47 protein-coding genes (1 of these 47 running past the window's edge) are annotated in these 57,671 nt (G+C 51.9%); 23 read left to right on the plus strand and 24 right to left on the minus strand.

Annotated elements, in window-relative coordinates:
* From VPR01S_RS16600 to VPR01S_RS16610, 3 genes are all read left to right on the plus strand, one after another.
* Window positions 1–634, plus strand: a 634-nt coding sequence (locus VPR01S_RS16600) for an imm11 family protein (RefSeq protein WP_245580802.1), incomplete at its 5' end; no start/stop codon positions are given.
* Between the two features lie 184 nt (window positions 635–818).
* Complete coding sequence (locus VPR01S_RS16605) at window positions 819–1,355, plus strand: YaeQ family protein (protein ID WP_021706522.1); 537 nt, start codon at window positions 819–821, stop codon at window positions 1,353–1,355.
* Window positions 1,352–1,897, plus strand: a complete 546-nt coding sequence (locus VPR01S_RS16610; protein WP_021706523.1) for a hypothetical protein — start codon at window positions 1,352–1,354, stop codon at window positions 1,895–1,897. The genes VPR01S_RS16605 and VPR01S_RS16610 overlap by 4 nt, the downstream gene beginning before the upstream one ends.
* Window positions 1,898–1,952: 55 nt before the next feature.
* Here the strand turns inward: VPR01S_RS16610 and hmpA are convergent, their stop codons facing one another.
* Window positions 1,953–3,128: an NO-inducible flavohemoprotein gene (gene hmpA / locus VPR01S_RS16615; RefSeq protein WP_021706524.1), complete on the minus strand. Its 1,176-nt coding sequence runs from the start codon at window positions 3,126–3,128 to the stop codon at window positions 1,953–1,955.
* A gap of 271 nt (window positions 3,129–3,399) precedes the next feature.
* Here hmpA and norR point away from each other — a divergent pair, with 271 nt between their 5' ends.
* The 3 genes from norR to VPR01S_RS16630 all read left to right on the plus strand — a co-directional run bounded on the left by norR (window position 3,400) and on the right by VPR01S_RS16630 (window position 6,178).
* Window positions 3,400–4,983 (plus strand): nitric oxide reductase transcriptional regulator NorR, encoded by a 1,584-nt coding sequence (norR, locus tag VPR01S_RS16620; protein ID WP_021706525.1) that lies wholly within the window; start codon window positions 3,400–3,402, stop codon window positions 4,981–4,983.
* Between the two features lie 77 nt (window positions 4,984–5,060).
* Window positions 5,061–5,420, plus strand: a complete 360-nt coding sequence (locus tag VPR01S_RS16625) for a glutaredoxin family protein (protein ID WP_021706526.1) — start codon at window positions 5,061–5,063, stop codon at window positions 5,418–5,420.
* A gap of 134 nt (window positions 5,421–5,554) precedes the next feature.
* Window positions 5,555–6,178: an HAD family hydrolase gene (locus tag VPR01S_RS16630; RefSeq protein ID WP_021706527.1), complete on the plus strand. Its 624-nt coding sequence runs from the start codon at window positions 5,555–5,557 to the stop codon at window positions 6,176–6,178.
* Here the strand turns inward: VPR01S_RS16630 and VPR01S_RS16635 are convergent.
* Complete coding sequence (locus VPR01S_RS16635; protein WP_021706528.1) at window positions 6,172–6,396, minus strand: redoxin domain-containing protein; 225 nt, start codon at window positions 6,394–6,396, stop codon at window positions 6,172–6,174. The genes VPR01S_RS16630 and VPR01S_RS16635 overlap by 7 nt on opposite strands.
* Window positions 6,397–6,665: 269 nt before the next feature.
* On the opposite strand from VPR01S_RS16635, the gene VPR01S_RS16640 reads away from it, so the two are divergent.
* From VPR01S_RS16640 to VPR01S_RS16650, 3 genes are all read left to right on the plus strand, one after another.
* On the plus strand, window positions 6,666–7,280 hold the full coding sequence (locus VPR01S_RS16640) for an NAD(P)H-dependent oxidoreductase (RefSeq protein WP_040902999.1): 615 nt from the start codon (window positions 6,666–6,668) through the stop codon (window positions 7,278–7,280).
* On the plus strand, window positions 7,277–9,205 hold the full coding sequence (locus VPR01S_RS16645) for a monovalent cation:proton antiporter-2 (CPA2) family protein (protein ID WP_021706530.1): 1,929 nt from the start codon (window positions 7,277–7,279) through the stop codon (window positions 9,203–9,205). Before VPR01S_RS16640 ends, VPR01S_RS16645 begins: the two co-directional genes overlap by 4 nt.
* 70 nt (window positions 9,206–9,275) lie before the next feature.
* On the plus strand, window positions 9,276–10,607 hold the full coding sequence (locus tag VPR01S_RS16650; protein ID WP_021706531.1) for an MATE family efflux transporter: 1,332 nt from the start codon (window positions 9,276–9,278) through the stop codon (window positions 10,605–10,607).
* A gap of 35 nt (window positions 10,608–10,642) precedes the next feature.
* Here VPR01S_RS16650 and VPR01S_RS16655 read toward each other — a convergent pair whose 3' ends face one another.
* From VPR01S_RS16655 to doeA, 9 genes are all read right to left on the minus strand, one after another.
* Window positions 10,643–11,083 carry an SRPBCC family protein gene (locus VPR01S_RS16655; RefSeq protein ID WP_021706532.1) on the minus strand — a complete coding sequence of 147 codons (441 nt, stop codon included), beginning with the start codon at window positions 11,081–11,083 and terminating at the stop codon, window positions 10,643–10,645.
* Between the two features lie 149 nt (window positions 11,084–11,232).
* Window positions 11,233–12,189 (minus strand): cyclodeaminase, encoded by a 957-nt coding sequence (locus tag VPR01S_RS16660; RefSeq protein WP_021706533.1) that lies wholly within the window; start codon window positions 12,187–12,189, stop codon window positions 11,233–11,235.
* Window positions 12,190–12,203: 14 nt separating this feature from the next.
* The gene (eutB, locus tag VPR01S_RS16665; protein WP_021706534.1) at window positions 12,204–13,175 is read right to left on the minus strand and encodes a hydroxyectoine utilization dehydratase EutB; all 972 of its coding nucleotides are present in this window, start codon (window positions 13,173–13,175) and stop codon (window positions 12,204–12,206) included.
* A gap of 56 nt (window positions 13,176–13,231) precedes the next feature.
* Window positions 13,232–14,638, minus strand: coding sequence for an aspartate aminotransferase family protein (locus VPR01S_RS16670; protein ID WP_021706535.1), 1,407 nt, complete (start codon window positions 14,636–14,638; stop codon window positions 13,232–13,234).
* Between the two features lie 41 nt (window positions 14,639–14,679).
* On the minus strand, window positions 14,680–16,200 hold the full coding sequence (locus VPR01S_RS16675) for an NAD-dependent succinate-semialdehyde dehydrogenase (protein WP_021706536.1): 1,521 nt from the start codon (window positions 16,198–16,200) through the stop codon (window positions 14,680–14,682).
* 155 nt (window positions 16,201–16,355) lie between these two features.
* Window positions 16,356–16,835: an Lrp/AsnC family transcriptional regulator gene (locus tag VPR01S_RS16680; RefSeq protein ID WP_021706537.1), complete on the minus strand. Its 480-nt coding sequence runs from the start codon at window positions 16,833–16,835 to the stop codon at window positions 16,356–16,358.
* A 59-nt stretch (window positions 16,836–16,894) separates the two neighbouring features.
* Window positions 16,895–17,914 (minus strand): TRAP transporter substrate-binding protein, encoded by a 1,020-nt coding sequence (locus VPR01S_RS16685; RefSeq protein WP_021706538.1) that lies wholly within the window; start codon window positions 17,912–17,914, stop codon window positions 16,895–16,897.
* A gap of 97 nt (window positions 17,915–18,011) precedes the next feature.
* Entirely contained in the window at window positions 18,012–19,019 is a 1,008-nt protein-coding gene (gene doeB / locus VPR01S_RS16690; RefSeq protein ID WP_021706539.1) for a N(2)-acetyl-L-2,4-diaminobutanoate deacetylase DoeB, read from the minus strand.
* A 9-nt stretch (window positions 19,020–19,028) separates the two neighbouring features.
* Window positions 19,029–20,216: an ectoine hydrolase DoeA gene (doeA, locus tag VPR01S_RS16695; protein ID WP_021706540.1), complete on the minus strand. Its 1,188-nt coding sequence runs from the start codon at window positions 20,214–20,216 to the stop codon at window positions 19,029–19,031.
* Between the two features lie 304 nt (window positions 20,217–20,520).
* Between doeA and ehuR the strand changes: the two genes are divergently transcribed.
* The 3 genes from ehuR to VPR01S_RS16710 all read left to right on the plus strand — a co-directional run bounded on the left by ehuR (window position 20,521) and on the right by VPR01S_RS16710 (window position 23,891).
* Window positions 20,521–21,930 (plus strand): MocR-like ectoine utilization transcription factor EhuR, encoded by a 1,410-nt coding sequence (ehuR, locus tag VPR01S_RS16700; protein ID WP_021706541.1) that lies wholly within the window; start codon window positions 20,521–20,523, stop codon window positions 21,928–21,930.
* Window positions 21,931–22,062: 132 nt separating this feature from the next.
* Complete coding sequence (locus VPR01S_RS16705; protein ID WP_021706542.1) at window positions 22,063–22,617, plus strand: TRAP transporter small permease; 555 nt, start codon at window positions 22,063–22,065, stop codon at window positions 22,615–22,617.
* Window positions 22,614–23,891, plus strand: a complete 1,278-nt coding sequence (locus VPR01S_RS16710) for a TRAP transporter large permease (protein ID WP_021706543.1) — start codon at window positions 22,614–22,616, stop codon at window positions 23,889–23,891. The genes VPR01S_RS16705 and VPR01S_RS16710 overlap by 4 nt, the downstream gene beginning before the upstream one ends.
* A 49-nt stretch (window positions 23,892–23,940) precedes the next feature.
* On the opposite strand, the gene VPR01S_RS16715 is transcribed toward VPR01S_RS16710, so the two are convergent.
* The 3 genes from VPR01S_RS16715 to VPR01S_RS16725 all read right to left on the minus strand — a co-directional run bounded on the left by VPR01S_RS16715 (window position 23,941) and on the right by VPR01S_RS16725 (window position 27,742).
* Window positions 23,941–26,073 carry a TonB-dependent siderophore receptor gene (locus tag VPR01S_RS16715; RefSeq protein WP_021706544.1) on the minus strand — a complete coding sequence of 711 codons (2,133 nt, stop codon included), beginning with the start codon at window positions 26,071–26,073 and terminating at the stop codon, window positions 23,941–23,943.
* A gap of 124 nt (window positions 26,074–26,197) precedes the next feature.
* Window positions 26,198–27,118 (minus strand): AraC family transcriptional regulator, encoded by a 921-nt coding sequence (locus VPR01S_RS16720; protein WP_021706545.1) that lies wholly within the window; start codon window positions 27,116–27,118, stop codon window positions 26,198–26,200.
* A gap of 87 nt (window positions 27,119–27,205) precedes the next feature.
* Window positions 27,206–27,742 (minus strand): glutathione peroxidase, encoded by a 537-nt coding sequence (locus VPR01S_RS16725; protein WP_021706546.1) that lies wholly within the window; start codon window positions 27,740–27,742, stop codon window positions 27,206–27,208.
* A 299-nt stretch (window positions 27,743–28,041) separates the two neighbouring features.
* Between VPR01S_RS16725 and zwf the strand changes: the two genes are divergently transcribed.
* From zwf to VPR01S_RS22890, 4 genes are all read left to right on the plus strand, one after another.
* Window positions 28,042–29,544: a glucose-6-phosphate dehydrogenase gene (gene zwf / locus VPR01S_RS16730; RefSeq protein WP_021706547.1), complete on the plus strand. Its 1,503-nt coding sequence runs from the start codon at window positions 28,042–28,044 to the stop codon at window positions 29,542–29,544.
* The gene (gene pgl, locus VPR01S_RS16735) at window positions 29,541–30,257 is read left to right on the plus strand and encodes a 6-phosphogluconolactonase (protein ID WP_021706548.1); all 717 of its coding nucleotides are present in this window, start codon (window positions 29,541–29,543) and stop codon (window positions 30,255–30,257) included. Before zwf ends, pgl begins: the two co-directional genes overlap by 4 nt.
* Window positions 30,258–30,295: 38 nt before the next feature.
* Complete coding sequence (gnd, locus tag VPR01S_RS16740) at window positions 30,296–31,744, plus strand: decarboxylating NADP(+)-dependent phosphogluconate dehydrogenase (RefSeq protein ID WP_021706549.1); 1,449 nt, start codon at window positions 30,296–30,298, stop codon at window positions 31,742–31,744.
* 167 nt (window positions 31,745–31,911) lie between these two features.
* Window positions 31,912–32,049, plus strand: a complete 138-nt coding sequence (locus tag VPR01S_RS22890; RefSeq protein WP_021706550.1) for a hypothetical protein — start codon at window positions 31,912–31,914, stop codon at window positions 32,047–32,049.
* A gap of 52 nt (window positions 32,050–32,101) precedes the next feature.
* Here VPR01S_RS22890 and VPR01S_RS16745 read toward each other — a convergent pair whose 3' ends face one another.
* Window positions 32,102–32,734, minus strand: a complete 633-nt coding sequence (locus VPR01S_RS16745) for a hypothetical protein (RefSeq protein WP_021706551.1) — start codon at window positions 32,732–32,734, stop codon at window positions 32,102–32,104.
* A gap of 142 nt (window positions 32,735–32,876) precedes the next feature.
* The gene (locus VPR01S_RS16750; RefSeq protein ID WP_021706552.1) at window positions 32,877–34,643 is read right to left on the minus strand and encodes a sigma-54-dependent Fis family transcriptional regulator; all 1,767 of its coding nucleotides are present in this window, start codon (window positions 34,641–34,643) and stop codon (window positions 32,877–32,879) included.
* 248 nt (window positions 34,644–34,891) lie between these two features.
* Here VPR01S_RS16750 and exaC point away from each other — a divergent pair, with 248 nt between their 5' ends.
* Complete coding sequence (exaC, locus tag VPR01S_RS16755) at window positions 34,892–36,412, plus strand: acetaldehyde dehydrogenase ExaC (RefSeq protein ID WP_021706553.1); 1,521 nt, start codon at window positions 34,892–34,894, stop codon at window positions 36,410–36,412.
* A gap of 29 nt (window positions 36,413–36,441) precedes the next feature.
* Here exaC and VPR01S_RS16760 read toward each other — a convergent pair whose 3' ends face one another.
* Both VPR01S_RS16760 and VPR01S_RS16765 read right to left on the minus strand, forming a co-directional pair.
* Window positions 36,442–36,633 (minus strand): hypothetical protein, encoded by a 192-nt coding sequence (locus VPR01S_RS16760; protein WP_021706554.1) that lies wholly within the window; start codon window positions 36,631–36,633, stop codon window positions 36,442–36,444.
* 226 nt (window positions 36,634–36,859) lie between these two features.
* Window positions 36,860–38,311, minus strand: a complete 1,452-nt coding sequence (locus VPR01S_RS16765; RefSeq protein ID WP_021706555.1) for a RimK family ATP-grasp domain-containing protein — start codon at window positions 38,309–38,311, stop codon at window positions 36,860–36,862.
* Between the two features lie 72 nt (window positions 38,312–38,383).
* Between VPR01S_RS16765 and VPR01S_RS16770 the strand changes: the two genes are divergently transcribed.
* On the plus strand, window positions 38,384–39,502 hold the full coding sequence (locus VPR01S_RS16770; RefSeq protein ID WP_021706556.1) for a GNAT family N-acetyltransferase/peptidase C39 family protein: 1,119 nt from the start codon (window positions 38,384–38,386) through the stop codon (window positions 39,500–39,502).
* Here VPR01S_RS16770 and VPR01S_RS16775 read toward each other — a convergent pair.
* Complete coding sequence (locus VPR01S_RS16775) at window positions 39,477–40,358, minus strand: LysR family transcriptional regulator (RefSeq protein WP_021706557.1); 882 nt, start codon at window positions 40,356–40,358, stop codon at window positions 39,477–39,479. The two genes, VPR01S_RS16770 and VPR01S_RS16775, sit on opposite strands and share 26 nt — an antisense overlap.
* 152 nt (window positions 40,359–40,510) lie before the next feature.
* On the opposite strand from VPR01S_RS16775, the gene VPR01S_RS16780 reads away from it, so the two are divergent.
* From VPR01S_RS16780 to VPR01S_RS16795, 4 genes are all read left to right on the plus strand, one after another.
* Complete coding sequence (locus tag VPR01S_RS16780) at window positions 40,511–41,695, plus strand: MFS transporter (RefSeq protein WP_021706558.1); 1,185 nt, start codon at window positions 40,511–40,513, stop codon at window positions 41,693–41,695.
* A gap of 125 nt (window positions 41,696–41,820) precedes the next feature.
* Window positions 41,821–43,161: an aspartate aminotransferase family protein gene (locus tag VPR01S_RS16785; protein WP_021706559.1), complete on the plus strand. Its 1,341-nt coding sequence runs from the start codon at window positions 41,821–41,823 to the stop codon at window positions 43,159–43,161.
* On the plus strand, window positions 43,158–43,979 hold the full coding sequence (locus VPR01S_RS16790; RefSeq protein WP_021706560.1) for a beta-keto acid cleavage family enzyme: 822 nt from the start codon (window positions 43,158–43,160) through the stop codon (window positions 43,977–43,979). Before VPR01S_RS16785 ends, VPR01S_RS16790 begins: the two co-directional genes overlap by 4 nt.
* Before the next feature lie 41 nt (window positions 43,980–44,020).
* Window positions 44,021–44,995: a TAXI family TRAP transporter solute-binding subunit gene (locus VPR01S_RS16795; protein ID WP_021706561.1), complete on the plus strand. Its 975-nt coding sequence runs from the start codon at window positions 44,021–44,023 to the stop codon at window positions 44,993–44,995.
* A 53-nt stretch (window positions 44,996–45,048) separates the two neighbouring features.
* Here VPR01S_RS16795 and VPR01S_RS16800 read toward each other — a convergent pair whose 3' ends face one another.
* The 3 genes from VPR01S_RS16800 to VPR01S_RS16810 form a co-directional block, all read right to left on the minus strand.
* On the minus strand, window positions 45,049–46,785 hold the full coding sequence (locus tag VPR01S_RS16800; protein ID WP_040902997.1) for a methyl-accepting chemotaxis protein: 1,737 nt from the start codon (window positions 46,783–46,785) through the stop codon (window positions 45,049–45,051).
* Window positions 46,786–46,932: 147 nt separating this feature from the next.
* Window positions 46,933–47,700, minus strand: a complete 768-nt coding sequence (locus VPR01S_RS16805; RefSeq protein ID WP_021706563.1) for a sulfite exporter TauE/SafE family protein — start codon at window positions 47,698–47,700, stop codon at window positions 46,933–46,935.
* A gap of 132 nt (window positions 47,701–47,832) precedes the next feature.
* The gene (locus VPR01S_RS16810; RefSeq protein ID WP_021706564.1) at window positions 47,833–48,516 is read right to left on the minus strand and encodes an MOSC domain-containing protein; all 684 of its coding nucleotides are present in this window, start codon (window positions 48,514–48,516) and stop codon (window positions 47,833–47,835) included.
* Between the two features lie 134 nt (window positions 48,517–48,650).
* On the opposite strand from VPR01S_RS16810, the gene nfsA reads away from it, so the two are divergent.
* Window positions 48,651–49,373, plus strand: coding sequence for an oxygen-insensitive NADPH nitroreductase (gene nfsA / locus VPR01S_RS16815; protein WP_021706565.1), 723 nt, complete (start codon window positions 48,651–48,653; stop codon window positions 49,371–49,373).
* A 30-nt stretch (window positions 49,374–49,403) separates the two neighbouring features.
* On the opposite strand, the gene VPR01S_RS16820 is transcribed toward nfsA, so the two are convergent.
* Window positions 49,404–50,237, minus strand: a complete 834-nt coding sequence (locus VPR01S_RS16820; protein WP_021706566.1) for a DUF6279 family lipoprotein — start codon at window positions 50,235–50,237, stop codon at window positions 49,404–49,406.
* A gap of 114 nt (window positions 50,238–50,351) precedes the next feature.
* The coding region annotated (locus tag VPR01S_RS16825) for a T1SS-143 repeat domain-containing protein (protein ID WP_021706567.1) crosses the window boundary (this coding region is incomplete at its 5' end): on the minus strand, window positions 50,352–57,671 show 7,320 of its 7,867 nt. The annotated region continues 547 nt past the right edge of the window.

Genomic DNA, 57,671 nt, shown 5'->3' on the forward strand with positions numbered 1-57,671 from the left:
AATTATAGGCAGGACAATGAGTCAATATAACCATCAATATTATATTGTTTTTGAAAATTATGATGACGATACTCTTTATTTGACAACTCATGATAGATCGGATCATCGCAACTATGAGTACACTAAGCTAGTCGGAAGTGAGCCGATGTTCTTTACTAACGGCTATCGCGATGAGGATTTGGCTAAGGGGATATCACGTCCAATCAAGCAAGCACACCTAAGTAGTACTTATCCTGTCATAACGAATGAAATAAAAAACGCATTGCGCGGAATAGAAAATGAACTTTTCCAATTTTACCCAGCAGTGATTCTAGATGATAACGATACGTATAATGAAGACTATTGGGTCTTTAATGTATTTCATAAGATGGATGTACTAGATATAGACAATTGTGCTATTCGGAGGATAAATCCGAATAGAGAAGGTCAAAAGATTCAAAAATATTTCCTCAGTGATAATAAGTTAGACAAAATACCACTTAGTGAGAGGCTGGTATTTAAACCAAAGTTTAGCAATATAAGTCATATCATCGTTCATGAAACAGTTGTGAATATATTCCAGAAGCATGATGTTGATACTTTGAATTTTATAAAGATCTCAGACTGGGAAATGGGCCTTCATTTTATAGAGTAACGTGTTAAATGTTTTCACCGCATCCGATTTCTACACGCAGGTGCGCCCTTATTTTAACATGTGCCAGTTGTGCGAAGACTTGTTACTATGCTCTCACCTAAGAAAAGTTTCTCTATGATTTTTCTCAACAAATCGAGAGGGTACCGCTATAGTCCTTCTCAAAGACTCGGACCCTTATACATACATGGCGCTAAAACCCACCATTTACAAATTTCGTATCGCGCTGACCGATATGAACCGCGACTATTACGACACACTCAACCTGACCGTCGCACAGCATCCATCTGAAAATACGCTGCGGATGATGGCTCGCTTGATGGCGTATTGCCTTCACGCTGGTGAAAACCTACAGTTTACTAAAGGGCTCTCGACCACTGATGAACCCGACATCTGGCGTAAGTCACTCGACGAACAAATCGAATTGTGGATTGAGCTAGGTGAGCCGGATGCTGACCGGGTGAAAAAAGCCACTCGACAGGCTAAACAGGTTGTGGTTTACAGTTACAACACCAAATCCAATGTGTGGTGGGAGCAAAACCGCGGCAAACTGGGCATGTATGACGCGACCATCATGCGCTTCAACTCAGAACAAGTAGAAGCATTAGAAACTTTGCTGGAGCGCAGTGTCGATATGTCGGTGATGATCAGCGGCAATTCTCTGTTTGTTGATAGCAACAAAGGATCGTGTGAAGTGACATTTGAAGAGTTGCAAAGCCGATGAATTCTCTCGAGCAAATCCTCACGGACTGCGGCGCCGATCTACTGCCGGTCGTCACTCTGCACCCAGAGCTGTGGCGGGATTTGTGTGCAGGTCAGCAAGAGCTTTTCAGCAAAGCGTGTTACGCAAAACCAGACACCTCGCCACAGCAACATCTGCTCGGGTTACTCACCAAACGTCACATCGAATGCAGCTCGCACTTCGAGCAATCTGCGCAATCAGAAACTGCGGTAAAAAGTGTGTTTGAACAAACTCTGGGCCACGAGCAGGCCGGGAAATTTCAATCTCAAACCCTGTCTGAGCTATTACTGATAACGCATCTGTGGCTTTATTTGCAGGGCTATCTCAATATGGATTTCAGCTTAGCCAATGATCACGCCCAGCAAACCGCCGAGCGTATTGCCGCCCGCATCACGCTGGATGCCCAGGCGGCGCGGGTTGAGTTTATGCAAAGCTATTACGCGGGGAAAGAGTGTTCACCACAACCGTCTAAGCCCAACCTGTTTGATAGGCTGAAGGCCTGGTTTAATCCAGATAGGGAATGACTGACGAGCCAAAAAGGGAGCCAAGATGGCTCCCTTTTGACAACTCACGCGATGCTTACAGTGACTCGTGCGGACCAAAGATTTCGTAGTGGATACGATCTCTGGACACACCCAGAGCGTGAAGCTGTTCAACCACAAACGCCATGAACGCCACCGGACCACAAAGGTAGAAATCGCCATTGTCGAGCGCCAGACGGTCACGAATGGCACTGAGATCCATCTGGCCGCTGTATTGCCCTTGTCCCTCCAGGTACCAGACATGCTTCTGCCACTGATTAACAGCGACCAACGTGGCCACTTCATCAACAAAAGTATGCTGGTCACGATTGTTACACGCGTGCAGGTAGGTCACATCCGCCTTTCTGGTTTCAGCAAGCGATTGCAGCATCGCCTGCATTGGCGTCACGCCCACCCCAGCCGAAATCAGCGTCACCGGACGCTCACGCTCCACGTAGAAGAAATCACCAGCCGGTGGATAGAGCTTAACACTGTCCCCCACCTGAACCTGGTCATGCAGATGATGAGACACCAAGCCACAATGGGCATCCTGGCTTTCACGCTTTACAGAGATGCGGTAGTTCATCCCATTCGGTTGTTGTGACAGTGAGTACTGACGGATCTCGACATGCTCGCCTTTTTCTGGTGTCACTTCCAGTCCGATATACTGGCCCGGTTGATAATCCAGTAGCGCTTTGCCATCGGCAGGTGTCAGTACAAAGCTGGTCACCAGCTCGGATTCCGCCGTTTTCTCGCTGACAATAAATTCGCGTGCGCCAGCCCAGCCCCCTAAGGCTTGGTGGCGTTGCTGGTACAACTCACCTTCGCGGTCAATAAAGACCTGGGCCAGAAACAGATACGCAGCAGTCCAGGCTTCTTCCACCTCCGGGCTGAACGCGTCCCCAGCCAGCTCGCGTAAGGTTTCGATCAGGTGATGACCGACAATCTGGTAATGCTCGGCCTGAATGTTAAAACTGGTGTGCTTGTGGGCGATGCGCTCGACGGCTGCGGTCAACGCTGCCAGGTTTTCGATGTGTTTGGCATACGCCGCAATGGCTTCAAATAACGCCACGCCCTGACGGCCGGTGCGCTGATGGGTCATATTGAAGATGTCTTTGAATTCAGGATTATGGCTGAACATGCGCTGATAGAAATGCGCGGTCAACGCGGGACCCGCACTCTCCAGAAGAGGGATGGTACTTTTCACAACGTCAATATGATGATTACTTAGCATAAATGGACACTCCCACTAGATTAAATTTCAGAAACACTGAGTCACTTTCATTGAGTTAGTTATTGCGATGTGCACGAGAATTCCATGCCTCGCTTTATGTTCTGGCTTCTCGCCCGTGTGGTTTAAGAGCAGGAATAATGCCAAGTCTAAAAAGTGCCTATATCCCTTATTTTCATTCACTTATTGATAATAAAAGCAGTCAAAAAGACTGCTTTAAAACAAGTCATAATGACTCTATAATGATAAAAAATTTCATTTCAGTGCCTTTGCCATGCAAGAACTCTCTGTTTCTACTCTGGTCGAAATGACCATCGGACTTGCCAGCGGCCTCAGTAGCGAGGACCGCTTCCATAAATTGTTAGATGCCATTCGCAAAACAATCCAGTGCGACTGTGTGGCTCTGTTGTCATTGCAGGGCGACACTCTGGTTCCACTCGCCATGCAGGGATTAACCCGAGACACCCTGGGCCGGCGTTTTCATATCAGCGAGCATCCGAGATTTGAGCTGATCTGCCAATCAGATAAACCTGTGATCTTTGATGCCGACAGCCCACTGCCTGATCCGTTTGATGGCCTGTTACTGGATCACGATGGGGATTTACCGATGCATGCCTGTATGGGCCTGCCCCTTCGGTTTGGTGACACCTTACTGGGGGTGCTGACACTCGACAGCCTGATACCCAACGTGTTTCACCATATTCCGGATCGTAGCCTGGAAGTTTTGTCTGCCATTGCAGCATCAACATTGAAGATGGCGTTGACCTTTAATCAACTGGAGCAGCAAGCCAAACAGGTTCAGCAACGGCTAGAGGAACTTAACGAAGAAGTCTGGGAACGTGACGGTGGTGAGTTGATTGGCAGTAGCACGGCAATGACTGCCCTGAAAGCCGACATTGAAGTGGTCGCGCCCTCGAACTTTAACATTCTGATCCACGGCGAAACTGGTGTCGGTAAAGAACTGGTCGCCCGCACTCTGCACTACCGCTCTGCGAGACGCAAGCAGCCGCTGGTCTACGTCAACTGCGCGGCCATTCCTGAAAACCTGGTTGAGAGCGAGTTGTTTGGGCATGTGAAAGGGGCCTTTACCGGCGCAGACAAGCACCGCTCGGGGAAATTTGCGCTGGCCGATGGCGGCACACTGTTTCTGGATGAAATCGGTGAATTGCCGCTGGCCGCTCAGAGCAAAATTCTGCGTGCTCTGCAAAACAACGAAATTCAACCGGTGGGCCAGGATAAAGTCGAGACTATCGATGTACGAGTACTGGCCGCCACCAATCGTGATCTCAAACAGGAAGTCAACGCCGGTCGTTTTCGCGCCGATCTTTATCATCGCCTGAGTGTCTATCCAATCCAGGTTCCTCCCCTGCGCGAACGCAATGGTGACATCGCATTGCTGGCTGGTTACTTTCTCGAACAGGCCAGGCGTAAACTGGGGATCACACAACTCAAACTCGGGCGGGACGCCATGGCTTACATCAGCCATTACGACTGGCCGGGCAATGTACGCGAGCTAGAGCACGTGATTAACCGCGCGGCATTGAAAGCCCGGGCGCGCAGCGGACAACGAGCGGTGATCACAGTAAACTTAGACGACATCGGTGCATTGGAAAACGGCGCGGCCCCTAAAAGTGAAAGCCTCCCAGGCGCTACGCCTATCGCGTCTTTGGATCTGTCCGGTGGGTTAAGAGAAGCAACCGACCACTTTCAGCGTGAGCTGGTCACCGCAGCGCTGACCGAGGCCGACTTTAACTGGGCACAAGCCGCTCGAAAACTCAAAACCGATCGTGCCAATCTGGTGAGACTAGCCAAACGACTGGGCATCAATGTTACTAGAGTGCATAAAATCGAACGTTAAAGGGTTCATTTCTAGGCCCGCTGTTACTTCACTGTTACAATGGCGCGCAACGTTGTAACAGAGAAAATGGACCCTTTATGAAGTTTATCCGCTGGTTTCTGGGCAAAATCATTCTGACCCTGGATTTCATTTTTACACCCCGAGGGGTTAAACGCTCAGCCGATGCGCAACAGATCGTCGACGACAAAGTACGTCACATGGCGCTGTACCAGTTTGAGGCTTGTCCGTTCTGTGTCAAAGTGCGCCGCGCGATGAAGCGTCAGTCGGTCAAAATCGAATTACGTGATGCCAAAAATGATCCGGTTCACCGCGCCGATTTGGAAGCCGGAGGCGGCCGCATCAAAGTGCCGTGCCTGCGCATTGAAAACAATGGTCAGGTTGAATGGATGTATGAATCCTCCGATATCGTTGCCTATCTGGAAAAAGAATTTACCTGATGGGCACTCAAGCCGGACGTTGCAATAACGCCCGGCTTTTTTATTTGTATCGCTGCCCGCTCCCTGCCATAGTGTTTTAACATCGCTGTTTTTTTGCTCACCCCGTTTACAATGAGAAAGCACAAGGAGACTCCATGCGCGCAATTCCGCTTGACCTCAGCGTGATTCAGGCCGTTGTGTTTGACCTCGACAACACGCTGGTCACATCATCAATGAACTTTCGAGCCCTGCGTGAGCAAATCGGCTGTCCGCAACAAGACGATTTGCTTCACTACGCGAATGGCCTCAATTGTGACCTGAAAAACCAGCGCGCCCACCAACTGATTATCGAACATGAGATGGAAGATGCGCGGATCTCTTCGCCAATGCCAGGCTGCCTTGAATTGCTCGAACACTTGCGCGCCCACCGCATCCATACCGCCATTGTGACTCGCAACTGTGCCAAGGCAACTGCGCTAAAAATGACACACAATCACATCAAGATTGAGCGAGTGATCAGCCGTGAGCATTTCCCACCCAAACCCGCGCCCGATTCGCTGATCGCATTGGCCGAGGAGTGGTTTCTGCCACGCCAGCAAGTGCTGTACGTCGGCGATTTCGTGTATGATTTGCAAGCGGCGAGAAACGCAGGCATGCCTTCTTGCCTGGTAACACACGGACGTCGGCCAGACTTTGTCGATCAAGCGTCTCTGGTCGTTACTCATCTGCATGACTTGCAACAATTACTGGCACAAAGCCACCAACAACTGGCTCAATAATCCAACGTACCTCGAATCGGATACTGATGGTAGCTTCCTGCTCTGAGTGCGTCACTCAGGCCATCCGCTAACGGAAAGCTGACTTCCAGGCGAGACTGATGCTCCTCCAGTTGAGCCTTTGAATCTGCAGAGATGGCCACAATTTCAACGCCCACTGCTGCAAACGCCGCTTTGTAGGTTTCCAGCTCATTCAGGCATCGGGTACTGTCAACGCACAAGCAATAGAAACCGCATGGCGAAGCTTGAAGCGTTATAAAATCATGTTAGAGCGGTCTCTCTATCCGGCAATCAGTTAACTTTTAGTCACTTGGTTGCCTCTCTACACTGTTAGAGTGACACTCTGAAACGTTGCACTTTCTTATTTCTAACCCTGCGCGCCCCTCAGTTATGAGATTGTAGTCAGGTTACCACGCAGTAACCGATGGTGATGGCGCCATCAGTGTGTAATGATTTGATTCTAAAACCGATTCATCAGGGCACTCAAAGAATGAAAAAAATACTGGTTTTGTACGCACACCCGTCTCAACGTCGTAGTGAAGTCAACACACCGCTGTTCGATGTCGCCAAACAAGTTGAAGGGGTGACCACCGTCGATTTGTACGCCGAATACCCAACCTTTGACATTGATATCGACAAAGAACAACAGCGCCTTGTCGAGCACGATGTGATTATTTTCCAATTTCCGCTCTACTGGTATTCAACCCCCTCCATCCTCAAAGAGTGGCAGGATCTGGTACTGGAATACGGGTTCGCTTACGGTCACGACGGTGCGGCACTGCACGGTAAGCAGTTTTTGTGTGTGCTGTCTGCGGGAGGCAAAGCCGAAGCGTATCAAACCGATGGCTACAACCACTTTACGATTCGCGAATTACTGCAACCGCTGGAACAGATGGCCAATCTGACCGGAATGCAATATCTGGCGCCTTTTGCCCTATTTGGCGCGCGTACCGCTCTGGATGACAACCGAATCGAAGAGCATGTCAATAAATACCGTCGACTGCTGAATGCTCTGGTCAACGGACATCTGGACACCGAGCGTGCGCGCCAGTTGCCGAAACTGACGCATTCACTGGATGAACTGATCGTAAGGAAACAGGCATGACGCTGTATTTCATCAAAGCTTTTATCTACCTGATTGCCGCAGTGATCGCCGTGCCACTGGCGAAACGCTTTGGCCTTGGCTCTGTACTTGGGTATTTGATCGCCGGGGTGGTAATCGGCCCGATCATCGGATTAGTTGGCGAAGAAACCACCACTATTCAGCACTTCGCCGAATTCGGCGTGGTGATGATGCTGTTTCTGGTCGGCCTTGAGCTGGAACCCCGCATGCTCTGGGCGATGCGCAATCGCCTGCTTGGCCTGGGCGGTTTGCAGGTTGGCCTGACCACGGCTGCGGTAATGGCTATTTCAATGCAGTTTGGCGTTGAGTGGACACTGGCTCTGACCATCGGCCTGATTTTCGCCCTGTCGTCGACGGCAATCGTGTTACAAACCTTCAGTGAAAAGCGTCTCAATAAAACGGAAGGCGGACAGAACGCTTTTTCGGTCCTGCTTTTCCAGGACATTGCCGTGATTCCGATGCTGGCGTTTATTCCGCTGCTGGCATTGCCTGAGTTGATTGAACAGGCGCAGCAAGCCGCCAGTGCCGCCGCCGAACATCATGAAGAAATCAGCTTAGTCGCCGGCTTGCCCGGATGGGCATATGGCATGGTGATCACCGCCTCCATCGCACTGGTGGTGGTGGGTGGTCATTACCTTAGCCGTCCCTTGTTCCGCTTTGTGGCCAGCTCAGGTCTGCGTGAAATTTTCACCGCGACGGCGCTGATGCTGGTCGTGGGTATCGCCGCGCTGATGAGCCTGGTGGGGCTCTCTCCGGCACTGGGTACATTTCTGGCTGGCGTGGTGCTGGCCAACAGTGAGTTCCGCCATGAGCTGGAGTCCAATATTGATCCATTCAAAGGGCTACTGCTGGGGCTGTTCTTTATTACCGTGGGTGCCGGCATCAACTTTGAAGTGCTGTTCGGCGATTTCTTTTTGATCCTCGGCATTACGCTGGGAGTCATGTTGCTCAAAGCCGCAGTGTTGTTCTTACTGGCCTTCATCTTTCGAATTAAAGGCAGCAATCGCTGGTTGTTCGCCCTCAGCCTGGCACAAGCTGGTGAGTTCGGCTTTGTGCTGCTGAGTTTCTCCACTCAGAACCATGTGCTGCCTCCTGAGTTGTCACAAAAGCTCTCGCTGGTGGTGGCACTGTCGATGTTCCTCACCCCGGGCTTGTTCATCCTGTTTGACAAAGTGATCCTGCCGCGTTTCCAAACGGCCTCCAATGACCGTGATGCCGACGTGATTGAAGAGCACGGCCCGGTCATTATCGCCGGTGTCGGGCGCTTCGGTCAGATCACCAACCGCTTGCTGACCGCCAATGGCATTCAAACCGTTGTGCTCGATCATCAGGCTGCGCAAGTGGACAACCTACGCCGGATCAACGTCAAAGCCTATTTTGGTGATGCCACTCGCCCGGAACTGCTGCACACCGCGGGCATCGAGGAAGCGTCAATGCTGATCGTAGCAATCGACAACAAAGAGAGCAGCGTCGAACTGGTTAAACACGTGCGACACGCGTATCCACACCTGAAAATTCTGGCCCGCGCCTTTGACCGCGGTCACGGCTACCGATTACGTCAGGCAGGTGCCGACATTATTGAGTCGGAAACGTATCATTCTGCTCTAGAAATCGGCTCCGCTGCGCTGCGTGGGCTCGGCCATCATCCATTCTTTGTTGAGCAGCAAAAAACCACGTTTAAACGGTTGGAAAGTGCATTGTCTGAAGGGCTGTATGACGCATGGAATAAAGAATCTGAAAGTGGAGAACGCTTCGACAACAACTATGTAAAACTGTTTATGGAATTGGAGGAGCGTATCAAGTCAGAAATGGCCTTTGACCGGTCAGACAATCACTCCCGCACAGAGCGAGGGTGGACGCCACCGCCAAAAGGGTATGCAGACAAGCTCGGAGATGAGCTACAATAGCCAGACAAAAGCCGAGAGCACCTCTCGGCTTTCATCTATTTCCACTACTCCAAAATCAGAAAGTAACCATATGTCTCAAGCCAAATCTTCTGACACGCTCGGCCGTCAGCTGTTCAACATGACCTGGCCAATGTTGTTCGGCGTGTTATCACTTATGAGCTTCCAACTGGTCGACAGTGCTTTCATCGGCCAACTGGGGGTATTACCGCTCGCCGCCCAAGGGTTCACGTTGCCGATCCAGATGATCATCATCGGCATCCAGGTCGGTCTTGGCATTGCCACCACCGCAGTTATTTCACGGGCGCTGGGCGCCCAGCAGGAGCGCTACGCTAAACAACTCGGCGGTCTGGTCCTGGCGATGGGCAGCATCGGGGTCGCGGTATTTTCGTTGTTGCTTTATTTATTACGTCACCCGATTCTGGCCCTGCTGAGCGCACCGGACAGCATTTTTGTCATCATCGATAGCTACTGGATTTACTGGCTGGTGAGCGCCTGGACCGGCGCTGTGCTTTATTTCCTTTACAGTATCTGTCGTGCCAATGGCAATACCATGTTGCCGGGCACCATGATGATGATCACCAGCCTGCTCAATCTGGCTCTGGATCCGCTGTTTATCTTTACCTTTGACATGGGCATCAACGGTGCCGCGGTGGCGACCATCATCGCCTTTGGTCTGGGTATTGTGTTTGTCGCCCCCAAAGTGTCTGCCAAACACTGGATGTCGTTCGACTGGGCGGACCTCAACGTAGTGAAAAGCGTTCGCTCCATCGCCAACATCATGGGGCCAGCCATGATCAGCCAGCTCCTGCCCCCACTGTCTTCTATGCTGGCCACCAAACTACTGGCTACTTATGGTACGGCAGCCGTCGCTTCTTGGGCTCTGGGATCACGTTATGAGTTTTTTGCGATAGTGACGGTATTGGCGCTGACGATGTCGATGCCACCGATGATCGGCCGGTTACTCGGCGCGGGTAAAATCGAGCAGATCAAACAACTGGTCAATCTGGCCTGTCGTTTCGTGCTGGTTTTGCAGCTTGTGATCGCGCTGGCGACCTACCTGGGAGCGGGTTTCCTCTCCGCTTTGATGACCAGTGAAGCCAGCGTCGCGTCGATCCTCAACTGGCACCTTACCTTAGTCCCTCTGAGCCTTGGGCCGCTCGGTATCTGTATGTTAATGGTGTCGATTTCCAATGCTCTGGGCAAATCGTATACCGCACTGACTATCTCGGCTCTGCGCCTGTTTGCGTTCTTCCTGCCGTGTTTATGGGTAGGTGCTCAGATCGCGGATATCTATGGCCTATTGGTCGGGGCATTGATTGGCAACGTACTCGCCGGGCTTTGTGCCTGGGTCATGTACCAGCGCGGACTGCGCCAACTGGAGCGGCGGTTGACCACTGCCTGATGGAAAAGCCTTGCTATGATGCGAGGCTTTTTGTCTCACTCTTCACTGAGCGCTTTGATCTTAGGCAGTGCCTTTTCCCAGCCATCATTAAACATGGTGATAAAGTCCGGATGTGTCACGATGGTGACTTCCAGTACCGCTCTATCGCCCTGACGGATGATTTCGTAGCTCTCACTTGAGCCAATCCATTTGCGTGCTGAATCGCTGTCGATGTCGATGATATGCTCGGGATTAAACACCGCAATGTGATGGATTTGGATAGCCCGGTCGACGTCAATCTTATCGATCACCGCCCGTGTGCCTCCTAAACCGGGATCAAAAAACGCAATGTGTTCCCCTTCACGCCATTCACCGTGAAACTGGGACTGTGGAGAGAAGGCTGTCGCCCACTTGCGATACAGCTCCAGCTCGGTCAAAACCTGCCAGATACGGGCAGGCTCAGCATCGATGTCGATTTGGTAAGTCAGCGTCAGCATACATAAGCCTCAGATAGTGCGGATAACCCCGGCTCGGCGGCACTCGAATGATGCCAGCGAACCTCAGACTTAAAGCATAGACCGAATCTCACCGAGCACGTAATCCGGTGTTTTCAGACAGCGAAGCGGCCGCCAAAACTCACTCAACTTCAGGTGGCGACATCTCCCGCCAATCGCTGTGCGGTGTAGTTGGCGATCGCCGTATCCTGAACACCCGTTCCGGTCAGGTCGCACACCGATATCTCTGCCACATGCCGAATATACGGGCTGACACCACAGATGATCTCGCCTAATTCACACACCTTTCGAGGCAGAGGCTTTGCCATGCAGCGCAGTTCTCCCACTGACTCTGACTGGCTGAGGCGGTCGACCACCAGATGATCGGCATTGAGGAGCACGTCGTCAGCCAGCTCACGTTTATGCGGGCTATCCGAGCCCATCGCAATCACGTGCGCGCCCGCGGGAATATCCCGCCAATACAGCAGCGCCTCACGCGATGGCGTAGTGGTGACAATGATATCCGCTTCGCAGCACGCCTCGGCAATCGTGCTGTGGACCGTCACAGGAAGGTCGTATGTCTGCGCCATCCGGCGCTGATACTTATATGCCTTGTCGGCATCCCGGGCCCAAACGTCGACGTGTTTGATGTCACGAACTAATGTCATCGCAGCCACCTGCAATTCGGCTTGTAAACCAGCACCGATCACCGCAACACGTTTAGCGTCCGGGTTAGACAAATACTTGGCAGAAATGGCTCCGGCGAGCGCGGTGCGAACGTCCGTCAAATACCCTTCATCGAACAGTACACAATCCACCAAGCCGGTTTTAGCGCTCAGCAGCACCATCAAACCATTCAGACTGGGTAACCCCAGTTTAGGGTTATCAAAAAAGCCCGGGCTAATTTTGATGGCAAAACGGGCAATGCCCTCAATATGCGCCGTTTTAACGTCGACTTCTCCATGGCTCTCAGCAATCGTCATACTCAAGATCGGTGGCAAGGTTACCCGACCTTCTCCCAGGGCACGAAAACCATCTTCGACGGCCAGCAGCGCGTCCTCATTCAGCCCGGTTACCGATTGAATTTGTGTCTTGTTGTAGATTTCCATTCCGACTTCCTTGTTTACTGCATGTGTCGGCCAATACTGAGTGCCGTGTCAAACGTGTCCGACGACACATTTTTACCGCTCAGAACAAACACGACTTTTTTGCCACACAGATCAAGCGGATGCTGGCGCATTGCCGCGAAGCCAACCGCAGCCGCGCCTTCAACGGCGAACTTCTCCGCATCGAAAATATCCGTCATGCCTTTGGCAATATTGTCCTCACTCACGAGAAACGCACGATCCATTACCTGTTGCACGAGTTGAAAAGTGTGACGGTTATCCAGCCCGATTCCGCCTCCCAGACTGTCGGCAAACGACTCATACTCTGGTACCTGAACCGGTTTTCCTGCCTTGAGGCTTTCCACCATTGCGGCGCCTTTTTCCATTGAAGCCCCAAAGATTTTAACTTTACGGCTTGCCGATTTCGCCGCCAGCCCAACACCGCCCAACAAACCACCGCCGGACAATCCAGCAAAAATCACATCGACATCAGGCAGATCCTCGATAATTTCCAATCCAATGGTGCCTTGCCCGGCAATAATATCCGGGTGCTCAAAGGGCGAGAGATAAGTCATCGACGCTTCCTCAGTCAGCCTCAGCGCTTCGCGCTCGGCGTCGTCCTGAGACTGACCGACAATACGCACGTCTGCCCCGAGTGCTTTGATCGCCTCGACTTTATTGCTCGGCACCAGGCTCGACATGCAGATCACCGTATGAATCCCAAGTCGCTGACCGGCATAAGCCACCGCGCGGCCGTGATTTCCGGTTGAACAAGTCACCACACCATGGCGTTTCTGCTCTTCGCTGAGACGGTTCATCGCGTATGTCGCACCACGCAGTTTAAAAGCACCAATCGGCTGGAGCGTTTCCAGTTTAAGCCACACCTCACACTGATATTGCCGGGACAATTGCGGCGAATGAAGCAAAGGGGTACGGCAGACCAGTCCATGAATGGCTCGCCTGGCCGCGTAAACATCTTGTATATCCATAGTGTTTGGATCCTAACGCCGCCCCACAAGTGGGGCGGCAAGTGAACGGAATAGGACTATTTCGGTTGCCACTGTTTCGAGGTCACTAAGCGGTCCATCACCTGATTAACCGCCTGATGAGCTTTATCAACGATGGTGTCAATGTCGTGGTGGTTGGCGATCAACGGCGGAGCAAAACCCAGAGTGTCACCGTGCGGCATCGCACGGGCAATCAACCCCTGATCCAGACAGGCAGCGGCGATCTGAGGACCCACTTTGAGATTAGCGTCAAAGTGCGAGCGACGCAGTTTGTCGGATGAAAACTCCAGCGCATGCAACAAACCGACACCACGCGTGTCCCCTACCAGCGGATGATCACGAAAAGTCTCCGCCATCCGTTGCTGTAGATACGCCCCCACCTCTGCGGCATTTTGTACTAAACCCTCGCGCTCAATGATATCAAGGTTACAGTTGGCGGCTGCCGCACCCATCGGGTGTCCCGAGTAGGTGTAGCCATGACCGATGGCGCCCCATTGATCGGTGCCGTCTTCCAGAACGCTCCACACACGCTCACCCACAATCACGCCTGACAAAGGTTGATACGCCGAGGTCAGGCCTTTCGCTACGGTGATCAGATCCGGTTTCATATCGTAATGGATAGAGCCAAAATCGGAACCAAGACGCCCAAAGCCACACACCACTTCATCAGCGATCAGCAGAACATCGTATTTATCCAGCACCTGACGAATGGCTTGCCAGTACCCTTCTGGCGGCGGCACGATCCCACCGGTGCCCAGCACTGGCTCAGCGATCATCGCAGCGACCGTGTCCGGCCCTTCAGCCAGAATCATCCGCTCCAGTTGATCCGCACAGTACCGGGAGAACTCCAGCTCAGACATACTGTCATCATCACGGCGATAGTAATACGGCGCCATAGTATGCTTAACCCGCTCCAGCGGCAGATCAAAATGCGCATGGAACAGGGGCAATCCGGTCATGGATCCAGACGCAATACTTGAACCGTGATAGCCACGATCACGCGAGATGATCTTTTTCTTCTCCGGCAAGCCACGCGCATTGTTGTAGTACCACACCAGCTTGAGTTGCGTTTCGTTCGCGTCACTGCCCGACATACCGTAATACACTTTACTCATCCCGGCCGGCGCCATCTTAATGATGCGATCTGACAGAGTTACTAGCGCTTCGTTGGTGTGTCCGACATAGGTATGGTAATAAGCTAACTGTTTGGCCTGTTCGTAAATGGCTTCGGCCATTTCAGTCCTGCCATAACCAATGTTCACACAATACAACCCGGCAAAGCCGTCGATCAGCTCGATGCCTTCGGAATCGGTGATGCGTATTCCGCTTCCGCTCGAGATAATTCTTCCCGAAAGCTCCCCAGCCGCATATTGCTTCAGGTGGGTTGAGGCATGAAATACGCGCTGGCGGTCGATATTCAGTAGTTGTTCGGTTTTGGTGCTCATGTTCCTTCTCCTCGAATAGTTGGCTTTCCATATTTCATGTCTCAACTGCCAGTCACGGTCGGCAGTGCGCCCAGGCAGCAATATTTGATTTCGCTATATTCATCAAAGCCATGGCGGCTCCCTTCCCGGCCCAGCCCGGATTGCTTGACACCGCCAAACGGGATCGGATGCCCCGTCATCTTGACCGAGTTGACACTCACCATGCCAAATTCCAGGCCACGCATGCATTGCCAAATCTGATGGATGTCGTGGCCATACACATACGCGGCTAAGCCGTATTCGGTGTCATTGCTCATCTCAATCACTGATGCCAAATCCTTGTAGGGTAGAACCCCGGCCACCGGGCAGAAATTCTCTTCACGGTATACCGCCATTTCCGGCGTGACGTCTGCCAACAGCGTCGGCGCAAAAAAGTTGGCTCCCGGTACAGGGGTGTGATACCCCGCCACCAACCGGGCCCCGTTATCCAGCGCATCGCGTACCAAGTCATGGGCTTTATCGACGGCGGCCTGGTTGATCAACGGCCCCATGGTGGTGTGATGTTTCAAGCCGTTGCCGAGTACGAATTGTTTCATCTCATGCGCAAAAGCTTCCAGAAATGCCTCATATTTTTCCTGTGGTACAAAAATGCGATTGGCGGCCAAACAATCCTGCCCCGCTGTCTGGAACTTGGCGGCCACCGCCGCTTGAGCGGCTTGAGCAACCTCCATGTCCGGCAACACAATGAACGGCGCATTGCCCCCCAATTCCATACTGCATTTTTTCACCGTCTGAGCGGCGTCACGTAGCAGCAACTTCCCAACCCGGGTTGAGCCAGTAAAGGACAAGGCTTTCACTTTGTCGGAATGGCATAAGGTCTGCGAGATCATCACGGCGTCGCCAGTCACCACGTTGAACACGCCGGCAGGAAATCCAGCCCGATCAGCCAGCTCCGCCAATGCCAGCGCTGAGAATGGTGTTTCGCTGGCCGGCTTAATCAGTACCGGACAACCAATCGCCAGCGCTGCGGCCGCTTTACGCGTCACCATCGCATTGGGAAAGTTCCACGGCGTGATCAACGCTGCAACTCCAATCGGTTCACGAACCGTAGAGAGTTGCGCGTCCGGAATATGGCTGGGAATGGTCTCGCCATAACAGCGGTGCGCCTCTTCAGCAAACCAGCGAATAAACGACGCACCGTAATCAATTTCTCCCAGCGCATCCGCCAGAGGCTTGCCCTGTTCCATCACCATCAAACGAGCCAGATCCGGTTTGGCTTCAAGAATCAGATCATGCCAGCGCATCAATAGCGCTGCCCGCTCATCTGCCCGCAATTTTCGCCAATGACGAAACGCCTGATCAGCCTGATCAATCGCCTGATACAACTGTTGTTGATTCAGCTTGGTAATGTACCCAAGCACATTGCCATCAGCCGGATTGTCTACCGGATGAAACTCGTCGCCGCTGACCCACTTGCCATTAACGTAAGCCAGGCCGCGCACCAGACGAACATCATCCATTATTGCCATCATGTCGTGTGAAGCTTTCAATTCACCGCCATGTAAACTGTGTAGTGCTGTCATACATCCTTCTCCCAGCGTCGTTGTCCATACCTACACTGTAAGAGAGAAGCGTGGTGAATAATTTCTGAAGCCAGCGGGAGAACCGACAGAATTTTCTTTTCGTTCGCCACTAAAATGGCGATTTTTCTGTTGATGGATTTGCGCGTTTTTTTCTTTTAGAACAACGCGTTTTGATTGATATCTAATGTACCGGCATCCCGTTTAATGGTTTTGGTGACGATATAAGTAAAGTAGCGTTCAATGCCGACCTCTGAGTCGAGCCAGTTGTCGATCAACCGTTGATACTGATCAATGTCTTCGGACTGGATTTTGAGGATGTAATCCACGCCGCCGCCGGTGGCATAACAGTCGGTGACTTCCGGGGTATGGAGTACCAGTTGTTCAAAACGGCGAAAGGCCTGAGCATTGTGTTCTTTAAGGCTGACTTCCACCATGACGGACGTACGTTTAAACAGCACGTCGGTGTTCACCCGGGCTCCGTAACCTTCGATGATGCCAGCTTCTTCAAGTTTTTTGACCCGCTCCCAGCAGGGGCTGACGGACAAATTGATCGCCTCCGCCAGATGCGATTTGGTGATACGGCCATTGTCATGAAGAATTTGTAGAATCTTTACGTCGTAGCGATCCAGGCGCATAAATCACTCTCCCTTTTAACGCCAGTGTGGCCCGCAAGGCAGGCCACTCATCTGAGCCATTACTGGCTGAACTCTTGCTCCAGAGCGTCCAGCACCGCCTGACCACTTTTCCCGGTCAGCTCAACATACTTGTCGCGCATCGGCATGGATGCCCGCTTGAACTCCGCACGTTCCTGCTCATTCAAATGCACCATTTTCATCTCGGGTTTCGCCTGCTTAATTTGCTCAAGGCGCATCTGGTTAAACTCAGCCTGTTTGGTAAAAATGAAATCATTCATTTGAGAGATCGTCTCCTGAACCAGTTTGCGACGCGCCTCCGGCAAGCCATTAAACCAGGCATTGTTGGTGATCACCGTAGTGGTAAATTGCTGCTGCCCCGCCCAGATCATGTAATCGCTCACCTCGTAGAATTTCATTTCCTGAATCGCAAACACCGGATTCACCTGACCGTCGATCATCTTCAGTTGCAGCGCACCGTACACCTCAGAGTACGGCAAAGGGGTTGGATCGGCGCCAAACGATTTATAGGCTTCCACCAGCATGGGCGAGGCCATCACCCGCATTTTAAAATTGTTAAAATCTTGCGGGCTGCGAATAGCGCGATTGGTGGTCCAAACCATCTCTCCTTCTGGGAACATGGTCAGCAATTTAAGGTTTTTGGCTTCCAGTTTTCCACCCAGGGTGCCATAAATGGTTGGGCTGGCGCTGAGCACTTTTTTGTTGACCTCATTGTCGGAAGACAACAAATACGGAATGGAGAACACCTGCATTTCAGGCACAAAAGAACCGAAGATTCCCGGCGAGGCATTAGTGAACTGAATGATGCCATTGGCGGCCAGTTCGGTCAGGTCCTCAGACTGGCCCAGCGTACCGTATGGGTACACTTCAACGGTCACGTCTCCGCCGGTTTTGGTTTCGATGCGTTGTTTGAACTCCTGGGCGTAGGCGTCCTGTACGGAGCCTTTCACCTCTTCCAGCGCAAACTTCCAGGTTTCAGCCTGCACGGTACCGGTCAGTGCACTGCTGGCCAGTAATAACGTCGTGGCCAGATGGCGATAGCGTTTTTTCATCGGATTCATCCATTTCTTCCTTTCGTTCTGTTGGGGCCATCTCACCAACGGCTGGTGATACGCCAGACCCTAAGGGGTGTCCCAGTGGCTGCAAAACAGACACTGGCTAAGTAAATTCACCACAGTCTTCGGCGATCACGGCTAAGGTGTCTCCCAGATTCACCATGGCCGGAAAGCGGCGTGCAGCAAAAATTCCGCCGCGCTCTGCCCGATATTCAACAGGGGGTTCTCCCGTGCGTTGCGTTGAATGTATCTGCACCATTAACTGGCCAGTTTCCACCCGGTCCCCCAACTCGCACAGGTATTCCGCGATCCCGCTATGGCGACTTTGCAGATAGCAACGGGCATCCGGCATATCGAGTAACCGGCTCGGCTGAGCAGGCTTCTCATACGCTCCAGTCAGGTTGCCGGCAAAACGCAGAAAGTTGCGAATACCACGATCGGCGTAGGCGATCGTCTGTGGTGTACTGGTCCCTCCACCGCACAGCTCCGTGGTGACAAACACTTTGCCCTGACCTTCCACAACAGTGTCGTACAAGCTGGTGGCGTCCATTTCCAGCAAAATCATGGTATATGGCGCACCAAACAGTTTCGCCCCAAGAATACAGGCCTCTTCCTGATCCGGGTTGTCCAGCCGGTGCGCGGCCGCAAACGGCACAATGTCGAGAGTCTTGCCTCCTGAGTGTATATCCAGCGCGAAATCGCACAGTGGCACCAAATAACGGGTGAAGTAATCAGCGATTTTTTCAGTCACCGAACCCGCTGGGTTACCGGGAAAACTGCGGTTCAGGTTACCTTGGTCTATCGGCGAGGTGCGAGACGCATTGTGTACTGCCGGCAAGTTCATCATGGGAACGATGATCACCCGTCCACTCACCTGCTCTGATTGAAGGGTGTTGGCCAACTTCAATAAACTGGTGATCCCTTCGTATTCATCACCGTGATTACCGCCGGTCAGTAGCGAGGTCGGCCCGTCGCCATTTTTGATCACCGTCACCGGGATCATCACGCTGCCCCAAGCCGATTCATCGTGCGAGTATGGCAATGTAAGAAAACCGTGCTGGATTCCTTCCTGGTTAAAATCGACCGTGGCGGAAATCGAACTGTTTTGCATAGCCACTCCTTAGTGTTTAACGAAAAGATGGCGCGGAAAATCACACAGCGTTTTCGCGCCATATTGAGTGATCACGATGCTTTCCGTGGTTTCCAATCCCCAGTCTTCAAACCACAGCCCCGGCATAAAATGGAAGGTCATGCCTTCTTTCAACACGGTTTTATCGCTGTCACGCAGACTCATGGTGCGCTCGCCCCAATCCGGCGGATAGCTCAAACCAATCGGATAACCGCACCGAGCTCCTTCACGCGAGAAGCCTGCTTCATCCAAAACCCGGTTGAGTGCATTGGCAATATCGGCGCAGGTGTTGCCGGGCCTGGCGACTTCCAACCCCGCTTCCAGACCGCGGGTTAGGGCTTCATCTGCGCGTTTGAACTTATCGTCCGGCTCACCCAGAAAGATGGTACGCGATAAAGGACAATGGTAACGACGGTGAGCACCGGCAATTTCGAAAAACGTCCCCTCACCTTTTTTAAACGGACGGTCGTCCCAGGTCAGATGGGGCGCAGAAGCATCAGAGCCAGACGGCAACAGCGGCACGATTGCCGTGTAATCACCAAAATGGTCTTCATGGCCCAGCACGGCCTGACGGTTGATTTCCGCCACGAGATGGTGCTTTGGAAGCCCAGGTTCAATCATGTCAAACGCAACACGGTGCATGTTCTCCACAATACGGGCAGCCCGGTACATATACGCCAGCTCCTGATCCGATTTCACCGCCCGGCACCAGTTCACTAAACCAGTGGCATCGAGCAACTGAGCGTTTGGCAAATGGGTATGCAGTGATTCGTATGCGGTAGCGCTAAAGTAGTAATTGTCTTTCTCGACACCAATCCGGCCCCGGTCCCACAAACGCGGAGCCAACACCGCTTCCACCAGGTAATCCATTGGGTGCAGTGGCGGGTTCATCACATAGTGGTCCGGGTAGTAGGTGATGTTTTCAACCGACATATAGGCAGTACGGTAGGCGCCATTAGCATCCTGACAGCGGCCAAACCATAAAGGCTCACCACTCGACCCCACCACGACACATTGAGGCACATAAAACGACCAGCCATCGTAACCTGTGAGCCATGCCATGTTAGACGGGTCATGAAGGATCAACACATCCAGTTCACGCTCTTCCATGGACTGGCGGACTTTAATCAGCCGCTCTTGGTATTCATCCAGAGTAAAATGCAAAGCAACGCCTCTCATTTCTTTTCTCCTTGTAGAATTCCGACGCCTTATCGGCCTTCGGAGACGTTGAGGTATCTCTACCTTTTATCAGCCCCTGACGGGCCGGGTATTAATCTGCTGTGGTATTGCCACCGGAAGGTGGCCGTTGATTGAATGACCATTTCAGTTCAATATCGTCATTTAAAGCATGACAATTCATATCAATCACTACAATTATGGGTGTTTTTTGTGCAACAGACCGCATTTAACGGACAAAAAGTCGCCATTTGTTAAATAGAAGTTACAATGGGACTTTAAAATGAATCAATAAAAACATTGTGTCATGACAATTTCTTTGAAGCCGATCATTCGCCCAGGCACCCCAAAATACATCTCCATCGGCAACTATCTGGTGGACTGTGTACGCAGTGGTTACCTCAAACCCGGGACCCGTCTGCCCACTCACCGTGAATTTGCGGAACAGATTGGCGTCAGTGTGCAAACCGTCAGCCACGCCTACAGTTTTGCGGAGAAGAAAGGCGCTCTGGAGTCCTGGGTGGGCAACGGCACCTTTGTGAAATCCGGCTTTGTCGATGACAATACCGACACAGAGTTCATGCTGACTCAGGAGATGAAAGACACGCCGGATGAAATTGATATGTCAATCGCACATCCTGTAGTAACGGATCGCCATATCACCTTATTTAATCAGGCGTTAGTGCAGATTGCCGCTCAGCCGGACAATCGCAGCCTGATCGGCAAAGCCAAACCTGTGATGGGTCAGCCACATCACATTGACTCCGGTCGCCACTATCTGCAAACCCAGGGATTAGACGTTGGCCATGACCAGTTATTGCTGACCAACGGTGCTTGCCATGGCCTGACCCTGGCTCTCAGCACCGTCGTGGAACATGGCGATCTGGTTGCGTGTGGTCAGTTGGTCGATCACGGCCTGATCTCGCGTTCACGCATGTTGGGCTTTAAGTTACTGCCGCTGGAGATGGATGAATTCGGCATCACACCGGAGGCTTTTGAATGGGCGTGTCAGCATCGTCCGGTCAAAGCACTGTGTTGTACTCCCAGCATGGCAAACCCCAACAGCGCTCATATGGATCAGGCACGCCGTGAAGCCATTGCCCGCCTGGCGGAAAAGTACGACATTTACGTCATCGAAGACGATGTCTACGGTGCACTTGAGCCAAACCGGGTCGCCCCGCTGACAACGTTGATTCCTCAACAGGCCTTTTATGTCACCAGCTTTACCAAAGTCGTGGCGCCAGGCATGCGCACCGGCTACCTGACCGTGCCCCGCCATTTTCTACAACATGCCATTGGCCGGCTGGCGGCCACCAGTTGGTCGGCAACGCCCCTACCATTTGAAGTCGCTCATTTATGGATAGAGAACGGTACTCTGGACAGGCTAATCCGCTTCCAAATGAACGAATTTGCCAAGCGTCAGAAACTGGCCAGCAGCATATTGCGATCCCACTCGTACAGCGCGCATCCGCATGGACAGCATATCTGGCTCAAGCTACCGGACCACTGGCAAAGCGATGATCTGGTGGCTTCAGCCAAACGCTCCGGCGTGCAGCTCACCAGCTACAAACCTTTTGTTCTCGACATGAATACCCCGCAACCATTCGTACGCATCAGTCTCGGTGCCGAAACCAACCGCGGTTATATCAAACACGGTCTGTCGGTGATCGCCGAGATCCTCGACACCAAGCCGCCCACCTCTCACTTTTTGGTCTGAGCAGTCGGTTCAGGCCGATTTTTTCTGCAAATACGCTCAGTTCAGAAAATCTTTCGCTGCTCACCAATTGACTTGAATGTCATGAAACAGATAACGTTTCATTAGCATATTTAACAACATGGGAGCAGTGCAATGAAAAGGATTTTTCAGTGGCTGGATAACTACATACAGAAAGCGGAGGCGGCGCTGCTCATCGGCTCAATATTATTGATAGCCACTAACTCAATCGCCAACGTCCTTGGACGGTACCTGTTCAATCAAAGTCTCTATTTCTCTGAAGAACTCAATTATTTCCTGATCGTTGCGGTCACTTTTATCGGATGCAGCTACGCCGCTCGCCAGTCACGCCATATCCGTATGACTGCGTTCACCGACATGCTGCCAGCCCGTCTCAAACTGCTGGCCGACGGCACCATCTATTTGCTGACCGGGTTACTGGTCGCCATGCTCACCTGGTACGCGTGGCAGTACGTAGGCAAAGTGGCGCAGATGGGGCGTCTGTCCCCCGCGATGCAGATCCCGCTCAGCTGGGTTTACCTGATTGCGCCATTGGGGCTGTTTTTCAGTGCCCTTCAGTTTCTGCGCGTCGGCCTGAATAAACTCAAGCGCTTTATCTGCCAGACAACCAGGCAAAATGCCTCAACCGCCCGCCTGACTCAATCGGCGAAACAGGAGAAGATGCTATGACCACAGCTTTAGTTGTGACTATGATTGCGCTGCTGGCGTGTGGTTTCCCAATGTTGGTTCCTCTGCTGGCTGCCACCATGCTCGGCTTTATTGTCTATTTGGGGCTGGGGCCGGATTTTATGATCCAGCAAATGCTGGCAGGCATTAAGCCGGCCGCGTTGGTTGCGGTCCCTATGTTTATTCTGGCGGCCGAAATCATCACCCGAGGCGTTGCCGCCACCCGACTGCTTGACGTCGCGATGGCATTTGTCGGACACATCCGCGGTGGGCTGGCAATCACCTCCTCACTCAGTTGCGCTTTGTTTGGTGCGGTATCTGGATCCACTCAGGCCACCGTGGTATCCGTCGGCTCCATCATGCGGCCCAAAATGCTCGAATACGGTTACAAAGACAGCTTTGCTCTGGCGCTCATTATCAACGCATCCGATCTGGCGCTGCTGATCCCTCCCAGTATCGGCATGATCATTTACGGTGTGGTTTCCGGTACCTCAGTGGCCGAGCTGTTCATTGCCGGTATCGGCCCTGCGCTGGTGATCATGTTGCTCTTTTCGCTCTACTGTTACTGGTATGCGCGCAACGATGATGTCACCAACGCGCCCAAAGCCAGTTGGAAAACGCGCATCAAAGTGGTGCGCAAAGCCTTGCTGCCGTTTGGCTTCCCGCTTATTACGGTGGGTGGTATATACGCAGGCATTTTCAGCCCAACCGAAGCGGCTTCTGTCTCTGTGTTGTATGCCGTGCTGCTTGAGATGGTGGTCTTTCGTAAGGTGAAATGGCAAGAGCTTGGCGACATTGCCCTCTCGACGGGCATGGTCACCGCAGTGGTGTTCATACTCGTTGCCGCTGGCAGTGCGTTTTCGTGGGTGATTTCCTTTGCGCAGATCCCGCAGGAGCTGCTGGGTATGATTGGAATTAATGACTTGAGCCAGACTGAACTGTTGATTGTCATTTCAGTGGCGTTTTTCATCGGTTGCATGTTTGTTGATCCGATAGTGGTGATGCTGATCCTGATCCCGATTTTTGCCCCGGTGATCAAATCCTCCGGTCTTGATCCGGTATTGGTCGGCACGATAGTCACCCTGCAGGCAGCCATCGGCTCTGCCACCCCACCATTTGGCTGCGATATTTTCACCGCCATTGCCGTGTTTAAACGTCCTTATGTCGAGGTCATTCGCGGTACTCCTCCATTTGTGTTTATCTTGCTCCTGGTGTCCATAATGCTGATCTTCTTCCCGTGGATTTCACTGGCACTACGCGATCTGGCCTTTCGCTAACACATGGAAACCGAAAGAAAGCAGCCTGTAGGCTGCTTTCTTTGTCTGGTTAAAAGGCGTATTTGACGCTGAGTTCGACACTTCGCTCCGCACCGTACCAGCAGTTGGCCTGATCGTAACAAGTCGAGTATTCCTCATTAAATACATTATTGGCGATCAGGTTGGCGGTTACCCCGTGAAGCGAATCACTCAGGGCCCCCAGATCATAGCCAAGCGACGCATCCACCACCGTGTACGATGGCACTTTACCCTGAGTATTGGTGGCATCCATCTGCATTTCACCAACATAGCGGGCACCGAGGCTCAAGCGACTGCCGTTCAGCAGCCCATTGTAGACGTAGTAATTGCCCCAGATATTGGCCATATTTTTCGGTACGTAAATCGGTGTCGTCCCTTCCAGGCCGTTATCGCTGTCCTCGGTAATTTCCATATCGGTATAGGTATAACTGGCTGAGATATCCGCATTGGCATTGATAAACCAGCGGCCCTGTAACTCAACCCCTTGTGACACGGCTTCACCCACTTGCAGATCACTCTGGTAGTTAGCCGACGACGGATCGGTGATCACCACGTCTTTCTTGGTAATGTGGAACAATGACGCCGTTGCTTCGACCTCACGTTGTGGTGACTGATATTTGATTCCCGCCTCAATCTGTTCGGCGGTTTCGGGGCTAAACGCCCGACCAAACTGACTGACACCGGCCACAGGTTCAAAACTGGTGGCGTAGCTGAGATACGGAGCTACACCGTTACTGAATGCATACAAAGCACCGACCCGATAAGAGAACTGGTTATCGTCTGCTTTCTGACCAAAACTCTCCGACTCAAAGCGGTCATACCGTCCACCTGCAATCAACACCCATTGATTCCAACGCAGTTGATCCTGGAAGTAGAACCCGGTTTGTTCACTACTGACATCATCCTGCATCCGATAAACCTCACTCAGGCTGCCAGAGCTGAGCAAGTGATTGTTGGGCTGGAATACATTGAACGCATAAAACGCACTGTCGCTGGTGGCGTACTCTTTGTAATCTGACTCACCGTCCAGCTTCTGATAATCTACACCTAACAACAAGTTATGCTGAACCGCGCCCGTAGTGAACCGGCCGGACAACTGGTTATCCACCACATAGCCTGTCGATTCCTCTTCCGTGCTGTAGATGTTGCGCACCAGTGTGCCGCTGGCAGAATCAAAATTCGCGGCCGTGTGGTACGTGTTGTGCTGTGTCAACGAAGCATCGCTGTAGCGGAAGTTCTGTAAGAACGACCAGTTCGCGTTAAAATCGTGGTTCACTTTGTAGCCCAGCATCAGAACTTCACGCTCAAATTTACTCCACGCAGTATCGCCTGCAAAAGTAGACGGCGACGTGGAGCCATTTGGATTACGCACCAACATGCCAGAAGCTGGCAACGACGAGTTCATTCCCATCGACGGATCGTTCTGATAGTAAAGATTGACATTAATCAGCGTGCGGTCACTGACCTGCCAGTCAAGCGACGGAGCAATCACATAGCGCTCTTCTTCGGTATGGTTGACCTGCCCATCCTGCTTGCGTGCCAGAGCAATCAAACGGTAGGACAGATCGCTATCACCCAGCTGGCCGGTGGAGTCTACTGACGCTTCCATCAGATTGCGTGACCCCGTCGCGACGCCGATTTTAGTCTCAGAGCTCTGCTGAGGTGTTTTGGCAATCATATTGACCATCCCACCAGGAGGCATCGCTCCGTAAAGCACTGACGTCGGACCTTTGAACACTTCGACCTGCTGCAGCATGATTGGATCAATTTGCGGCTGAAGGTTCCAACCTTTGAGCGTTTGCAAGACCAAACCATCGTAATAACTCTGATTGACCGCAAACCCTCGAATGGTGAAGGTATCGTACATGGTCACCGCCGCCCCTTTGGTTTCCGTCACCACCCCTGGCGCGTAACGCAGTGCCTGATTCAGTGACTGTACGCCACGCTGCTCTAATTGCTCCTCATCGATGACGGTGATGCCCTGTGGCGTCTCTTCAGGTTCAAGCGCCGACTTGGTTGCGGTGTTGCGGTACGCTTTGCCCAAAACCGTCATTGTATCTGGCTGAGCTGATGATGTGGTGTCAGCAGCGAATACCGGCGTCGTTAAGACGCCAAGCAGCGCTAACGTCATAGTCGAACGTTGGATGTGTGTTGGAAGTTGCATGTGTTCCTCGAATACCAATGCCTTTCTTAATAAGAATAAATATCATTTGCATTCTACTTATTTAAGGAGACGAAAGTTAACAATTTGGTGCATCCTGCGACTTTTCACTGACAAAACACTCAAATCAGCGCAATGGTGAGGCGCACATCCGAATAATAGGGAGCCAATACTCCATGACCGCGTCATGCTGATCGGCAGCGTATCCGGGAGGATAGGATTCGAGTTCAAAACCATCGATGCCGCGGTAACCCGACTCAGGCAACCAATGAACAATAAACCAGTGCAGCGTGACGGGTAAGCGATCAATCGGACCGCGATGTCTGAGCACCGCATAAGTCTGCGCTGGTACCGTACATATGCTCAATCCTTCAGCGGTCAGAGTGTTGGATGCCAACCCAGCCCAATACGTCAATTGACCACCTTCCGACGGCGCGTGTGTTACATCAATCACGCCCAACTTGGGGCAGGACGCTGCAGACAGTGGCTGCAGTTTTTGTTCTAGCTGCTGCCATAACGCCGGCACTTTCTCCGCAAAATCCGGCGTCGTAGAAAACAGACCATGAATCGAGTCATGAACGCCCGTCAATTGAAACGACGGACGGCTTTCGACACGGACATCAACCAATGGCACTTGGTGTCGCTCATGCTCGGGTAAGGTGGGACGTTGAATCGGTTTACGCAGACCAGTGCGTTGTCCGGTTTGACGATAAGCGCGCGGGCTCAGGTTAAACATCTGCTTAAATGCCCGGCTGAAGCTTATCTCTGAGTTAAAACCCAGACTGAGCGCAATATCGATGATGCGCTGCTGACCGTCGAGCAAGCGTTCAGCAGCTTCACTCAGTTTCAATTCACGCACATATTGAGCAACCGTCGTACCGGTCTGATGCTGAAAGACGCGTTGCAGTTGCCAGCGCGACCAACAGCTTTGCTGGGCAATCTCATCGAGGGAAAGCGCGCTATCCAGATTATCATGAATAAAATCGAGCGCTTTGCCGATGCGGTTTAGTGCGGCTGACGACTTTTCTGCGTGAGACTCTGATGCCATGACGGTTTCACAATGTTCCTGAATGAATTCAGTCTCTCACATTCACTCATTCGCGCAAATAAGCAATCCGTTTTACATTCATAAGGCTCACAATTGCTGTTCCAGTAACGAGATCAACTGCGGAGATGTCGGAGACACAGAACTTGGGAACGTGGCGACCACATTTCCCTGATTATCAATCAGGTATTTATAAAAATTCCAGCGTGGCGTGACACCGGCCTGGCGAGCAATTTCGGCAAACACCGGATTGGCCTGACTGCCCTTGACCGAACTGCGTGCCATCATTGGGAACGTTACACCATAATCGAGGTAGCACACCTTGGCGCTATTCTCCTCGCTGCCGCGATCCTGATAGAAGTCATTGGAAGGAAAACCAACCACAACAAAATCCCGTTGTTTGTACGTTTGATACAATGCTTCTAACTCCTCGAACTGAGGCGTAAAACCACACTGGCTGGCCGTGTTCACCACCAACAGCGTTTTGCCGCGAAACGAGTCGCACAAGTTGATTGACTGGGTCGAGTTCAACAGTTGCTGGTTGCCCTGTAACACCGCCGGGCAACTCTCCGCCTGCACCACCCCAGTCATGAGCAGAGGGATGAGGCTCAATGCTGTCCATTTCATATTTGTCTCCTTTTTGACCACTTTAGAGCTTTTTACCTACGCTGTAAGGAAAAGATCACCAAGACTTAATTTCATTATTTATTAATAATTTATGACAAAAACGCGTCATTATTTAATCGATTGCCTTCTCAATAGTTGATGTATGTCAAAGAGTCGTAGACAATACCCTGCCGTTTCATACGCCCAAGACCCTGTGTTTTGCCTATCGCTTTAATAGGCACGACCTATTATCTATTTGTAAGTGGCGCTGCTAACGTTGCGCATACTGATTTAAGTACCTCGCCCTTATAGGAAAGATGATGGTAATACCTGAAAATAGTAGCATCGTGATATTTGGTGCGTCCGGGGACCTGACTTACCGTAAGTTGATCCCTGCCCTTTACCACCTTTACGCGAATAAACAGCTTCCGGAATCCTTTGCGATTTTAGGCGTCAGCCGAACTGAATACAGTGATGAGTCATACAGAGAGAAGCTTAAGCGCTCGCTTCAGGAAATGGAAAAAACTGAACCAGAGACGCTGGATGCTTTTATCAACCACCTTCACTACCAGGCCATCAGCACTTCTGATACCCAAGATTACGCCAAACTGGTCACCCGCCTCGACCAACTGGCTGATGAATATAACTTCGAACAGCGTAATACGCTCTTCTATCTCGCAACCCCACCAAGCCTTTACAGTGTTATCCCTGCTAGTCTGGCCGCTCATGGTCTGAATGACGAGAGCAACGGCTGGAAACGTCTGATCATCGAAAAACCTTTTGGTTACGATCTGGAATCGGCGCGTAAACTGGATAAAGACATCCACGAGCATTTCCAAGAGCATCAGCTGTACCGTATCGACCACTATCTGGGCAAAGAAACCGTTCAGAACCTGCTCGTTTTTCGCTTCTCCAACGCGATGTTCGAACCACTGTGGAATCGCAACTACATTGAGTACGTCGAGATCACCGGGGCAGAATTCCTCGGCGTAGAAGAACGTGGCGGCTACTACGACGGCTCAGGCGCGGTACGTGACATGTTCCAGAACCACCTGCTGCAAGTGCTGGCCATGGTCGGTATGGAGCCACCGGCGCAAATTAACGCCGACGCAATGCGTGATGAAGTAGTGAAAGTGCTTCAGTGTCTGAAACCACTCGAAGAACACGATCTGCGTAACAACTTGGTGATGGGTCAGTACACCGGCTCTGATGTACGTGGTCAGTTCCTACCGGGCTACCGCGAAGAACCTGGCGTGGCAGAAGACTCACGCACCGAAACCTATGTGGGCCTGAAAGCCTACATCAACAACTGGCGCTGGAACGGTGTGCCTTTCTATGTGCGTACCGGTAAACGCCTGCCGACACGCGTGACGGAAGTTGTGATTCACTTTAAAGCCACGCCACACCCGGTGTTTGGCCAGAACGCACCAGAGAACAAGCTCATCATCCGTATCCAGCCAGACGAAGGCATTCAGATGAGCTTCGGCCTCAAAGAGCCGGGCGCCGGATTCAACGCTAAAGAAGTGAAAATGAACTTCCACTACGCGTCGCTGCAGGAAACTCAGATGCTGACGGCGTATGAACGTCTGCTGCTTGACGCACTGAATGGCGATGCCACTCTGTTTGCACGTAGCGATGCTGTGGAAGCTTGCTGGAAATACGTTCAGCCGATCCTCGATTTCAAACAGGATCCGCAGTCACTGTTTGGCTACGCTTGTGGTACCTGGGGGCCGAAAGAGTCTGACCAGTTACTGGAGCGCGATGGCCGCGCATGGCGCTTCCCTTGTAAGAACCTAACCGACACGGATTACTGCGAACTATGATCAATCACAAGATATTCCCGACGGCCGATGCCGTGGTCGAATCCCTAGCGAATGACATGAAAGCCTACAGTGAGTTGGGTCGCCCTGTGCACATCTCACTGTCTGGCGGCAGCACACCTAAAATGCTGTTTAAACTGCTGGCTTCTGACGCTTACGCCACCTCTATCCAGTGGCAGAACCTGCATTTCTGGTGGGGCGATGAGCGTTGTGTGGCACCGGATGATGCAGAAAGCAACTACGGTGAAGCGAACACATTGCTGTTCAGCCAAATCGACATTCCAGCAGGCAACATTCACCGCATCTTGGGTGAAAATGAGCCACAAGCTGAAGCGCAGCGCTTTGCACAAGAGATGACAGACGTCATCCCATCAGAGAGCGGCACGCCCGTATTTGACTGGATTTTGCTGGGTGTTGGCGCCGACGGCCACACCGCTTCCCTGTTCCCGGGCAAGACCAACTACGACGACGAGAACTTGTCTGTGGTTGCGAGCCATCCTGAATCCGGCCAGCTTCGCGTATCGAAAACCGCGAAAGTACTGGAAGCTGCAAAACGCATCAGTTATCTCGTTCTTGGCGCAGGTAAAGCCGAGATCGTTTACGAAATTCACACAACTCCGGCTGAAGATCTGCCTTATCCGGCAGCCAAAATCCAGTCTACAACTGGTGAAACGGAGTGGTATTTAGATTCAGACGCAGCAGCAAAGATTGCTTAAGCGCTTGCTTGTCGAAAGAGTAATTGGAGAGAAATAAAATGAAAGGTGATATCGGTGTAATTGGCCTGGCAGTAATGGGCCAGAACCTCATCCTGAACATGAACGACCACGGCTTCAAAGTGGTAGCGCACAACCGTACTGCAGCAAAAGTTGACGAATTCCTGGAAGGCCCGGCAAAAGACACTAACATCGTTGGCGCATACACGCTGCAAGAGCTGGTTGATAAACTGGAAGCACCACGCAAAGTGATGCTGATGGTTCGTGCTGGTGCGGTGGTTGACGCGTTCATCGATCAACTGGTTCCTCTGCTGGACAAAGGCGACATCATCATCGACGGTGGTAACACAAACTACCCAGACACTAACCGCCGCGTTGCAGCACTGCGCGAAAAAGGCATCCACTTCATCGGTACTGGCGTATCAGGCGGTGAAGAAGGCGCTCGTTTCGGACCGTCTATCATGCCAGGTGGCGCACCAGAAGCTTGGCCAGCAGTGAAACCTATCTTCCAAGCAATCTCTGCAAAAACGGATGCGGGCGAGCCATGCTGTGACTGGGTCGGTAACGACGGCGCTGGCCACTTCGTGAAAATGGTTCACAACGGTATCGAATACGGCGACATGCAGCTGATCACAGAAGCTTACCAGTTCATGAAAGATGGCCTGGGCATGACAGCCGACGAAATGCAGGCAGTGTTCGCTGACTGGAACGAAACTGAGCTGAACAGCTACCTGGTCGAAATCACTGCTGACATCCTTGGCTACAAAGATGAAGACGGTGAAGCACTGGTTGAGAAGATCCTCGACACTGCAGGCCAGAAAGGTACCGGTAAATGGACAGGTATCAACGCTTTGGATCTGGGTATTCCACTGACTCTGATCTCTGAATCTGTCTTTGCGCGCTGCCTGTCTGCACTGAAAGACCAGCGTGTTGAAGCAGAAAAACTGTTTGGCAAAACCATCACTCCGGTTGAGGGTGACAAACAAGAGTGGGTTGATGCACTGCGTCAAGCGCTGCTGGCTTCAAAAATCATCTCTTACGCACAAGGCTTTATGCTGATGCGTGAAGCGTCAAACGAAAACGGCTGGGACCTGAACTACGGTAACGTGGCTCTGATGTGGCGCGGTGGTTGTATCATCCGTTCTGCATTCCTGGGCAACATCCGTGATGCATACGAAGCGAACCCGGACCTGGCATTCCTGGGCTCTGATGATTACTTCAAAGGCATCCTGACCGGTAGCCTGGCCGCATGGCGTAAAGTAGCAGCGAAATCGCTGGAAACCGGTATTCCTATGCCATGTACGACGTCTGCCCTGACCTTCCTGGACGGTTACACCACTGCTCGTCTGCCAGCGAACCTGCTACAGGCACAACGTGACTACTTCGGCGCGCACACTTATGAGCGTACTGACCGTGCACGTGGTGAATTCTTCCACACCAACTGGACTGGTACAGGCGGTGACACGGCGTCGACTACGTACGACGTATAAGACGTAACTTGGAGCGGATTCAGCCCCAAGCCTACGCCTAAAATTTGAGCATCAAGGAGGATGTTAACAAGGTTAACATCCTCTATTTTTTGTCTACTCGGAAATTCCGGGGCCCGTGATCACCTCAGGGTGTTCAGTGGATTAATCTTGAATGAGAGATTTCGACGATGACTATCAATAAGTACTATGTCTTTGTTCCGCAGGCAGCGGACGGTGAAACACATAAGGAACATGAAGTTCAGTCCGAGAAGGAAACTCAACGTCAGGCGATGGTCAGACAGGCGCAGCAACAAGGCGGGTTGTAAGCGTCGGTTTGATACAAAAAGAGCACCAAAAGGTGCTCTTTTTATTTCCCACTCAGAAAGCAAACTTAAGCGCGGTCTGAGCATTGAACTGCTCAGCATCCCGATAGGTGTTGTAACCACCGGACAGTTCCAGAGACACCATCTCTCCCAACATGAATTGCGACGTGAGCTTGTAGTCGTTCATTACGTGCTCATCCAGATACGAAATCCGATAGCGCGGCGTGAGCGCCAGAAACGGAGTTACAGCGTAAGCAAAACCGATATCCGCCGCCACCCCATACTCGTCAAATTTGGCAGAGCCACCGTTCTGATGATCCCGTTCAACTTGATAATTATTGACACCCAGGCTGTAGAAAAGAGAGGAACGCTGGTAATTTTGGTAACCACCCAGTGCCAAAAACGTATTACTGATGTCTGTATTCCCGGCCGTGGTTCCTTCGTATTCGATTTTTGCGTATCCATCTAATGCCTGAGGAGAGAAACTTGCAGTCGCATTCACACCAAACAGATCACGGGCACCTTTATTCTTGTAATCATCCCCGAGAAATGCCCCCAGACTATGGCTCTTTTGTTCCCCATATTGTAATCCCGCGCCAACATAACTGTACTTACCCAGTGACCCTTGTGCCGCCATTACACCAGAGCTCATCACCAACATTAAAGAGACAGTAACGATTCGTTTCATTTGAACAATTTCCTGAATTAAATAACTGGCAGGAAATTATCACCAAATAAAACATCGTTCAATTAAATCTTGAACACCGTACAAAATAGACTAAAACGCAATAATATCAACAAATATTAGTCTAACTTAATATGCTAATACGTTACGCCTTGCACCGAACCCCTAGCGCCTTTAACTTGCGATACAGGGTGTTACGACTAACGCCCAGCATGCGTGACGTTTTACTGATATTGCCTTGATTGGCACGATAGGTCGCCAACAAAGTTTCATCGACCGTGGTGCGCAGATCTTTCTCAGCGGCAGGTTGAGACACAGTTTGGGTCAGCGTTTTTTGTAGATGAAGTGGAATATGGTTCAGTGTCAGGGTCGGTTCTCCCTGCGCCATCAACGCCGCCACTTTCAACAGATTGTCCAACTCTCTGAGGTTTCCTGGCCAGGGGTAGCTAAGCAGTCGAGCGAGTAACGCAGGACACAAGGTTTGATCGGCAGGCTGAGCGTATTTTTGATGCATCGTATGTATCAGCGCCTGTTTGTCTTGCCGTTCGGCCAACCGCGGCAGTTCAAGCAGCAAGCCATTCAACCGATAGAACAAGTCCTGACGGAAACCTCCCTCACTGACCAGTTGTGACAAGTCTTTATGCGTAGCCGCAATGATCTGAATATCCACCGTTTCACTTTGGTTCGATCCAACTGGCGCAACCTGCTTATCCTGCAAGACATGTAATAAACGGCTTTGTGCCTGCGGTGGCAGATCGCCAATTTCATCGAGAAACAAAATCCCCTGATGAGCCTGGCGGATCTTACCCAAATATCCCTTCGGACTGGCGCCCGTGAACGCCCCCGGCGCATAGCCAAACAATTCGGATTCCACCAGATCTGCGGGCAGTGCGCCACAGTTCACCGAGACCAAAGGCGCTTTGCGCCTGCCGCTCTGCTGATGCAGCGCTTTGACAAACTCATTCTTACCCACACCAGTTTCTCCGACGATCAACAGACAGATGTCTTGGTCGATCACCCGGGTTGCCTGCTGCCAGGCCAGTTCGATCTGCTCATCACCACAATGCAGCAAGGTGGATGCCGAGTAGGATCGTCGGGCAGTCGTCGACGTGGGCTGACCCAGCTCTTGAGTGGCAACGGCCAAATTCATAGGACTTCGGGTCAGTTCAATCACATCCTGCACCGAGTTGCCCAGCACCGGATGCTGTGCCAGCAGCTGAGAAGCCACCTGATTGTGCGCCACCACCAGCCCGGTTTCATCGGCAATCAGAATACCCTGCCAACCGCTGGTTAACAACGCAGGGTCGAGGGCGAGGTCAACTCTGAGAGCGGCATTAGGAATCCAGTTCAACAGTTGGTTTTGTATGCGCTGAACCATGTTCTGCACCAGCAATTGAGTCGAACTGTCGTGTTGTTGCTGCTCACTGGTCACATCCAGCAGCCCGATCATGTTCCCACGGTGATCAAAAATAGGACAAGCGGAACAACTGATGAAGCGATGCTGCAAAATGTAGTGTTGATCACCGATCACACTGACCGGTTGCTGCTCGATCAAAGCCGTGCCAATGGCATTAGTGCCTTTCAGGTTTTCCTGCCAGCACGCTCCGGAACTCAACGCAATGGTGGTGAGTTTTTCACGAAATTCAGGCTGTCCCCAACTGGCCAGAATCACCCCTTCGGTATCGGTCAGGATCAAACGACTGTCGCTGCGGGCAAACAGTTGATTAAACAGCGGCAATGCCTGTGCACTCACCGCATCGATCAGGTTAGCGGTCTCTTCCCTCCGAGCTTTGAGCATCGCAGGAGATAAACGTACGTCATCGGGCAGGCGCCGGGCTCTCAGGCCCGCTTTTTCGCTCCGTTGCCAGGAAGAGGATAACCAGTGATCCGGCGTCGGGGTAGATAACTGCATAACTGTTCCATTTCGTTACATGTTCGCTGTGTCATTTCGCCACACTCTGAACACTGGCATCGGTTTCCCAGCCTGGCAAAGGTGTGTCTGATTCGGATTGTTATTATCCCTTAATCATAGCGTTACATTTTTTTAACAACAAATCTTCTCAGTCTGGCCTGTGATTTGCGTTTTAAACAGAGATGGAACATGTGCGATGCGCACACTAAACAACAAAAAACGCAAACACAAACGAGAAGGATCGAACCATGATTTACACGCAACCCGGCCAAGCCGGCTCAGTGATTGAATTTAAAAGTCATTACGATAACTACATCGGAGGTGAGTGGCGCCAACCAGTCACAGGTGAGTATTTTGACAACTGTTCACCGGTGAACGGGAAACCATACTGCAAGGTCGCCCGCTCTACGGAAGACGATATCAATCTAGCCTTGGATGCCGCGCACGGTATCCGGGCGCAATGGGCCGCAACCAGCGTCACCGAGCGAGCCAATATTTTGCTGAAAATTGCGGACCGGATTGAGACACACATGGAAGAGCTGGCCGTGGCTGAAACATGGGAAAACGGCAAGCCAGTACGAGAAACACTCGCCGCGGATTTACCTTTGGTGGTGGATCACTTTCGTTACTTCGCTGGGTGTATTCGGGCTCAGGAAGGCAGTGCCGCTGAGCTGGACGCGACCACAGCGAGCTATCACTTTCCTGAACCGGTCGGCGTAGTCGGCCAGATCATTCCGTGGAACTTCCCAATGTTGATGGCCGCCTGGAAGTTGGCACCCGCGCTGGCTGCCGGTTGCTGCGTGGTGCTGAAACCGGCAGAACAAACTCCGACCTCGATCTTGATTCTGATGGAAAAGATCGGCGATCTGATCCCGGCGGGCGTCATTAATGTGGTCAACGGTTTCGGTTCGGAAGCGGGTCAGGCGCTGGCCACCAGCAACCGTATCGCGAAGCTGGCCTTTACAGGCTCGACCGACGTCGGCCATCACATCCTCAAATGCGCCGCGGAAAATTTAATTCCTTCCACCGTTGAGCTGGGCGGCAAATCACCCAACATTTACTTTGAAGATATATTTGATCACGAAGATGAGTACCTCAGCAAATGCATTGAGGGCATCTTGCTGGCCTTTTTCAATCAGGGGGAAGTCTGTACCTGTCCGTCGCGGGTGCTGATCCATGAATCCATCTACGACCAGTTTATCGCCAAAGTCATTGAGCGGGCTCAGACCATCAAACAGGGTAACCCGCTCGATACGGAGACTCAGGTCGGCGCGCAAGCCTCTCAGGAACAATTCGATAAAATTCTCAGTTATCTTGAAATTGGCCGCCAGGAAGGTGCCGAAGTATTGATCGGCGGTAACGTTGCGCCGCAGAAAGACGATCTGAGTGATGGCTTCTACATTCAGCCAACAATGCTCAAGGGCAATAATCAGATGCGTGTTTTTCAGGAAGAGATCTTTGGGCCGGTGATTGCGATAACTACATTTAAAGACGAAGCCGAAGCGCTGGCGATCGCGAACGACACTGAATACGGGCTAGGAGCCGGCGTATGGACACGGGATGCCAACAAAGCGTACCGCATGGGGCGTAAGATTGAAGCGGGCCGAATCTGGGTTAACTGTTACCACGCCTATCCGGCTCATGCCGCGTTCGGCGGTTACAAAAAATCCGGAATTGGTCGGGAAACCCACAAGATGATGCTCGACCACTACCAGAACACTAAAAATTTGCTAGTGAGCTATGATGTCAATCCACTCGGTTTCTTCTGAAGAATAGAAGCGGCCAAAACAGAGCGCCATCAGGCGCTCTTTTCATCGTTAGACTGACGACGCTTGTCTCTGATAAAAAGTATGCCACCGACCACCAAAGCAGCGACCGACACGGTAAACAGCGCAGGCATTTCCAATACCCAGGCTAATACGGCCGTCACAAAGGCAACAAACGTGATCATCCGGCTGCCGGACATAACTCGACCGAGTTTTCTGCTCATAGTGCCTCCTGTCAATCAGACGTTGAGAATACTCTAACCTCGTTCGGCTAAGAACGTTCTGATGATATTTTGCACAACCTTGCCGAGTATTCATCCTGTTTACTATTAATTTCCCGCTTGAGTCACAAAAAATAGAATGGCGTTCCATATATATAAACCAGACAAATCATTACGTTCGAATCATAAAAAACCCGGTCTGAGACCGGGCTTGAGATAGAACCAATGATCAGAAACCCCGCATCTGAATACGACGCAAAAACTCAGTCATGATCCGGTCGTAAAGCAAATCGCCGAGGAACGCATCCTCAACATGACGGTCAATGCTCGGGTTATCATTCACTTCTATCACGTAAACCTGACCGTCAATTTCTTTCAGATCCACACCATATAAGCCGCCACCAATCAGGTTGGCCGCTTTTACCGCCACATCCACTACCGCTTTAGGCACCTGTTTCAAATCAAGTGTCTCAAAACCGCCGGAAGAAACCCGGCCGCTGCTGTGATGCTGATATATTTGCCAATGTCCACTGCTCATCATGTACTTACAGGCATAAATCGGCTGACGGTTCATCACGCCAATGCGCCAGTCGAAATCGGTCGGCATAAAGGCCTGAGCCAGAATCAGAGCGCTTTTTTCAAACAGCGCCGCCGCTTCTTTTTCCAGTTCGGCTTCTGTGCGTACTTTCACCACCCCGCGCGAGAACGCCCCGTCCGGAATCTTCAGTACCATCGGCAGCGCCAGCTGCGCCAGCAGATGCCGTTTCCATTCCGGATCCATACCCTGAATGATGACACTTTGAGGCGCTGGTACTTTGTGTCGGTGCAGCAATTCCGTCAGAAAGACTTTGTTGGTGCACTTCATGATAGACTCGGAATCGTCCACGACCACCAGCCCTAACTTTTCAGCCGACTTAGCAAATCGGTAAGTGTAGTTGCTGATGTTGGTGGTCGCACGGATAAACAACCCATCAAACTCCCCCAACCGGCTGATGTCGTCCGGAGAGATGGTTTCCAGATTCATCCCTAAACGGCTGGCCGCTTTGCGAAAATGCTTCAGTGCCGAGGCATCAGACGGTGGCATTTTTTCGTCCGCATCCACCAGCATGGCAATGTCGTAACGTGCCTTTTTCTCCAACTTAGGCTTGCGCCATATTTTGGTCGAGAATTGCTCCAGCGCCGCGATGAACATATCCTGTTCATTCCCCGCCAGATCCTGAAAGGCAGACGGCGCTATTCTGGCAATTTGCCACTGGCCGTTGAGTTGGGTCATTTCCAGTTCTATTACTGGAACCATAAATTGTTCAAACAGGCGCTTCGCCAGTTTTTCCAGCCCCACCTGTTCGGTGCGACCGAAATAAATCTTACAGCGTATTTCGCTGAGCTCCTGCGGCAATTTATGGGCTTTGAAATTGCCAGAAGAGAGTAGAAACGGCTGGTTGATGTCATTTAGCGCCATTACACTCGGGATCACCCGGTGGCCCCGGGCCTCCGCCATCAAGGAGCAGTAATAACCGCTACCCATGTAATGATAATCACGACACAAGTTCACTACCTGCACATTTTTGTGCCCAGCAGGCCACTGCCCACCTAGGTACTGATCCACACTCACCACCTGTTCAGACGGGAAATAATCCTGCCAGTCACTGGTGCTGTCAGTCACGATTAAAAGATTTGCCATTGGTGTATTTTTCCTATTGCAATAGGTTTATTATCGCGAGGCAATCGTGCGTGCCTTGTTTAAGGAATACGGATGGACATCCGCCTAGCTCTCTCTCGAGACCTCTCCGCTCTTAACGAACTGGAAAACACCCTGTTTGACGGAGATAAAATTTCTCCACGTCAAATGAAGCGTTTCCTACAGTCAGGTCAAGCCATGATTTTCGTTGCTGAAGATAGGGGCACTCTGGCGGGTTACGCTTTGTTGCTATTTCATCAAGGTACACAGCTGTCAAGATTGTATTCGATTGCCGTTAAACCTGATTTCAGAGGCCGGGGAATTGCGCAATCTTTGATTGAACAATGCGAGCGTGCTGCTCTTGATCAAGGTTGCATTACATTACGACTAGAAGTGCGCGAAGACAATACGTCAGCGATAAAATTGTATGAAAAATTAGGCTTTAAAACGTTGCGTTTGCTGGTGCATTATTACGATGATCTGTGTGATGGTCTACGAATGCAAAAACGCCTGTCGCCACAAGGCCCGAGCGTGACGCTGCCAATGCCACTCTACATCCAAACCACACCATTTACCTGTGGCGCAGCCTGTCTGCTGATGAGCTTTGCCTGCCTGGATCCTCACTATCAACCGAGTCGTTCACACGAGCTGCAACTGTGGCGTGAAGCCACTACCATTTTTATGGCGGCGGGGCACGGCGGGTGCAGTGGGCAAGGCCTGGCACTGGCGGCCGCAAAACGCGGCTACCATGTCGAACTGTGGAGCCAGTCTCAGAGCACTCCGTTTATTGACAGTGTGCGCGATCCCAACAAGAAAGACGTGATAGAGATCGTTCATCAGGATTTTTGCCATCAGTTGCTCTCTCAGGACGTGGCCACGATTGCATCCCCACCCAATCAAGCCATTCTGGAGCATTGGGTAAGCCAGGGTGCCTGCGTGCTCCTGCTCATCAGCACTTACCGTTTCGATGGTAAAAAAGAGCCGCACTGGGTGATACTGAGCGGGATGAACGAGCAATTTTTCTTCATCCATGATCCCCATGCACCGTCAGAAAAAGACACTGTTGCCTCTGCGTACGTGCCCGTGGGCAAGCGCCTGCTGACGCAGATCCTGGGGTTTGGAAAGCAGAAACACACCGCGTGTGTTGTGATTGAACCAGCCACCGAAGCTACAGCTTCAGCGCCGGTTGAATAAAATCAATGAACGCCGATATTCGCCGCGCCACCGACGAAGATTTGTAATATACCGCGTTGACCTGTTCGCGGCCGGATATCGGCTGATATTCATGCTCCAGCAGCGCAATCAAACGGCCCGCGGCAATATCTTCCCGAACCATAAACCCGGACAAACAAGCAATCCCATTGCCCTCCAGAGCCAGCAAACGCACGGTTTCACCATTACTCGAACTGATGGTCGGTTCAATGTAACCGGCGCCTTGCAGTGGCCAGCGATTCAGATTACGCGCCCCGACAAAACCGATGCGTTCATGATGCGAAAGATCTGCCGCTGTGGCTGGTACACCACGTTGGCGTAGATACGCTGGCGATGCCACGATAAACAGTTGGCTGGTGCCCAGAGGACGGGCATGCAAGGTCGAGTCACTCAAGTCGCCGATACGAATGGCAATGTCGGTGCGCTTTTCCAGCAAGTCGACAAAGCCTTCATTTGACGACAGCTCCAGCTCAATGTCCGGGTACGCCTGTTTAAAAGGTTTGATCAAAGGAATCAGCTGATGAAACACAAACGGGCTCGCCGCGTCCACCCGCAAACGTCCTTTCGGCCGTTCCCCCCGGGCAATGACCTCTTCTTCCGCTTGCTGAATCAGAAGCAAACCACGCCGGACGGTATCGACGAACTGACGCCCTTCATCGGTCAGCTCTACTCTTCTGGTGGTGCGGTTAAGCAACGTCACACCAAGCTGCTTTTCCAGTTTGCTGACGGCTCGGGAGACACGGGCTACCTGTACATCCAGGTTGTCTGCCGCCGCCGAGAATCCACCGCTGTCGACTACCGCCAGCAAAATTTCCAGATCGTCAGAACGGGTTAACATGCTTCTCTCCAGATCAATATTGAATTTTTCTAATAATAACAAAAGTTATTTGTAAATAACGCTGTTTTTGACAAAGAAAAACTTCTCAATAATACCTCTCACTTAACCGCAGGTGTTTCACACCACGTTTCACTGAATGAGGTCCACTTTTTATGCCTTTAGCTCTTTTTGCCTTAACCCTGAGTGCGTTTGCTATCGGGACAACCGAGTTTGTCATCGTCGGATTGATTCCGACCATGGCCGCGGATTTGCACGTTTCCCTGCCCTCTGCTGGCTTACTGGTCAGTCTCTATGCGCTGGGGGTTGCGGTCGGCGCGCCCGTCCTGACTGCCCTGACCAGTCGCTGGAATCGCAAAGCCGTTCTGCTGAGTGTCATGAGCCTGTTTGTTGCCGGGAACCTGCTCGCCTGGCAAGCTCCAGGTTACAACACTCTGATTCTGGCTCGTATACTGACAGGTCTGGCGCACGGGGTGTTCTTTTCCATCGGCTCAACCATTGCAACCGGACTGGTGGCCAAAGACAAAGCCGCCAGCGCCATCGCGATCATGTTCACCGGGCTCACCGTAGCGCTGGTGACAGGTGTGCCGCTTGGCACCTATATTGGTCAAACGCTGGGCTGGCAAGCCACCTTTCTCACTGTAGCCATTCTCGGCATCATCGCATTGGCCGGCAGTGCGTTTCTGGTACCTGCGAATCTGAAACAACCGCCAGTCACCAAACTCTCAGCCCAAATGAAAGTCCTGACTCACCCAAGGCTGCTGTTGATTTATGCCATCACTGCACTTGGCTACGGGGGTACCTTTACCGCGTTTACGTTTTTGGCGCCGATTCTGCAAGAAGTGGCCGGTTTCAGTGCGGGATCCGTCGGCCTGATTATGTTGGTTTACGGGGTTTCCGTCGCCATCGGGAATATCTGGGGAGGCCGTCTGGCCGACCAGCACGGGCCAATTAAAGCCCTGACCCTGATCTTTACTGGTCTGGCTGCGGTACTGCTGGCACTGACATTCAGCGCGCACTCTCCATTTGGTGCGGTCTTCACCATCTTAATCTGGGGGGCATTCGCCTTTGGTAACGTACCAGGCTTGCAGGTCTACGTGGTCAAACTGGCAGAGCGTTATACCCCGGATGCCGTGGATGTGGCGTCTGGCCTGAATATCGCGGCCTTCAATGTCGGTATCGCGCTGGGCGCCTGGGGAGGTGGCCTGATCGTAGAACACGCCGACTTGATGGATACTCCCTGGATTGGTGCGCTGATCGTACTTATCGCCCTGCTGATGACCCGTCTGAGCGGTACGTTGGACAAACGGAGCCTTCCACAGGCTAGCCCACAACGCTAAGCGGGTTAAGGTATTCAATGCGGCCGCACAGTGATTTGCTGCCGCTTTTTACGTTCTGCGGCTACGCAGGTGAAACTATCGACTATTCTGCTAATAACACCGCGGGATTTGCAGGAGAAGTTTCCATGTCGCACGTATTCCATCGTCACTGTCATTCCACACTGCCCATGATCGCTTCAGGTCGGGGCGTCTATCTGTTCGATACTGAAGGCAAGCGCTATCTGGATGCCTGTGGCGGTGCGGCGGTTTCCAATCTCGGCCATGACAATCACAGCGTCAAACGCGCTATCGCCCAACAAATGGAGCACATTCCGTTTGCCCATACCGGCTTTTTCACTAATCAGCCTGCCGAAGAGCTGGCGACCCTCCTGTGTCAACTGGCACCTGAACCGCTCAATCGTGTCTACTTCGTCAGCGGCGGCTCTGAAGCGGTGGAAAGCGCATTGAAACTGGCCCGGCAATATTTTCTGGAAAAAGGTCAGCCGGAGAAATGCGAATTTATTGCGCGCCGGCAAAGTTACCACGGCAACACACTCGGAGCTCTGGCTGTCGGAGGCAATGAATGGCGGCGCGAGCAGTTTCGCCCGCTGTTAACGCCCGCTCACCACATTGCTCCTTGTTACAGCTACCGGGATCAACGTGAAGATGAAAGCGAACAGGCGTACGCACTGCGGGTCGCCAATGAGCTGGAAGCACGCATTCTTGAGGTCGGGGCTGAAAAAATCATGGCGTTTGTTGCTGAGCCGGTTGTTGGTGCGACGGCAGGCGCTCTGCCGGCGATCAAAGGTTACTTTCAACGTATCCGCGAAATCTGCGACCAATACGACGTGTTGCTGATCCTGGACGAAGTAATGTGCGGGGTGGGAAGAACCGGGACTTTCTATGCCTTCGAGCAGGATGACGTCATCCCGGATATGGTGACTATCGCAAAAGGACTGGGCGCAGGGTATCAGCCCATCGGTGCCGTGCTGGTTGCCGAACCGATTTATCAGGCAATTGCTGAAGGGAGCGGTTTTTTCCAGCACGGGCATACCTTTATGTGTCACCCCATGGCTTGCGCCGCGGCGTTGGCTACTGTGAAATGCATTGTCGATAATGATCTGTTGCAGCACGTCCGGGCAAAAGGATACCAGCTCAAAGAAAAGCTACGCTGGACGGTAGGCAAATTGCCCAATGTGGGGGATATTCGTGGTCGAGGGCTGTTTATCGGCATTGAACTGGTGTCAGATCAAGCCAGCAAAGCGCCTTTTCCTCCACAGCTGGCGGTACACAAACGCATCAAAGCTCAAGCAATGGCCAACGGCCTGATGATCTATCCGATGGGCGGGACCATCGACGGACGACGTGGCGACCATATTCTACTCGCCCCCCCCTTCATCATCGAAGACAGCGAAATCGATGAACTGATCGACAAACTCTATCTAACCTTGCGTCAGGTGTTTCATGAGCTGGAGGGCCAGCAATGACTCATAGCATCGCGATGATTGTCGCGCCAAACGGAGCACGTAAGACCAAGCAGCACCATGCAGCGCTCCCCGTTTCGGTCAGTGAAATTCGTGCAGAAGCTGTCGCCTGCCGCGATGCCGGCGCCGCCATGATCCACTTACACGCTCGCGATCCACAAGGTGCACATTCGCTGACCATCAACGACAACCAGGCCGTCTATCAGCAGGTCAAACAGGCGGTGGGTGACAGCATGATCGTCCAGCTCACCACGGAAGCGGTCGGTCAGTACACGCCCGAGCAACAAATGGCTCTGATCCGGGCCGTACGGCCAGAAGCAGCCTCATTTGCGCTCAAAGAGCTGATCCCCACGCAGGAACACATTCCTCAAGCCAGTGACTTCTTTCACTGGGTCGCCAGCCAGAATATCCTCTCCCAATACATCCTCTACTCCCCGCCAGAGCTCGCCGAGTATGTGCGCTTGGTTCAGAATGGGTTACTTCCTGAGCAAAAACATCACCTTTTGCTAGTCTTAGGTAGGTATCACCAAAATCAGCAATCCGATCCGCAGGATCTGCTGCCATTTTTCAGCCCCTACTTCTCACAATTGAAGTGCCGCTGGGCTGTATGTGCGTTTGGCAGTCAGGAAGCGCAGTGCCTTACCGCGGGTGCCCTTTTGGGGGGCGATGTTCGGGTGGGGTTCGAGAACAATCACCTGACGTTGTCTGGTCAGCCAGCCATCAGTAACGCGGAGCAGGTAGCGTCGATGCGGCAAATATTGCACTCACTTAACATACAAACACTGGATGCCGAAGGTTTGCGCCAGCAGTTGGTAAGCTGAATTGGCATCATTATGGATGAACATTGGAATAAGGAAGGATCATGAAATCAATCAAATCAGTGATCACGGCCGCTGCCACAGCGCTGATGGTCAGTACCGCTTTCAGTGCCTCGGCCGAAGAAACATTTGTCACCATAGGGACGGGTGGGGTGACGGGGGTGTATTACCCGACCGGTGGGGCCATCTGTCGCCTGGTGAATAAATCCCGCGAAGAGCACGGGGTACGATGTTCAGTGGAGAGCACCGGCGGCTCAATTTACAACCTGAATACCATACGTGCCGGTGAGCTGGATCTGGGGATTGTTCAGTCTGACTGGCAATATCATGCCTACAACGGCTCCAGTGAATTTTCTGATGCGGGTCCGTTCAAAGATCTGCGCGCGGTTTTCTCGATTCACCCGGAACCCTTTACCGTCGTCGCGCGCAGTGATGCCGGTATCAAAACGTTTGATGATCTCAAAGGTAAACGGGTGAACATCGGTAACCCAGGTTCTGGTCAGCGAGGCACCATGGAAGTCCTGATGAAGCAGTATGGCTGGACCAACGATGACTTTAAACTGGTCTCCGAGCTGAAAGCCGCAGAGCAGTCTAAAGCGCTGTGTGACAACAAAATTGATGCGATGGTTTACACCGTCGGCCATCCGAGTGGCGCGATTAAAGAAGCCACCACTTCTTGTGACAGCAAAATCGTCGAAGTTTCCGGACCGAATGTCGACAAGTTGGTGGCAGACAACAGCTTCTATCGTGTTGCGTCCGTCCCAGGCGGTATGTATAACGGTAATCCGGATGACGTGATGACCTTCGGTGTTGGTGCGACCTTTGTCACCTCAAGTAAAGTCCCTGAAGCTGTGGTGTATCAGATTGTCAAAGCGGTGTTTGATAACTTTGAAGATTTCAAAAAACTGCATCCGGCGTTTGCCAATCTGAAAAAAGAAGAGATGATCAAAGACGGTTTGTCTGCCCCTCTGCATCCAGGTGCGATCAAATATTACAAAGAAGCCGGGTTGATGAAATAGCACTCCCGACGAATGCTACAGCGCCATCCTCTGAGATGGCGCTGTTTTTCTATTTAACGGATTTTAAAACGCCCGACGATACGGCTGAGTGACTCCGAAGTAGTGCTCAGCTCTTCGCCAACCAGGCGGCTGTCCGATGCATTCTGATTGAGCTGACGGATGATCTCTTGAATCGCTGCCATGTTGCGGCTCACTTCGTCCGTCACCTGTTTCTGTTCCAGTGCTGAAGTCGCCATCTGCGCGTTCAATTGGTTGATGTCCGTTACTGAATCGGTGACCGTATTGAGTGAGTCCATCACCTGATTGGTACGTGACGCGGTTTCTTCACAGCGATTGCGTGTGGTTTCCATCTCGTTGACGACCGTATCGGTGGTTGATCTCAGTTTGGCCAACATATCGTTGATCTGCGACGTACTGTCCTGAGTTCGTGCCGCGAGCGCACGAACTTCATCCGCCACTACCGCAAAACCACGCCCCTGCTCACCAGCGCGCGCCGCTTCAATCGCCGCATTGAGCGCCAGCAAGTTGGTCTGTTCTGCGATGTCACCAATAACCTGAAGCACCGAGCTGATCTGCTGAGTATCCTGACTCATGGTCCCTATGGTTTGCGACATCGAACTGACCTGACTGACCAACAGGTTGACACTGTCTACCGCACTGCCCACGGTCTGTTTAGACTCCTCCGCATACTGAGAGGTTGTATCGGTCAGGCGAGCGGCGTGATCAGCGCTCTGCTCGACCGAACCGGCCGACGCACTCAGCTCTTCAATCGCGGTGATCGCTTGCTCGGTTTCGATGTTGTGTTGGTTCAACGTGGTCAGATTAGACGATGACTGCAAGGTGAGATCCTGCACCGCGACGTCAATACGCTGAGCCGATGCCGACACATCTTCAAACATGCTTTGCAGCTTTGCGATAAAGCGGTTGATGGCATCCGAAATCTGACCAATTTCGTCTTTAGACTCAACGGTTAAGCGCTGAGTGAGATCGCCGTGGCCCTGAGACAGTTCCCCCACCACACTTTGCAAACGTAGCAACGGCTTAAAGGAAACATGCAGCAAAACCACACTCAACACGATGATCACCAATGCACTGAGCATTAAAGCCAGCGTGATTTTCCAGTTCAGTTGATCCGTGTTGGCCTGAATGCTGTCGGTATCGATGTACCCCGTCAGATTCCACTGCTGTCCGCCAACTTCAACTGTGCGTTCCACTGGGATCAGGTGGCCATTTTGTTTGTTGGAAAAGATCACTGTCTCCCCGGCGGTGAGCTCAACATAACTGCCCTGAGTCGAAAAAGTGGTGATCATCGCTCCCAGCTCAGCCAGATTCATGACGAAAAAATCCACCGAATCATCCGGACGTTTGATCGAGAAAGTTAATGTGGGCCCCCCATTGCCGATTGTGACCGGGCTGATCGCTTGTTCAGCGGTTTGAGCCTGGGCTAAATCGACGTATTTTTGCCCCTGCGTCTCATCCATATTACCGGTTTCATCAAATGCGTAACCATTGAACACCTTAACAATTTTGGCAAAGCCAGAGTTGGCCGCCGTATCGGCAATATCCATCATGCTGAAGTTAAGGCTGGTTGCCAGCGACAAACGCGATGCCAGTTCATCATTGAGCTTTTCTCCAATCAAATTCACATTGTGCGTGATATTTTTGGTGTCAGACTGGTGAATATACGCGCTGATAAAATGGTTAACGCTGAGATAAGAAATAAGAATTGTGGTTGTGATTATTGCGACAATCAGCGCAATAATCTTATTTTTGAAAGAGAGATTGGCCATCACACTTTACATCCTTAAAAGTGACTAAAAATCGTTGCACTCCGGCAACTTAACTAACAATCGGCAATTGTTAAAAATTCTTTAACGGCAAATCCTATCCTGTGATGAGTGTATTGACAATCAATTGTTTCAACAATGAAACAGGCGCTAGCGGAAATAAATATCCCAAAAGAAATACACGGTAATGACAATACTCGATAACGTCACAAACCCACGGACATACTGTTGAGGAATCTTGCGTGAAACTCTGGCAGCCAGGTAACCGCCAACCAGTGTACCGACCATCACCACGATACCTCTTGGCCAGTCAATCGAACCATCCAACACAAAGATCACGATGGCGATCAGGGCAACGCAAGACGAGACCAGCAACTTGAGCCCATTCATCACATTGATGTTTTGGTAACCCGCCAGCGACAAGTAACTCAGTACAATAATACCGAGACCAGCATTAAAGAAACCGCCATACGCTGACACGGCGACCAACAACAATGCCAACAGCACCGCTCCCAGACGGCCCGCGTGTTTGTGCTCAACCGCCAGCGATGTCACCCACTGATGGATCTGACGGCCACACACAAACAATATCGTTGCAAAAAGCAGTAACCACGGAATCGCTTCCAGAAACAGTTGCTCCGGGGTATTAAGCAGTAAATATGCCCCTAACGCGCCCCCGAACGTGCTGAAGACCACGGTGCGGCGCAAACCGCGCGGATCTTCGCGGATATCACGACGAAAACCGTATGCCCCGCTCAAATAACCCGCACATGCAGCAAAAGTATTGGTTGCGTTAGCCGCAATGGGCGGTACACCAACAAACATCAACGCCGGAAAGGTAATGAAACTGCCCCCTCCTGCGACTGAATTCAGAATGCCGCCGATCACACCGGCCACAAACAGTAAAAGCCACTCCATGCTCACCGTCGTCCTTGTTAAATAGATGTGAATCATCAAGATACACGTAGTGTCATGACCGACACAAGGGCACGTCTCACATTGGGCAACCCGCATAAAAAAGCAGGGTTTCCCCTGCCTGTTCAAATCCGTTTATCCGGCGTGTCCTAATAAACGAAAGTTCCAGTTTTCAACCTCACCTGTCTCTATCCGGCTAAGAATTTTCTCTTTCCAGCTGTGAGAGAGCGCGCTCTGAGCTAGCAGCTTTTCGAGCCCCTGAGGATTGAGCGGATTACCAAAGTAGAGTTCGCACACCTGCCGAATAGACATCGCGTTCTCCGGGCGTTCGATCAGCTCAAGTGGTGCGTTGACACTCACCCGGCCAGGCTGAATAACGCGATACAGCCAGCCACACCGACTGACGGCCTGCATATCCACAGAAAACTGCTCCACACCCCAACGTTTACTCAGTTTGTAGCAAGGCGAGCGTGGCTGGCTAACTTCAATAATGGCGTCTCCCCAACGATAGCGATCACCGATGTAGACCGTTTTTTCTGTCATTCCCTCAGAGCTGAGGTTCTCACCCATGCCTGGTGCTCGCCACTGGTCGTCTGTCTTATACTTGCTTTGCCAGTACGCATAATGCTCGGAAGGATACTGATGCAGTGCACGTTCACTGCCGCCGTGGAAACGGGTTTCGGCACATTCATCCCCTTCAATTCCCGTGGTGGTCAGAAATACCTCTTCGGACACCGGCTGTTTATCCATCGCCGTTGTCATCCCATAGCTCTGTTTCACTTGTCCGCGATAAACGCCTGTCAGATAAAATGTGGTCATGCCCGCCTCCTTGTGCTGGAACACATAGTGTAACTCAATCCGCTAAGCAAATGAAAACAAGCACATATCTCGACAGCACGGTTTTTTCCGGATAAAGTCATCTAACAATTCAATCACATGCCGGAACCAAGTTCATGAATTCTGTAATCGATACCATTCTTTCTCACCGTTCCATTCGCAAGTACACAGGCGAACCTATCAGCAAAGCAGATCTGGATACCATTATTCAGTCGGGACTGGCGGCATCATCTTCGAGTATGTTGCAGGTCGTTTCTGTTATTCGGGTAACGGACAGTGATAAGCGTAAAGCATTAGCTCATCTCGCCGGCGATCAGGCCTACGTAGAGAATGCGGCCGAATTTTTGGTGTTCTGTATCGACTACCAACGTCATTTTGAACTGAACAATGACGTCAAACCGGACTTTACCGAGCTGATGCTGATCGGAGCGATTGATGCGGGTATTATGGCGCAGAACTGCCTGCTGGCCGCCGAATCTCTGGGGCTTGGCGGTGTTTACATCGGTGGTCTGAGAAACTGTGTGAACGAAGTCGACGAGCTGCTGGGTATGCCAACGCATACCGCGGTGCTGTTTGGTATGTGTCTTGGGCACCCTGATCAAAACCCGGAACTGAAACCACGCCTGCCAGCCAAAGTCATCATGCATGAAAATCAGTATCAGACGCTTGATCACTCCGATATTGAGGCGTATGACCAAACCATGCTGGACTACTACGGCAAACGGTCCAGCAATCAGAAATCAGAAACCTGGTCCGAACAGGTCACCAGTAAACTGGCCGGAGAGTCGCGGCCACACATTCTGCCTTACCTTAATCGCAAAGGGCTGGCCAAACGCTAGTCTTGGTCGAGGTCGGTGTCTTTATCGGCCTCATTTATCCAGTTTATCAAACACCGCTCGCCACTCGCTCAGTTCATCGCGAAAATACCGAGTCTGACGTGAGTTCATCGAACGCACTATGGCTACCAGTTTTTTCCGCGCCACATTGCGATTAAACGCCATCTTCTGAGTCAGCTCATCTGAATAATAGCTGTCGTAATTGAACATCAGCCGATTAAATCTGGGTTGAAAATAGGTGAGATCATCACGCCGGATAAGCAGAGTGTGCAGTTCACTGCGCATTTGACGCTGATGCTCTATCCACGCTGGGCTGGTAATTTCCACCTCATTTGCCCACTGGCGGACCAACTGATGTTGTTGATCATTTAATCTGCCCAGCCACTGCTCTAGACGCTCAGTGATCCGCTCTTGATAGTGCTCTCGGTGCTGCTTGTCGCTGCGCGATTCGCGCTTGCGACGAAAGTCTTCCTGTTTGTCAGTCAGATTGTCTATAAATTCATTCACTTGTTCATCACTGAGCTGACGAGTCAGCGCGTACACATCCGGCGCTGCGCGGGAGATCAAACGTTGAGTATGTTGCTGAAAGCTCTGCTCTTCTCGTTCAAGCTGTGCGAGAGTGAACTGACTAGGCTCCATCGTCTCCAACCGTTGCAAATGCACCTTGTACGTAGGCAGCTCTTCTTGTTTGAGCCAGTCCTTCCACAAATCAACGCGCTGTGTGATCACTGTCTCCTGCTCATCGGTCAGATCAACGTAATCTTCCACGTAATCGATAACAAACCAATCCATATTGTTGTACACAAATTGCGTTCCGCATCCAGCCAGCAGAACCAATACCAATAACGCACCAAGCCTGGGGTTCATGTTGAGTCCTCACCTGAAATGTACTTGAGCTGCTGCTTAACACTATAGCAGCCCGCCGGCAGTCTCATGCCAGACAAAGAAAAACGCCGCTCTGAAGAGCGGCGTTTAGCGGGGTTACATATCATGTTGGATGATGTTGTTCTGCAACAAGGTATCTACTATCTGTGTCGAGCTCATGTTGGAGAAGTCCAGCTGAGAACCCAGATCTTCCACCACAATCGTCTGCGTCACGTCATTATCCGTTGTGATCTCCAGTGACACATTGTTGGTCGACTGATCCCAGCTCGCATCGATCTGATCCGACAGCGCAGACAACAGTTGATCCATCGGCACCGTCTTGAGATCGGAAATCACATCGCGCAGGTCGATACTGTCTCCTTCAGCAATGCTGAAATCCGTGATGGTATCGGTCACACCGCCATCCACACTGTCTTCGGTCCAGCGGAAAATATCGCTGCCGGCACCGCCAGTCAGAATGTCCGATCCCAAACCACCGATCAAAACGTCATCGCCGTCACCCCCCACCAGAGTATCGTTACCGGCTCCGCCTTCAATCAGGTCGTTGCCGTCGCCCGCCGTCAGATGAATACCGGAGTCATCCCCCGACAACCAACTGTCTTCAGTTGCTGCGGATTTATCGATATCTGTGCCATCCCCGGTCACCTCTAACTGGATATGGATAGGTGCCGACTCCGCCGTATCATTGTTGCTCTCGGTCGAAATTGCCGTCACGCTGATATCGTGTATCCCTTGACCCGCACCAGTAATGGTCAGCGAATCAATTTCGTCAGCTGGTACGATCCAATGCGTTCCGTCGAAACTGATACCGGAACTGATCGCCGCGCTCGAGATCGTGGCATCTGCCGGGACATTGCTCAGTTGTAACGTCAGCACTTCATCCAAATCGGTCAATGCTGCCATAATGCCGACCAATGCCAGTCCCTGAGCACTAACGCTCTGGCTGGCGGTGATCTGCTTGACGTAGTTGAAATTCGGATCAATGTTCAGGATTGGCGTATCGGCCACGCGCTGCACATCAATATCAAAGGTCTGCTCATCGCTCAGCGCACCTTCGCCGACTTGTGAATAAACACCGTTGTCGTCCGCTCTGACTGTCAGTGCAATCTGATCCGAAACAACTTCGCTGGCATCGACAAACACACCACTGGCCGGGTCATTCGAAGACAGCACTGCATTGATGTCATCCAGCGTTCCCATCAGGATCACCTGACCAGGCAAACCAGAGCCCTGAGTCACACCACTGCCGGCCGGCAACACCACGTCCAGATCGCCGTCCGAGATACTCAGCGTCACGGTAATCACGTCGTTGACATGAGCCGCATCGTAGTCCACATCGCTGACACTGATCCCGCTGATTTTCTGCGCGCTGTCTTCCATGATCGAGCTGGTTACCGCGCTGCCATCGATCACCGGCGCATCATTGGTTGCCAGGACGTCAATCTGTGCGCTGCCAGCTACCGTTTGCGGATCTGCAACACCGTTGGTGGTGCCGTCATCGGTAATGTCGTACGTGAAGCTCACCGTCCCATAGAAGTCCTGAGCTGGAGTGAATACCCAGTGACCGCTCGCCGCGTCAAACACAACGGTGCCCATCGCCGGATCGCTCACCTGAACATTACTGACCGTCAGGTTGTCATTCTCTACATCCGTAGCATTGGCCAGCAACTGGTCGGAAGTAATCACCACCGGGCCACCATCTTCCAGCGCATCCGGTAACGACACCAATGACGTTTCTGGCGCATCGTTCACTTCCGTCACCGTAATCACAAAACCGCCGCTGTTGGTGCTTGAGGTTGAATCATCACCAGGAATAACCACACCTTCATTGCCCTGGTCATCCACTGTCATCGATACATTCACGTCACCATTGAAGTCCGGCTCCGGCTGGAAGATCACCAGTCCGCCAGTCAGCGCGCTGTTGATCTCGTCGACCGTACCACGAATTTCGATTGATGCTGTGCCGTCACCGTTAACGGTCAGATTCCCAAGGAACGCCGGATCCAGATTGAGAATGCCGCTGTCAACACTCAGGGTTAAGACGTACTCCGCATTCGGATCATCCAGCTCGGCATCCACGTCAGCAATCGTGAAGTCCTTGAGAAGGATGGTCGAGTCTTCCGTCATCTCAACATCCGTAATGTCGTTAAACACTGGCTGATCGTTGACCGCATCGACTTTCACGTTGACATCGAACTCCTGTGCAGGCCCCAGGTTCTGTGACCCATCCAGGCCGGTATCAACCGACTGCACTTTAACATGCAGCGACTCGGCCCAGTTGTTGCTGTTCGCATCACCGGAATTGAAAACAATGCTATCCAGGCTCTGCGCATCGACTTCCAGTACCCAAACGCCACCGCCCATATTGGCACCCAATGTGCCATCCGGCAGCGAAATAGAGGCGCCATCCGGCACTCCGGAAATCTCCAGACGCAGCGTTTCCGGATTGTTTTCGGTGACATTACCACTGTCGCCAATCGAGTCCTGATTGTCCGTTACCGACGCTTTGATATCGATTTCGATATTCTCACCTTCACGGCCTGACACATTGGTATCCGGTTCCACATCCACAATGTCACCGATCGGATTCACCGTAACTTTGAAGCTGCCCGTATGTTCAGTCGGAACACCCAATAACTCTTCCTGAGTAAACACCGTTAGGCCAAGTTCAACCTCACCACTGAAGTTTTTCGGCGGTTTGATCTCAATCGCACTCAGGTCAATCGAGGTTTGATCCGGATTCTTAAGCTGGATGCTCCACTCACCATTGCCATTGTTCTTCACCACAAAATCGGGAGAATTTGACTGGATGACAAAATCGGTCGGTACACCGGTCAGCTTCATCGACACAAATTCTTCCGAACCATCGGTATCGGTCAGTGTCACCGTCAGACCAGAAGCCCCATCGTTAAGCGAAATCCAGCTGTCTTCGTCGCCTACTACTTCGAACGGTTGATCAGGATCCATACCAGAAATGATGATGTCATCCACCACTGGCGTGACTTCAAATGAAACACTGCTGTCAAACTCTTTGGTATCGCTGTGCGTCTCACCTGTGGTGTCGTCGAACGTGACACTGTCTGTGATCTTACCGCTGATCTCGATCGTCACGGTATTCTGGCCATTGCCCGTCGGATAGTTCGGACCGGGTTTAAACAATACATTGTCCAGAGCGCCAGCGTCGATCTCGGCTTCGCTGAAGGTCAACGTCGTGCCCAGACTATTACCATCTGCATCAACGAATTCACCCATGGCACTGTCTGGAATGGTCAGCGTGATCTCGGTCAGTTTCTCGACACCGCCATCCGTCAGACTGGTCGATTGATCGGCAAAATCAGCCGAGAAGTCCAGTTGGATAATGCCATCTTCGTACCCCACACCATCATTGGTCGGAGTGTCGTTGTCCAAGTCTGTCGGTTGTTTGTTTCCATCCAGGCCCAGGGTACCTTTGATGTTGACGCTGAAATCAGGCACCAAGCTAGTATCCAGCGGCTGATCGCCAGCATCCGGTACATCCGCCAGCGGATAAACCTGCACCGGAATCTCTTCGACGACGTATTTCTCATCACCGGACTCTTGATCTGTGGTAACAAACTGAACCGGCAGTTTAAAGTCACCAGAGTAATCTTCGGGTAAATGCAGTACTAAGCCATCCAGGCCGGTAATGTTACCATCAGCGTCGACCCCGGCTTTGAACACGTACTTACCGTTAATAAAGTCGACATCCGTAGAACTAATGTAGCTACCTGCTGGCAGATCGCCGGCATCAATCACAATGGTCAGCTCATCAACCGCATCATCGTGGTTGCTGACAGATATCATCGACCCTAACTGAGCCCCGAGATCGATTTCGTTGTCTTCACTCCCGGACACGATGCCGTTGCCGTCATAGACAATGTCAGCCGCGATGCTGTCCACGGGTGTCAATTCAGTCGGGAACTCTAGTTCAACATGCATCTCACGGACCTCCGTGGAATCTTTTTCCACCGAGTCTTCACCCCTGTCTTTTACCTGGGCAGAGATCGTGATACCAATTTTGCTGGTTGGGTCATTGTCACTGGAATCATTTGGCGTTAAATCCAGTCCGGCTGGCGCCTTGATTGAGAAGTTTGCTTCATCGGTAATGACCCAGCGTCCATTGCCTTCGTTTACCGCACCAGTGATCAATAGCTGGCTGAGCACATCAGGATCGGTAATATCAAATTGCACCACCAGTTGTGTGACCACTTCATCGGAAGACAGATCAAACTCCTGATACTTGATGATATTGGCTCCGGCCTCACCACCATCAGAATCATTGATGGTAAAGCTGATGCTGCCTTTGTCGTCAGATTGCACAGTGTGAATCACCGTGCCGTCTGGCTGGGTCAACACTAGTTTTTCATCCGTCGCATCATTGCCCGTGTTATTTTCCGGCTCAACAATCGGGTTCACGGTCACATTGACGCTGCCACTAATGGTTTTTTCGACAATGCCTTCACCCGGATTTCCGGCGTCCACGTATTCGTGGTCAATCTCTTTCACGTTAACCGAGGTGTTGAGCGTGAAGTCCTTACTGGAGTCTTCTTCCAGCTGAACCTGAATATAGCCATGTTGAGTAATGCGCGCAGAGAAATCCTGCTCACTTTCCCCTGGATTTGGTTCTAGGATCAATTTTCCGTCGGCGGTCAGTGCCACTGGTTGCCCATCGACAAACACGGTACTGCCTGCCGGGAAGCCATCGATCTCAAGATGCGTGAAGAACTCATCACTGTCCGGGCTCTGAGTCTGCGTCGGCTGCCAGTCAATATTAATGCGCGTGTCTTCGTCACCTTCTGAGCCAACCACGTAGCCGTCCTGCGCATCAATCACAGGCTTGACTTTGATCACCACCTGAGTCTCCACTTCGCGCGTGTGACCGTCGTTTTCGGTAACCACCACGGTGGCGGTGATGTTGATGTTCTCAGTTGATGAATGCGTCGGGCGCACCACAATGCCGGAATCAAAATTGGCTCCGGTGATATTGGCTTCATACATAGGTTCGCCGTTCGCATCGTACCCGACAAACGTCAAGTTGACGTTCTGACCGTTGCTGTCGTAAATCTCCACCCCCGCCGGGATGTTGGACAGGACAACCGACAGCGTTTCGGAGTGATCCTGCGGTGTATCGGCCGCTTCACCAGAAACGAAGGTGAAATTGATGTGCGCTTCGGAGTTCTCTTCAATCGTGGTCTGAACGCCTTTTACGCCGTCCACATCAATGGATTCCCATTGCGTCGGGCCGTCATCAGACACGTTGACGTCCGGCATGTCCGCCACACCTTTGACTGCAACATTAACTGTTTTCGAGCCCAACGAGGTTTCATCCACCACCGTACCGGTCGAGAGGTCGGCCGTGTCTTTGACAATACCTTCCACTTTGAACGAAAAGTCTTCGTTACTATTGAGCGGCGGCAGCACTTCAACCTGATCCAGGTACGCTTCCGGTACTTCGTAGTACAGCAGGTTGCCCTGATCATCAAAGACTTCCTGAATCGGATTATCTGCCGGATCACCCAGCCAAATCATGGTAACGCCATCAAGAGTAAAATCCGAAATACGTACAAACATGCTTTCTGAGCCATCGCCATCCGGCGACGCGGTCATGGTAATCACTTCGCTAAGAAGCAAGGGATCGTGTTCCGTGGTTGGATCAACCGCATCCTGATGCGATGCATTGTCCTCAAAGATACTGATGCGATTGACACTGAAGCTGCCTTTATCGGCAACAGGCGCCACATCAATCACAATCTGTTCCGTCTCCGACCGTGCCGACTCTTTACCGCTGACTGCATTTTCGCTTTCAGTGGTGATCGCCGTAACATCGAGCTTGATCTGACCGGAGAAATTGTCTGCCGGGTCAACCTGAACCTGATCGATACGGCTGGCGTCGACCAAATAAGTGCCGTCGGCCTGCTGCGGGATCGGTGAACCATCCGAGTAAACCAGCGTAGCGTTGTCGCCGCCTTCTACAAACTTCAGCTCGTAGACAATCGCTTCCGGATTACTGGTGTCCTGAGTTTCGGCCTGAATGTTGAGCGCAACATTGTCTGCGTCTTCGTCCACTTCATAGTGGAAGTCACTGTCGCTGGTCCAGGTCGCAATGTCCGCCACACTCTGTACGTCGATGTGCAGCTTGCCGTTGACATTATGGTCCGCCTGACCTTCATTCAGAATTTGCACCGTCAAGTTCACATCAAAACCACCCTCGTTCGAGGCGTAGTTGCGGTCCGGTACAAAATAGAGATTATCGAGTGTGGCTACCGTGCCGTTCATTGACTGCTCAACATCATCCGCATTGAGCACATAGGTGTTGCCCACTTTGGTCAGTTCGTGCAGCACGCCGCTGGCGTCTTTGTAGTAGAACGTACCATGGATCTGATCGGCATTCTTGATGGTGATCTGACCGATGGATTCATCTCGGTCGAGGTCATGCAAATCAACAGACAAGTTCACTTTCGCTGGCGACTGATCCAGAGTATCCAGGTTGTCCTGAATGTTGGCCGAATCAAGAGCCCCAATCGTGCCATCACGTCCTGAATCTTCGAACGTGCTCACCGAAGACGATTCAATGGTCGCATTCTGATCTTTAATACTGATATCCAGATCTGCGGTGGTGGTGTCCTGATCGCCATCGGTTGCGGTAACCTGTACCGTAAAATCGATCGAGTCAGTCTGCGAGTGATCCAGATTCTCAACCGGATTGAAGGTAATACGACCGTCCGTACGCACCACCAAGGTGCCGACCTGTGTTTCAACACCATTAACGGTTTTGTAGACGTCGACGGTAACGTTGCTGCCGTTTAGCTCAACAACATCGTGCTTCACGCCATTGCCATCAACAAAGTACACATCGGCTTCCGCGGCCGTGAAGGAGGTGATTTCACTGCCGTCTGAGCCGTAGTCCAGATCCCCTTCAACCGGATCTTTAAACATTTGAACTGTTTTCCCACCCTGGCCTTCCACTCGGGAAATCGAGTTGTCGTACAGCGTTGGTACATCATCAACGATGGTCATATCCAACTGACCTGTAGTGGTGTCGCCATCCCGGTCAGTGGCAATGATCGGCAGTTCCACCAGCAACTTGTCTTCACCCTGTGCTGAGTGGTCCACCGGACCTTTCAGTTCGAGTGAGTAGCTGCCGTCCGCATTGAGTTTGAGAGTAAAGATCACCGTACCATCGGGTTTCACCGCGTCATAAACAAAGTTATTACCCGTCGAGCTGACTTGTTTCAGCTCCAGCAACTCACCGCCCGACGTCATGCCATTGAGTACGTCCTGAGTCAGATCAATCTGGTAAGAAACCACCGTATCGGCACCTTCTTCGGTCGTAAACTCACCACTGGCAACCAATGAGTCTTTGTTGAGCTCAGAGCCGCCTGGCAAATCGTCTTCGTC

The organism is Vibrio proteolyticus NBRC 13287 (assembly GCF_000467125.1).
Taxonomy (GTDB): Bacteria; Pseudomonadota; Gammaproteobacteria; order Enterobacterales; family Vibrionaceae; genus Vibrio; species Vibrio proteolyticus.

Excerpts from the sequence above, each read along its gene's own strand:
- VPR01S_RS16805 (WP_021706563.1), bottom strand. The coding sequence starts at position 47,700 with ATGGAGTGGCTTTTACTGTTTGTGGCCGGTGTGATCGGCGGCATTCTG.
- hmpA (WP_021706524.1), bottom strand. The coding sequence starts at position 3,128 with ATGCTAAGTAATCATCATATTGACGTTGTGAAAAGTACCATCCCTCTT.
- pgl (WP_021706548.1), top strand. The coding sequence starts at position 29,541 with ATGATCAATCACAAGATATTCCCGACGGCCGATGCCGTGGTCGAATCC.
- ehuR (WP_021706541.1), top strand. The coding sequence starts at position 20,521 with ATGACAATTTCTTTGAAGCCGATCATTCGCCCAGGCACCCCAAAATAC.
- VPR01S_RS16670 (WP_021706535.1), bottom strand. The coding sequence starts at position 14,638 with ATGAGCACCAAAACCGAACAACTACTGAATATCGACCGCCAGCGCGTA.
- VPR01S_RS16790 (WP_021706560.1), top strand. The coding sequence starts at position 43,158 with ATGACTCATAGCATCGCGATGATTGTCGCGCCAAACGGAGCACGTAAG.
- VPR01S_RS16705 (WP_021706542.1), top strand. The coding sequence starts at position 22,063 with ATGAAAAGGATTTTTCAGTGGCTGGATAACTACATACAGAAAGCGGAG.
- VPR01S_RS16770 (WP_021706556.1), top strand. The coding sequence starts at position 38,384 with ATGGACATCCGCCTAGCTCTCTCTCGAGACCTCTCCGCTCTTAACGAA.
- VPR01S_RS16675 (WP_021706536.1), bottom strand. The coding sequence starts at position 16,200 with ATGACAGCACTACACAGTTTACATGGCGGTGAATTGAAAGCTTCACAC.
- VPR01S_RS16785 (WP_021706559.1), top strand. The coding sequence starts at position 41,821 with ATGTCGCACGTATTCCATCGTCACTGTCATTCCACACTGCCCATGATC.
- VPR01S_RS16625 (WP_021706526.1), top strand. The coding sequence starts at position 5,061 with ATGAAGTTTATCCGCTGGTTTCTGGGCAAAATCATTCTGACCCTGGAT.
- VPR01S_RS16630 (WP_021706527.1), top strand. The coding sequence starts at position 5,555 with ATGCGCGCAATTCCGCTTGACCTCAGCGTGATTCAGGCCGTTGTGTTT.
- VPR01S_RS16650 (WP_021706531.1), top strand. The coding sequence starts at position 9,276 with ATGTCTCAAGCCAAATCTTCTGACACGCTCGGCCGTCAGCTGTTCAAC.
- VPR01S_RS16800 (WP_040902997.1), bottom strand. The coding sequence starts at position 46,785 with ATGGCCAATCTCTCTTTCAAAAATAAGATTATTGCGCTGATTGTCGCA.
- VPR01S_RS16715 (WP_021706544.1), bottom strand. The coding sequence starts at position 26,073 with ATGCAACTTCCAACACACATCCAACGTTCGACTATGACGTTAGCGCTG.
- doeA (WP_021706540.1), bottom strand. The coding sequence starts at position 20,216 with ATGAGAGGCGTTGCTTTGCATTTTACTCTGGATGAATACCAAGAGCGG.
- VPR01S_RS16645 (WP_021706530.1), top strand. The coding sequence starts at position 7,277 with ATGACGCTGTATTTCATCAAAGCTTTTATCTACCTGATTGCCGCAGTG.
- VPR01S_RS22890 (WP_021706550.1), top strand. The coding sequence starts at position 31,912 with ATGACTATCAATAAGTACTATGTCTTTGTTCCGCAGGCAGCGGACGGT.
- VPR01S_RS16680 (WP_021706537.1), bottom strand. The coding sequence starts at position 16,835 with ATGCGCCTGGATCGCTACGACGTAAAGATTCTACAAATTCTTCATGAC.
- VPR01S_RS16775 (WP_021706557.1), bottom strand. The coding sequence starts at position 40,358 with ATGTTAACCCGTTCTGACGATCTGGAAATTTTGCTGGCGGTAGTCGAC.
- VPR01S_RS16660 (WP_021706533.1), bottom strand. The coding sequence starts at position 12,189 with ATGGAAATCTACAACAAGACACAAATTCAATCGGTAACCGGGCTGAAT.
- gnd (WP_021706549.1), top strand. The coding sequence starts at position 30,296 with ATGAAAGGTGATATCGGTGTAATTGGCCTGGCAGTAATGGGCCAGAAC.
- VPR01S_RS16750 (WP_021706552.1), bottom strand. The coding sequence starts at position 34,643 with ATGCAGTTATCTACCCCGACGCCGGATCACTGGTTATCCTCTTCCTGG.
- VPR01S_RS16605 (WP_021706522.1), top strand. The coding sequence starts at position 819 with ATGGCGCTAAAACCCACCATTTACAAATTTCGTATCGCGCTGACCGAT.
- VPR01S_RS16720 (WP_021706545.1), bottom strand. The coding sequence starts at position 27,118 with ATGGCATCAGAGTCTCACGCAGAAAAGTCGTCAGCCGCACTAAACCGC.
- VPR01S_RS16745 (WP_021706551.1), bottom strand. The coding sequence starts at position 32,734 with ATGAAACGAATCGTTACTGTCTCTTTAATGTTGGTGATGAGCTCTGGT.
- VPR01S_RS16655 (WP_021706532.1), bottom strand. The coding sequence starts at position 11,083 with ATGCTGACGCTGACTTACCAAATCGACATCGATGCTGAGCCTGCCCGT.
- VPR01S_RS16760 (WP_021706554.1), bottom strand. The coding sequence starts at position 36,633 with ATGAGCAGAAAACTCGGTCGAGTTATGTCCGGCAGCCGGATGATCACG.
- VPR01S_RS16710 (WP_021706543.1), top strand. The coding sequence starts at position 22,614 with ATGACCACAGCTTTAGTTGTGACTATGATTGCGCTGCTGGCGTGTGGT.
- norR (WP_021706525.1), top strand. The coding sequence starts at position 3,400 with ATGCAAGAACTCTCTGTTTCTACTCTGGTCGAAATGACCATCGGACTT.
- VPR01S_RS16795 (WP_021706561.1), top strand. The coding sequence starts at position 44,021 with ATGAAATCAATCAAATCAGTGATCACGGCCGCTGCCACAGCGCTGATG.
- doeB (WP_021706539.1), bottom strand. The coding sequence starts at position 19,019 with ATGCAAAACAGTTCGATTTCCGCCACGGTCGATTTTAACCAGGAAGGA.
- VPR01S_RS16810 (WP_021706564.1), bottom strand. The coding sequence starts at position 48,516 with ATGACCACATTTTATCTGACAGGCGTTTATCGCGGACAAGTGAAACAG.
- eutB (WP_021706534.1), bottom strand. The coding sequence starts at position 13,175 with ATGGATATACAAGATGTTTACGCGGCCAGGCGAGCCATTCATGGACTG.
- exaC (WP_021706553.1), top strand. The coding sequence starts at position 34,892 with ATGATTTACACGCAACCCGGCCAAGCCGGCTCAGTGATTGAATTTAAA.
- VPR01S_RS16685 (WP_021706538.1), bottom strand. The coding sequence starts at position 17,914 with ATGAATCCGATGAAAAAACGCTATCGCCATCTGGCCACGACGTTATTA.
- zwf (WP_021706547.1), top strand. The coding sequence starts at position 28,042 with ATGGTAATACCTGAAAATAGTAGCATCGTGATATTTGGTGCGTCCGGG.
- VPR01S_RS16640 (WP_040902999.1), top strand. The coding sequence starts at position 6,666 with ATGAAAAAAATACTGGTTTTGTACGCACACCCGTCTCAACGTCGTAGT.
- VPR01S_RS16765 (WP_021706555.1), bottom strand. The coding sequence starts at position 38,311 with ATGGCAAATCTTTTAATCGTGACTGACAGCACCAGTGACTGGCAGGAT.
- VPR01S_RS16610 (WP_021706523.1), top strand. The coding sequence starts at position 1,352 with ATGAATTCTCTCGAGCAAATCCTCACGGACTGCGGCGCCGATCTACTG.
- VPR01S_RS16820 (WP_021706566.1), bottom strand. The coding sequence starts at position 50,237 with ATGAACCCCAGGCTTGGTGCGTTATTGGTATTGGTTCTGCTGGCTGGA.
- VPR01S_RS16725 (WP_021706546.1), bottom strand. The coding sequence starts at position 27,742 with ATGAAATGGACAGCATTGAGCCTCATCCCTCTGCTCATGACTGGGGTG.
- VPR01S_RS16780 (WP_021706558.1), top strand. The coding sequence starts at position 40,511 with ATGCCTTTAGCTCTTTTTGCCTTAACCCTGAGTGCGTTTGCTATCGGG.
- nfsA (WP_021706565.1), top strand. The coding sequence starts at position 48,651 with ATGAATTCTGTAATCGATACCATTCTTTCTCACCGTTCCATTCGCAAG.